Below are 57671 nucleotides of genomic sequence, written 5' to 3' on the forward strand. Positions count from 1 at the left end.
GTCTCCAGTTCAGGCGCGTGCGATGGATGCCCATGATTTTTCTAAAGGCCCTTTGAAGATGATCTCACCAGGACGTGTATTCCGTCGTGATACAGACGATGCAACCCACAGTCACCAATTCCACCAAATCGAAGGTTTGGTTGTTGGGAAAAACATCTCTATGGCGGATCTACAAGGAACCCTCCAGTTGATTGTACAAAAAATGTTTGGTGAAGAGCGTCAAATTCGTTTGCGTCCATCTTACTTCCCGTTCACAGAGCCTTCTGTTGAGGTGGATGTTTCATGCTTCAAGTGTGGAGGAGCCGGCTGTAACGTATGTAAGAAAACAGGTTGGATCGAGATTATGGGTGCCGGGATGGTTCACCCACGTGTCCTTGAGATGAGTGGTATCGATGCGACTGTATACTCTGGCTTTGCCTTTGGTCTTGGTCAAGAGCGTGTAGCTATGCTTCGCTACGGAATCAACGATATCCGTGGATTCTACCAAGGGGATGTCCGCTTCTCAGAACAGTTTAAATAATGATTAGAAAAGTAGAAATAGCAGATGTTGAGGTGTTAGCAAAAATTGCCAAACAAACCTTTCGTGAAACATTTGCTCATGATAATACGGAAGAGCAGTTACAGGAATACTTTGAAGAGGCTTATAATCTAAGAGTTTTGTCAACTGAGTTGGAAGATCCTGACTCCGAAACCTATTTCATTATGCATGAAGAGGAGATAGCTGGTTTTCTCAAAGTCAACTGGGGAAATGCTCAAACCGAGAGAGAATTAGAGAACGCTTTTGAAATTCAACGCCTCTATGTGCTACAAACATATCAAGGATTTGGATTTGGTAAACAACTATTTGAATTCGCTCTGGAACATGCCGAAAAAAATGGTTTTTCCTGGGCTTGGCTAGGTGTTTGGGAGCATAATACAAAAGCTCAAGCATTTTATAATCGATATGGTTTTGAAAAATTTAGCCAACATCGTTTTATGGTTGGGCAAAAGGTAGATACGGATTGGTTACTGAAAAAGAAATTAAGGTAAGAAGATGATTCTTCTAATGAAATGATAGGAAAGGAAAAAAACTAGAGTGGCAACTGTCATTCTGGAGAACTAAATTATGCTTGTATCTTATAAATGGTTAAAAGAATTGGTGGACATTGATGTGTCCTCACAAGAGTTGGCTGAAAAAATGTCAACCACAGGGATCGAGGTAGAAGGTGTCGAATCACCTGCTGCTGGTCTCTCAAAAATTGTCGTCGGTGAGGTCTTGTCTTGCGAAGATGTGCCAGAAACTCACCTTCATGTTTGTCAGGTTAACGTTGGCGAAGAAGAAGCCCGTCAAATCGTCTGTGGAGCACCGAATGTGCGTGCAGGTATTAAGGTTATGGTGGCTCTTCCAGGTGCTCGCATTGCGGACAACTACAAGATTAAAAAAGGGAAAATCCGCGGTCTTGAGTCACTTGGGATGATCTGCTCACTTGGTGAATTAGGGATTTCTGACTCCGTTGTACCGAAAGAATTTGCAGATGGCATCCAAATCTTGCCAGATGATGCCGTTCCAGGTGATGAAGTCTTCTCCTATCTAGACTTGGATGATGAAATCATCGAACTTTCTATCACTCCAAACCGTGCAGACGCTCTCTCTATGCGTGGGGTAGCTCACGAAGTAGCAGCTATCTACGACAAGGCAGTCAATTTTAAAGAATTTACTTTAACAGAAACTACCGAAGTTGCAGCGGATGCTCTTTCTGTCAGCATTGATACAGACAAGGCTCCTTACTATGCCGCTCGTATCTTGGACAATGTGACCATCGCGCCAAGTCCACAATGGTTGCAAAACCTCCTCATGAACGAAGGCATCCGTCCGATTAACAATGTCGTCGACGTGACCAACTATATCCTGCTTTACTTTGGTCAGCCTATGCATGCCTTTGACTTGTATACCTTTGAAGGAACTGATATCCGTGTACGTGAAGCACGTGCTGGTGAGAAATTAGTGACCTTGGATGGGGAAGAGCGTGAGTTGGAAACAACTGATTTAGTGATTACTGTTGCTGACAAACCAGTAGCCCTTGCAGGTGTCATGGGTGGAGAGGCTACAGAAATCTCTGAAAAGTCTACTTGTGTCGTTCTTGAAGCTGCTGTCTTCAATGGTAAATCAATCCGTAAGACTAGTGGTCGCCTTAACCTTCGTTCAGAATCTTCTTCTCGCTTTGAAAAAGGCATCAACGTGGCAACCGTTAATGAAGCCCTTGATGCGGCAGCAAGTATGATTGCTGAATTGGCTGGTGCGACAGTGCGTAAGGGAATCGTTTCAGCAGGCCACTTGGACACTTCTGATGTAGAAGTTTCTTCTACTCTTGCAGACGTTAACCGTGTCCTTGGTACTGAGCTTTCCTACGCGGATGTAGAGGATGTTTTCCGTCGTCTTGGATTTGGCCTTTCTGGAAATGCTGAACACTTTACTGTCAGTGTCCCTCGTCGCCGTTGGGATATCACGATTGAAGCGGACCTCTTTGAAGAAATCGCTCGGATTTATGGTTACGATCGCTTGCCAACCAGTCTTCCAAAAGATGATGGGACAGCCGGTGAATTAACAGCGACACAAAAATTGCGCCGTCAAGTTCGTACCATTGCCGAAGGAGCAGGATTAACTGAAATCATTACTTATGCTCTGACAACTCCTGAAAAAGCAGTTGAGTTTACGATTCAGCCAAGCAACTTAACGGAGCTCATGTGGCCAATGACTGTGGACCGTTCGGTCCTCCGTCAAAATATGGTTTCAGGTATTTTGGATACCGTAGCTTACAACGTAGCGCGTAAGAATAAAAACTTGGCTCTTTATGAGATTGGAAAAGTCTTTGAACAAACAGGTAACCCAAAAGAAGACTTGCCAAATGAAATCAACAGTTTCTCCTTTGCTTTGACTGGTTTAGTCGCTGAAAAAGACTTCCAAACAGCAGCTGTTCCTGTTGACTTCTTCTATGCTAAGGGAATCCTAGAAGCCCTCTTTGCTCGCTTGGGTCTTGAAGCGACCTATACAGCAACGCAAGAGATCAAGAGTCTTCACCCAGGACGTACAGCCTTGATTTCGCTTGGGGATCAAGTAGTCGGTTTCCTCGGTCAAGTGCACCCTGTGACGGCTAAGGCTTACGATATTCCAGAAACTTATGTGGCAGAGCTTAACCTTTCAGCTATTGAGGCAGCCCTTCAACCAGCAGAAGCCTTTGTGGAAATTACTAAATTCCCAGCAGTCAGCCGTGATATCGCCCTTCTCCTCAAAGCAGAAGTGACTCACCAAGAGGTGGTTGATGCTATTCAAGCCGCTGGCGTGAAACGTTTGACAGGCATCAAACTCTTTGACGTCTTCTCAGGTGAAAAACTAGGACTTGGCATGAAGTCTATGGCATATAGCTTGACCTTCCAAAATCCAGAAGATAGCTTGACCGACGAAGAAGTCGCACGCTATATGGAAAAAATCCAAGCATCACTCGAAGAAAAAGTGCATGCAGAAGTGCGTTAACAGTCTAAAATCCATCCCTAGGGATGGATTTTTTTGTCTTTGTAAATGACGAATATTGGAAAGAAAAATGAAGTTGAATCTTATTTGTTTTGATATAAAAAATGCCTAGTAAATTCTACTAATAAAAATGTACATAAATCCTTGTAATGACTAAAAAAAGGAGTATAATGAGGATAAGATTAGTAGGAGGTGGATTATGTTAGAAGTCCGCAATCTTGAAAAAAGTTTTGGTCCCAAACAAGTCTTGTTTGGCGTTGACTTTCAAGCTCAGCCTGGAAGAATTTTAGGTCTAGTTGGGAAAAATGGAGCAGGGAAAACAACCATTTTTCACAGTATTTTGAAATTTTTGGATTATCAAGGAGAAATTCAGTTTGATGGCCAGGAAATTCGTCAGGAAACCTATGCTCGGATTGGATATCTACCCGAAGAACGTAGTCTCATGCCTAAGTTGACAGTTTTAGAGCAGGTTCGTTACCTAGCCATGTTAAAAGGCATGGATGCCAAAGAAGTCAAAGAAAAACTCCCTCAATGGATGGAGAAGCTGGAAGTAAAGGGAAAATTGACAGACAAGATTAAGAGTCTCTCAAAAGGGAATCAACAGAAGATTCAGCTGATTATTACTTTAATGCATGAACCAGATCTGATCATTCTAGATGAACCTTTTAGTGGTCTGGATCCAGTCAATACCGAATTGCTCAAGCAGGTTATCCTCAAAGAAAAAGAACGTGGTGCAACCATTATCTTTTCAGACCACGTCATGACCAATGTCGAAGAGCTATGTGATGATATCCTTATGATTCGTGATGGGCGTGTCGTCTTGCATGGACCAGTCCAAGATGTTCGTAATCAATACGGCAAAACGCGACTCTTTGTTGCAAGTGAAAGGAGCCAGGAAGACTTGGAAAAACTCCCACATGTCATTCATGCTAGCTTGACCAAGCAGGGAATTTGGAAGCTCATCCTAGATGACGAAAATGCTGGACAGGAGCTCTTTGCTATCTTGACTCAAGGACACTATATCGCGACCTTTGACCAGCAAGCTCCGACAATTGATGAAATCTTTAAACTAGAATCAGGGGTGGAAGTATGAGAAATATGTTGGTTGTAATCAAAGAAACTTATCTAAGACACGTTAAATCATGGAGTTTCTTCTTTATGGTAATCTCGCCTTTTCTCTTTATCGGCTTGTCTGGCGGAATTGGCTATCTCCAAGGTTCCTCTCTGGCTCAGAATAATAAGGTGGCAGTAGTTAGTTCGGTACCTGCTATAACAGAGAGTCTTAAATCGACCAATGGCATTAATTTTGACTATAAGGATGAAGCAAGCGCCCAAGAAGCCATCAAGGATGAAAAAATAAAAGGTTATTTGACCATTGTCCAAGAAGATAGTGTCCTCAAGGCAGTCTATCACGGTGAAACCTCACTTGAAAGTGGTATAAAGTTAGCTGTGACAACTAAGTTGAATGAGCTCCAATACCAACTCAATCGTTCGGAGGCACATTTATCTCAGGAACAGGAACAGCACTTGGCACAAACGATTCAATTCTCAGAGCAGATTGATGAATCTAAGGAAAGTAAAAAGATGGTCCAAACCTTTGCGGCGGCAGGACTGGGTTTCTTCCTCTATATGATCTTGATCACTTATGCCAGTGTCACTGCTCAAGAGGTAGCCAGTGAAAAAGGGACAAAAATTATGGAAGTGGTCTTCTCAAGTATTCGTGCTAGTCACTACTTTTACGCGCGCATGATTGCCTTACTTCTTGTCATTTTGACTCATATTGGTATTTATGTTGTAGGCGGACTTGGAGCTATCTTATTCTTTAAGGATATGCCTTTCTTGGCTAATTCAGGTATTCTAAGTCATTTGGGAGAAGCTTTTTCGGTCAATACCTTGTTGTTTGTATTGGTCAGTCTCTTTATGTATGTGGTCTTGGCAGCCTTCTTAGGTTCTATGGTTTCTCGACCTGAAGATGCAGGAAAGGCCTTATCTCCGTTGATGATTTTGATAATAGCTGGTTTTGTTGGCGTTACTGCCCTAGGCGCTGCAGGAGATAATCTGATTTTGAAAATCGGTTCTTATATTCCTTTCATCTCGACCTTCTTTATGCCTTTCAGAGCTATTAATGGTTATGCAAATAGCATCGAAGCTTGGATTTCTCTTGCGATCACAGTTGTATTTGCCGTGACTGCAACAGCCTTTATCGGACGTATGTATGCCAGCCTAGTCCTCCAAACAGATGATTTAGGTATCTGGAAAACCTTTAAACGAGCTTTAAGCTATAAATAAAGTAAGGGACCTGTGAGTGTATCTCCCAGGTCTTTTTATTCGCTGAAATATTTCACATTAATTTCTTCTAAACCTTTGACTAATAAAGAAAATTATCGTACAATAAAGAGTACGTGATAAAATGAGACCAGAGTTTATATACTCTGGCATTAGTAGTAAAAAAAGAGGAGAAACGCTTTGGAATTAGAAGTATTTGCTGGGCAAGAAAAAAGTGAACTATCTATGATTGAGGTGGCTCGTGCCATCTTGGAACAACGTGGTCGCGACCACGAAATGCATTTTAGCGATTTGGTCAATGAAATCCAAAACTATCTTGGTACCTCTAATAGCGATATTCGCGAAGCACTACCTTTGTTCTATACAGAGTTGAACTTTGATGGGAGCTTCATCTCTCTTGGAGATAACAAATGGGGCCTTCGTTCATGGTATGGAGTTGATGAAATTGACGAAGAAATCATTGCTCTTGAAGAAAGTGACGATGAAGAAGTAGCACCTAAGGCTAAGAAAAAACGTGTTAATGCCTTTATGGATGGAGATACGGATGCCATTGATTATGGTGCGGATGATCCAGAGGATGAGGATGCCTACGAAGAAGATCCAGCTCTTTCTTATGATGATGAAAATCCAGACGATGAGAAGAACGAAGTAGAAGCCTACGACGCTGAAATCAACGAAATCGCACCAGACGATCTTGGGGAAGATGTTGAACTCGTTGAAGAAGACGACGAAGATTCTGAGGAAGAAGAAGAATAATACCAAACAACAAGGGAATTCCCTTGTTGTTTTTCTTTTCTGCAGTAGAACTATAACTCTAGTAAAGAATGACATTTGACAAATGTACCAAATTGAGGTAAGATATTTTTCGGGCACATCTTTTTGAGGTCGGAGCTTCCTAGTTACTAGGGAGCTATTTTTGTTTTTCCAGGAAAATGATCATCCTGGATTGTAGTTATCGGTGAAGATCTTGTTTTCTTAGTCCCCCTCTAGTGAACAAGATCTTGAGCATTTTAGAAAGAGGAATCTATGTCTACGAAATATATTTTTGTAACTGGTGGTGTGGTGTCGTCTATTGGGAAAGGAATCGTAGCGGCGAGCCTAGGACGGCTCTTGAAAAATCGTGGTTTGAAGGTAACCATCCAAAAATTTGACCCTTATATCAATATTGATCCAGGAACCATGAGCCCTTACCAGCACGGGGAAGTCTTTGTAACAGATGATGGGGCTGAGACAGATTTGGACTTGGGTCACTATGAACGTTTTATTGATATCAATCTCAATAAATACTCAAATGTGACAACTGGTAAAATCTACAGCGAAGTTCTGCGTAAAGAACGTCGTGGAGAGTACCTCGGTGCAACTGTCCAAGTCATTCCTCATATTACAGATGCCTTGAAAGAAAAAATCAAGCGTGCTGCCCTAACAACTGACTCTGATGTTATTATTACAGAGGTTGGGGGAACAGTCGGCGATATTGAGTCCCTTCCATTCCTAGAGGCGCTTCGTCAAATGAAGTCTGATGTCGGAGCAGATAATGTTATGTATATCCATACAACCTTGCTTCCTTACCTCAAGGCAGCTGGAGAAATGAAGACCAAGCCGACTCAACACTCTGTCAAAGAATTGCGTGGTTTGGGAATCCAGCCAAATATGTTAGTCATTCGTACAGAAAAACCAGCAGGACAGGGGATTAAAAACAAACTAGCTCAATTCTGTGATGTGGCGCCAGAAGCTGTTATCGAGTCCTTAGACGTAGATCATCTTTACCAAATCCCACTTAATCTGCAAGCTCAAGGCATGGATCAAATCGTCTGTGACCATTTGAAGATTGATGCACCGGCAGCAGATATGACAGAGTGGTCAGCTATGGTTGATAAGGTTATGAATCTCAAAAAACAAGTCAAAATTGCTCTTGTTGGTAAGTATGTCGAGTTGCAAGATGCCTACATTTCTGTCGTAGAGGCCTTGAAACACTCAGGTTATGCCAATGATGCTGAAGTCAAGATTGATTGGGTCAATGCTAACGATGTGACAGCTGACAATGTGGCAGAACTTCTATCTGACGCTGACGGAATCATCGTTCCAGGTGGTTTTGGTCAACGTGGCACTGAGGGTAAGATTCAAGCGATTCGCTATGCTAGAGAAAACGATGTACCAATGTTGGGAGTCTGCTTGGGAATGCAATTGACTTGTATCGAGTTTGCTCGTCATGTTTTGGGACTTGAAGGGGCTAATTCAGCAGAGCTTGATCCTGATACAAAATATCCAATCATCGATATCATGCGTGATCAGATTGATGTTGAGGACATGGGGGGAACCCTTCGTTTGGGACTTTATCCTTCTAAGCTAAAACGTGGCTCTAAAGCAGCGGTAGCTTATCATAACAAAGAGGTGGTGCAACGCCGTCACCGTCACCGTTATGAGTTTAACAATGCCTTCCGTGAACAGTTTGAAGGTGCAGGATTTGTCTTCTCAGGTGTTTCACCAGACAATCGCTTGGTCGAAATTGTTGAAATCCCAGAAAACAAATTCTTTGTGGCTTGTCAGTACCATCCAGAGCTTTCAAGTCGTCCAAATCGTCCAGAAGAACTTTACACTGCTTTTGTAACAGCAGCTGTTGAAAATAGTAAATAGTAGAATAAACCTTTGAGAGTCATCTCAGAGGTTTTTATTTGTTTTCAGTATTATGAAAATCTGGAAAATCGGCTCTGAATTTGGTAAGATAAGATTATGGATTTTGAAAAAATTGAACAAGCATATACCTATTTACTAGAAAATGTCCAAATCATTCAAAACGATTTGGCGACAAGCTTTTATGATGCCTTGATTGAACAAAATGGGATCTATCTGGATGGTCAGACAAATCTGGAAGATGTCAAGAAAAACAATCAAGCTTTAAAACGTTTGGCACTTCGAAAAGAGGAGTGGTTACGGACCTATCAATTTTTGTTAATGAAGGCAGCGCAAACAGAACCTCTTCAAGCCAATCACCAGTTCACACCAGATGCGGTTGGTCACTTGATGATTTTTATCATTGAACAACTTTTCCCTGCTGAAAATGTGAGCTTATTGGAATTGGGATCTGGGATGGGAATTCTGGGTGCTAGCTTCTTGACATCTATAAACAAAAAAGTAGACTACCTGGGGATTGAGATAGATGATCTCTTGATTGACTTGGCGGCAAGCATGGCGGAAGTAATGGATCTTCAAATGGGCTTTGTCCAAGGAGATGCAGTACGTCCACAAGTATTAAAAGAAAGTGACATCATTGTGAGCGACCTGCCTGTCGGTTACTATCCAGATGATCAGACAGCATCACGTTATCAAGTAGCGGCTAAGAATGAACATACTTATGCTCATCATTTGTTAATGGAACAATCACTCAAGTATCTTAAAAAAGGTGGTTATGCGATTTTTCTAGCTCCAACGGACCTCTTGACGAGCCCTCAGAGTGAACTTTTAAAATCATGGCTGACTGAACAAGCCCAACTAGTGGCTATTATAGCGTTACCAGAGGATCTCTTTGCACAGGGAGCACAGTCTAAAACAATCTTTGTTCTACAGAAGAAGGCGGGAGAAGAGATTGAACCATTTGTTTATCCACTTACGAGTCTTCGTGACCCTGAAATTTTGATGGAATTTAAGGAAAATTTTCAAAATTGGTGTCAAGGGCATGAAATCTAGTGCAAATTTTGGTATAATAGTTGAAAACGCTTAAAAAGGGGAATAAATTTATGACAAAAACCATTGCAATTAACGCTGGAAGCTCTAGCTTGAAATGGCAACTATATCAAATGCCAGAAGAAAAGGTGCTTGCAAAAGGTTTAATTGAGCGAATCGGATTAAAGGATTCTGTTTCAACAGTTAAGTTTGACGGTCGTTCTGAAGAACAAGTTCTTGATATTGAAAACCATATCTTGGCTGTTAAGATTTTACTTGATGACTTGATTCGTTTTAATATTATTAAAGCTTATGATGAAATTACTGGTGTCGGACACCGTGTTGTTGCAGGTGGAGAGTACTTCAAAGAGTCTACAGTTGTTGAAGGTGATGTCTTAGAAAAAATTGAAGAACTAGGACTTCTTGCTCCATTGCACAACCCTGCAAACGCAGCTGGGATTCGTGCCTTCAAAGAATTGTTGCCAGATATTACAAGTGTAGCAGTCTTTGATACATCATTCCATACAACAATGCCAGAAAAAGCATACCGTTATCCATTACCAACTAAGTACTATACTGAAAACAAGGTTCGTAAATATGGAGCACACGGTACAAGTCACCAGTACGTTGCTCAAGAAGCAGCAAAACTATTGGGTCGTCCATTAGAAGAGTTGAAGTTGATCACTTGCCATATTGGTAACGGTGCTTCTATCACAGCTGTTAAGGGAGGTCAATCAATCGATACCTCTATGGGATTCACTCCACTTGCTGGTGTTATGATGGGAACAAGAACTGGAGATATCGACCCTGCTATCATTCCTTACTTGATGGAACATACAGAAGACTTCAAGACTCCAGAAGACATTAGTCGTATTCTAAACCGTGAATCTGGTCTTCAGGCAGTTTCAGGCTTATCAAGTGACATGCGTGATGTTCAGAATGGTGTGAACGAAGGCAATCACGATGCTATTCTTGCCTTTGAAATGTATGTTGACCGTATCCAAAAATACATTGGACAATACTTAGCCGTCCTAAACGGGGCAGATGCTATTATCTTTACTGCTGGTGTTGGTGAAAATGCAACTCTTGTGCGTGAGAAAGTTATTTCAGGTATCTCTTGGTTTGGCTGTGATCTAGACCCAGAGAAAAATGTCTTTGGAGTAACTGGAGACATTTCTACAGATGCTGCGACACTTCGTGTACTTGTCATCCCAACTGATGAGGAACTTGTGATTGCGCGTGATGTTGAGCGTTTGAAAAAATAAATGATAAGAAAAACGACCTTTTCGAAAGAGAGGTCGATTTTTTATTTTTTAAAAATCTTCACCATTTAGTGAGCGAAACTTCGCCACTATTGAGCCAAATTTTTTCACCAGTAGCTAATTGGATCTGTAGTTGACCCTGGTCAGAGATATCACAAGCTTTTCCTGAGATGATTTCTTGATCTTTCTTAAAGGAAATTTCTTTGCCTAAAACAATTGATTGTTTTTTATAAAGGTAAAGCAGCTCATCGGCATCTGTTTCGTAGAAACATCTCCAAATTTCAGCAATCAATTCATTGCGAGTAATGGGACTGCTTTGAGAAAAGAGACTTCCAGCTTTTCCTTGTAGGTCTTTTGGAAAATCAGCGATAGAAAAGTTGATACCAACACCAATAATAACATCTGTGACAAGGCCTGTTTCGACAGAAGTGATGGCTTCGGTTAGAATACCGGCTATTTTTTTCTGATTTAGGTATAAATCATTTACCCATTTGATATCTAAATCAATTAGACAAAGGTTTTTAACAGCCTTATAAATTGCTGCTGCAGTCAGGAGTGTATAGGCCGGTAGATCTAGATAAGAGAGATTGGGCTTGAGGTGGAGAGACATGTAAATTCCACCTTGTTCTGGAGAATAGTAGGGGCGTTGAAATCGACCACGTCCCATAGTTTGGCTTGTTGATAGGTAGAGTGTGTCTCCTTTGGCACCAGCTTCCATGGCCTCCTTGGCATCACTCTGGGTTGATTTGGTGATAGGTTTAAATTGAACTGAGATTGGGCTGTTAGCTTCTATTTCTTGAGGTAAGATTAGGTCACCGTGAAGAAGTTTGTAGCCACGGTTTTTGATGCTGTCAATTTCTAAACCTTCCTGCTGGAGGCGCTGGATAGCCTTCCAAACAGAGGTGCGAGAGAGGTTTAATATTTCAGCGATTTTCTCTCCGCTTAAATAATCTGTTTCATGAGCTAAGATTTTGTAAACTTCTTGGTAGGATTTCATACTAGGTCCTTTCTGGAACAACTAGATTTATTGTACCATATTTTTAAAAAAGGATGCGCGCTTTGAGAGATATCTTAGCTCGCTATAAAGTTTTACCTAGTTTTAGTCAGGATGCCATGGACAAAGTGGTTTTCAAATCATTTGAAAAATGGTAAAATGTTTTAATAGTTTATTTATCTGAGCTTTATAGCGCAGAGAGAAAGGATCTGTTGTGAAATCAATAGGTATCATTGAAAAATTAAAAGGCTTATCCAAGCAAGAGCTAGTCTTACTAGCTGTTATTCTAAGTATTTTCTTGCCTTTTTATATTTTCGTTATTATTTTTATCGCCTACTTAATAGGTCTAATATTTACAGGAGAGATGAAGGGGATATTAAAACGATTATCCCACCATTCTATCTTACTTTTATTTATCGGCTATAGTGGTGTTATCTCTCTTTTGGCTCAAAATGTGATGGGGATGGTTTCCACTTTAGGAATGTTCCTCTTTGCAATTTTCTTTTACTATTACCAAGCCCATTTAACCCCTAAGTTTTTCAGATTAGTATTGCAATCGGTTATGTCGCTTAGTGTGCTAGCATCAGTTTTTGCAGCTTTAGAGCATTTTCAGATTGTAAAGAAATTTGATTATACTTTCTTATCACCAAAGATGCAGGTCTGGCATCAGAACCGTGCAGAGGTAGCCTTCTTTAATCCTAATTATTATGGGATTATCTGTTGCTTCTGTATTATGATTGGATTTTACCTAATTAGTACGACTCGATTGAGATGGTTGAGAATTTTCTCTCTCATTGCGATTTTTGCGAATTTGTTTGGCTTGAATTTCACCCAAAATAGAACAGCTTTTCCAGCCATTATCTTTGGTGCGATTATTTATCTTTTCACTACCATTAAGAACTGGCGTGCCTTCTGGCTCAGTATCGGAGTCTTTGGTGTTGGTTTAGCCTTTCTCTTCTCGAGTGATTTGGGAGTTCGAATGGGAACGCTCGATTCGTCTATGGAAGAACGAGTGTCGATCTGGAATGCAGGTATGACCTTATTCAAACAAAATCCCTTCTGGGGAGAAGGTCCACTAACTTATATGCATTCCTATCCCCGTATTTTTGCTCCTTATCACGAACATGCTCATAGTATATACATTGATACGATATTGAGTTACGGTGTGGTAGGAACGGTATTGTTAGGAATAGCTTCTTCTGGTCCAATTCGAATGTTGATTGATATGAGTCAGGAGCCGAGCAAGCGTCCAATTGTTGGTCTTTATCTTTCATTCTTAACAGTAGTTGCTGTGCATGGAATTTTTGATTTAGCCCTCTTTTGGATTCAATCCTCCTTCATTTTCCTTTTAGTAATGTGTAGTTTACCATTAAAACATAGTATGATTGGAGAATTTGTTGAATAAACAAAAAGATAGTAGAAATGAGATTTTCTACTATCTTTTTTATTATTGAATAGCTTGAAGTAAGTCTTCAGCTTGTTTTTCTAGAGAAGCAGCAACGCTATCTTCAAGGACTAATTGACCATCTGCCCAGGCAGAATCATTAACACGGGCTGCGGTAAAATCACCAACAACCTGTGTACGGATAAACGGCAAGAGGTCTTTGTAAATCGCAAAGAGTTGATCGTGTCCAGCGTTAGCTACAGATGATACCGTAACAATCTTATCTTGAAGAGCAGATGCTCCACGAGTGTTAGACAAGTCAATGGCGCGTGAAAGCCAATCTAGTAAGTTTTTTACAGTCCCTGGAATTGAGAAATTGTAGACTGGAGAGAAGATCCAGATGGCATCAGCAGCTTGAACAGCTTCGCGAGCCGCTGTAACAGCTGGAAGTGTAGGAACTTCAAGGTCTTGGCTAAAGAGAGGAATGGCTGAGTAGTCAAGGTAACTTACCTCGGCTTTGCCAGCAAGTGCCTTTTCAGCTTCTAGTGCCATTTGGTGGTTGAATGAACCTTCACGAAGTGAACCAACGATAAACAATACTTTTTTAGACATAGGGAGTCTCCTTTTAATTTTAATCTTTTAATCAGAACCACTCTGTTGTTATAATATATGTTACAACACGATAAAATCATTTGCAAGGGATATGCTCAGAAAATAAAATCAATAGAATCTAAGTTTTTAATTAAAAATGAAGACTGTAGAAAAGTCTATAAAAACACGGCTTGAAGTTATGTAATGATATCCTAAAAACGTATTGAAAATCCAGATTCCTCCCCTAACTTCACTTGTAATTCACTAGGATAGATGGTAAAATAGACGAGTGAAAAAGAGACAGAAAAAAGAAAAAAATTCCCTATTATTTCAGTACATTATTGGTATAATTTTGTTAACTCTAGTCATCACTTCTTCCTTTCTCTACTTGGTATGGCTCAGCATGAAGCCTTATCAAACTGCAAAGGTTGAAGGTGAGAGACTCGCTAAGCAGTATGCAAATCTAGAAACGGTTAGCCAGATTGATATCTTCAATGGTTTAGAAAGCTATTATAGTGTTCTTGGCCAAGATAAGAACCAGAAACCAGTTGCTGTCTTAATAGAGAAAAGTAGCAACAATATTTACGTATATCAACTAGAAAATGGTACTTCTCGAGAAAAAGCAGAAGCAGTTGTCAGAGAAAAAGGAGCAACTGAGATCGACAAGATTACCTTCGGACGGTACGCTGAAAAGCCTGTCTGGGAAATCAAGTCTGGAGGAGACTATTATCTAGTAGATTTTGAATCTGGCGCCTTAGTCGAAAAGGAGAAACAATGAAATTATCCAAACGTGTCTTAGAGATGGAAGAAAGCGTTACTCTGGCTAGTGATGCAAGAGCAAAGAAGTTAAAAGCTGAAGGAAAAGACGTTCTTTTCTTGACTTTAGGTCAGCCCGATTTTCATACTCCTGAAAATATTCAGGATGCTGCGGTTGCAGCCATTCGAGATGGTCGCGCGTCTTTCTATACGGTAGCTTCAGGTTTGCCTGAGTTAAAAGCAGCAGTCAATACCTATTTTGAACGTTACTATGGGTATTCTGTATCAGCTAACGAGGTGACTTTTGCGACTGGTGCCAAGTTTTCCCTTTATACTTTCTTTATGGCTGTTATCAACCCTGGAGATGAGGTAATCATTCCTACTCCTTACTGGGTCAGCTATGGGGATCAGGTTAAGATGGCAGAAGGTCTTCCAGTATTTGTCCAAGCCAAGGAAGACAATCACTTTAAAGTAACTGTGGAGCAATTAGAAGCTGTTCGCACAGGTAAGACCAAAGTCTTGGTTCTTAACTCACCATCTAATCCTACCGGTATGATCTATTCTCGTGAGGAACTCTTGGCCATCGGAAATTGGGCTGTTGAACATGATATTCTTATCCTAGCAGATGATATTTATGGACGTCTGGTCTATAACGGGAATGAGTTCGTTCCAATCTCTAGTCTGTCAGAAGCTATTCGCAAACAAACCATTGTCATCAATGGAGTGTCTAAGGCCTACGCTATGACAGGATGGCGTGTTGGTTATGCAGTAGGTGATCCAGAAATCATTGCTGCTATGAGCAAATTGACTGGTCAAACAACTTCTAACCTAACCGCTGTTTCACAATACGCAACAATCGAAGCGCTAACTGGTTCACAAGACTCTGTAGAAACCATGCGTCAGGCTTTCGAGGAACGTCTCAATACCATTTATCCTCTCTTGTGCCAAGTCCCTGGCTTTGAAGTAGTCAAACCGCAAGGAGCTTTCTACCTCTTCCCAAATGTTAAAAAAGCTATGGAGATGAAAGGCTATACAGACGTAACAGCATTTACAACGGCTATTCTTGAGGAAGTTGGTCTGGCCCTGATTACAGGAGCAGGATTTGGAGCACCAGAGAATGTACGTCTCAGCTATGCGACAGACCTAGATACACTCAAAGAAGCTATTCGTCGCTTGCACCAATTTATGGAAAAATAAAAATAAGATCTTCGTCGTCTTGACGGAGATTTTTTTGGATATAACCTGAGATTTTTCTCTAATAGAATCTAGCTATCAGGCATTATTTGTGGTACAATAGTGGGTAATAATGTCTTTAGACAAGTTAAACAAAAAAAGGAAGATAAAACATGACAAAACGTGTAACAATTATCGAAGTAAAAGACTACGTTGGTCAAGAAGTCACTATTGGTGCTTGGGTTGCTAACAAGTCAGGAAAAGGAAAAATTGCCTTCTTGCAATTGCGTGACGGAACTGCCTTCTTCCAAGGTGTGGCTTTCAAACCAAACTTTATCGAGAAATTTGGTGAAGAAGTAGGTCTTGAAAAATTTGACACCATCAAACGTCTAAGCCAAGAAACTTCAGTCTTTGTAACAGGGATTGTTAAAGAAGACGAGCGCTCAAAATTTGGTTATGAGTTGGATATTACAGACATCGAAGTCATCGGTGAATCTCAAGATTACCCAATTACTCCAAAAGAACACGGAACTGACTTCTTGATGGATAACCGCCACTTGTGGTTGCGTTCACGTAAGCAAGTCGCTGTGATGCAAATCCGTAATGCCATCATCTACGCGACTTATGAGTTCTTTGACAAGAACGGCTTCATGAAATTTGATAGCCCAATTCTTTCAGGAAATGCTGCAGAAGACTCTACAGAACTTTTTGAAACAGACTACTTTGGAACACCAGCTTACTTGAGCCAATCAGGACAGCTTTATCTTGAAGCAGGTGCTATGGCCCTTGGTCGCGTCTTTGACTTTGGTCCAGTATTCCGTGCAGAGAAATCTAAGACTCGCCGTCACTTGACAGAGTTCTGGATGATGGATGCTGAGTATTCATACTTGACACACGATGAGTCACTTGACTTGCAAGAAGCTTATGTCAAAGCGTTGCTTCAAGGTGTTCTTGACCGTGCTCCTCAAGCCTTGGAAACCTTGGAACGTGACACAGAGCTCTTGAAACGCTACATTGCAGAGCCATTTAAACGAATCACTTACGATCAAGCCATTGACCTCTTGCAAGAGCATGAAAACGACGAAGATGCTGACTACGAACATCTTGAGCATGGAGATGACTTTGGTTCACCACACGAAACTTGGATTTCAAACCACTTTGGTGTCCCAACCTTCGTGATTAACTACCCAGCAGACATCAAGGCCTTCTACATGAAACCAGTTCCTGGGAACCCAGATCGCGTACTTTGTGCAGACTTGCTTGCGCCAGAAGGTTACGGAGAAATCATCGGTGGTTCCATGCGTGAGGAAAACTACGATGCCCTTGTCGCTAAGATGGAATCACTTGGAATGGATCGTACAGAGTACGAATTCTACCTTGACCTTCGTAAATATGGTACAGTCCCACACGGTGGATTTGGTATTGGTATCGAGCGTATGGTAACCTTCGCAGCTGGAACTAAACACATCCGTGAAGCTATTCCATTCCCACGTATGTTGCACCGTATCAAACCTTAATAACTATAAAAACGCCAGCTGGCGTTTTTACTTTAAATGAAAGAGGTGGAGAAAATGTAGGCAAATCTCAGTAAGTCTTTTAGAAACAATCATAATACATATTGAAAGAGAGAAAACAATGTTTAAAAGAACTTACAAAGGCAATATTCCACTCTTAGCAGGTCTGGAATTTACATCTTATTTTGGAATTACTAGTTTTTGGATTTTATTTTTCATTCAGAATGGTCTTTCCTTGCTTCAAATAGGTCTATTAGAGAGTATCTTTCATGGGACAAGTCTCTTATGTGAAATCCCATCTGGTATGTTGGCCGATCGATTTAGCTACAAGACCAATCTCTATTTGGCTCGCTTGGCCAGTATTGTGTCCTCTATCTTGATCTTGTTTGGCCAGGGAAATTTTTGGATCTATGCTCTTGCCATGATGGTCAGTGCTTGGTCTTACAATTTTGATTCGGGGACCAGCAATGCTTTCTTATATGATTCAGCAGTTGAAGCTGGTCAAAAGGACCGTTATCTTCAGATTTCTAGCTTTTTGTCTGGTGTGGCAGAAGTCACCCGAACCTTAGGTACAGTTGTGGCAGGCTTCTTTATTCACGGAGCATTGGCTTGGACCTATCTAATTGCTATTGGATTATCTTTTCTTTCTATAATCTTGATTTATTTTATGAAAGAACCAATGGCTAAGAGAGAAAAAAATGAAGCATTAACCTTTAAAATGATTGTCCTGCAAGTTCGAAAAGAATGGCATGAAAAGCCAGTACTCTTTTATTGGATGATGACTTATCAGCTAGTCGGAACACTCATGTGCATGTTTTACTTTTACTATCAGCAGAAAGTAAGTGACTTAGCAGGATGGCAGGTATCGCTGGTCATGCTGATTGGTAGTGGCTTAAATCTTATAGCAGTTTATGTAGCTAGTCAAATTGGTGAAAAATGGAATAGCAATCGAGTTTTTCCGACTCTTGTTGCACTAACGGGCTTAGCCTTGCTATTGGTGTTTTCTGGAACTCCCTTTGCTTTTCTTCTTGTCTATCTTTTAACCGATACACTCTATGCAGTTTATCAGCCAATCTATTTCAATGACTTACAAGGTTATTTACCGTCCAGTGTTAGAGCAACAATGCTTAGTATCAATTCCATGCTCTTTAGTCTTTCCATGATTGTCATTTTCCCACTGACAGGTTGGTTGATTGATCGTTGGGGTCTTGTAGCTGTCTTTTTAGTTCTAGGCCTTATCTTACTTTTAAGTTGTCCTATATTAATAATCGGTCTAAAAAGGATGGGCAAGCTATTAGATATGGACTTAATAACTGAATAAAGCATGAAACCCTATTTGCCCAAAGAAAGATCCTGTGGTACAATAGCAAGAAGAAAAGGAGAAGAGCATGATTGATGTAGAAGAAATTCTAAGCAAGATGAATCCCAATCAAAAAATCAACTATGACCGTGTTATGCAAAAGATGGTCCAAGTTTGGGAAAAAAATGAAGAGAGACCAACGATTCTCATGCACGTCTGTTGTGCTCCATGTAGCACTTACACTCTAGAGTATTTGACCAAATATGCAGATGTGACTATTTATTTTGCTAATTCAAATATTCATCCCAAAGCCGAGTATCACAAGCGTGCTTATGTAACCAAAAAGTTTGTCAGCGATTTTAATGAACGAACTGGTAACCATGTCCAATACCTAGAAGCACCTTATGAACCAAATGAATACCGTAAACTGGTTCGAGGTTTGGAAGAAGAACCTGAAGGTGGGGACCGTTGCAAGGTATGTTTTGACTATCGCTTGGACAAGACAGCGCAAGTGGCTATGGACTTAGGATTTGATTACTTTGGATCTGCCCTAACCATCAGCCCTCACAAAAATTCACAAACAATTAACAGTATTGGGATTGATGTGCAGAAAATCTACACCACTCACTATCTTCCGAGTGATTTTAAGAAAAATCAAGGTTATAAACGCTCTGTAGAAATGTGTGAAGAGTACGACATTTATCGCCAATGTTACTGTGGCTGTGTCTATGCAGCTCAAGCACAGAATATTGACTTGGTGCAGGTCAAGAAGGATGCGACAGCCTTTATGGTAGATAAGGATATCGAGAAAGATTATTCCCATATCAAATTTACTGTTACGAAGTTAGATATTTAAAGGAAAACCTGCCTCAAGGCAGGTTTTTGCTTATAAAAAAAACGAGGTCAGGATTTTGTTCCTGACCTCTGACAACTTTACCGATTCTTTAGTTCTACGTAGCGTTTGTACCAAATGTTGACATAGGCTTCTGAGAAGGGGCCTCGTTCATTGTTGATCCAATCAACAAGAATCTTAACATGTTCTTTCAAAATATAGTCTAAATCATCAGGATAATTCATCTTACGCTTGTGACGTTCATACTCTTCGACGTCCAAGAGGCGTTTCTCACCATCTGTAAAAACTTTAACATCTAAATCATAATCGATGTATTTTAAAGCTTCTTCGTCTAGATAATAAGGGCTAGCCATGTTGCAGTAGTAGGAAATCCCATTATCACGAATCATGGCAATGATATTAAACCAATATTTTTTGTGAAAGTAAACAATAGCCGGTTCTCGAGTTACCCAACGACGACCGTCACTTTCGGTAACAAGTGTGTGGTCGTTGACGCCGATAATAGCGTTCTCTGTTGTTTTTAGTACCATGGTGTCTCGCCAAGTACGGTGAAGACTCCCATCATGCTTATAACTTTGAATTGTAATAAAGTCGCCTTCTTTTGGAAGTTTCATAACTAACCAACTTTCTACAATTTGTAAGTTTATCGTTTACTATTGTATCACATTTTTGTTTAAAGTTCTTAGTTTTTCATGAAAAAATTAAAGATATTCTCTGAGAGCGCTGGCTATATCCGAAAAATCATAACCTTTTCTAGCTAAAACTTGGGTCAAACGTTGCTTAAGTTCGTATCCTTCATACTTACGCGAATATTTCCGATATTGCTTATCCAACTCTTTAAAGATTAGTTCCTGAACAGTTTCTTCATCGACCTGGTTATCTAGTTGATCAAAGGCTGTTTTAGCTTCCGAGTAGGAAAAACCTTTGTTGGTAAGATTTTGGATTATCTTATCTTGTAGAGCGCGAGCAGGCAATTTACCCTGATATTTTTTCAGTAGTTTTTCGGCTGTACGCTCTGCGACTTCCGTCAGATCAAATTCTTGTAAGACGTCTTGGATAACGACCTTAGCAACTCCTTTTTGAGAAATCTTTTGTATCAGCATGTAGCTTCCCTTGTCACCAGATAGCTGATTGGAGTTGATGATAGCATAAGCATATTGACGGTCATTGATCCAGTTGTCATCCTTGAGGGCTTGGATGACTTGTGGTATGATTTTCTCATCAATCTCATGTTTAACTAAATAGTCTCTGACTTCTTTTTCAGTACGGGCCTTGAAGGATAAGTGGTAGAGGGCCAGATTTTTTCCGTAGGAAAATTGTGCAAAGGTCTGAATTTCTGCAAATTCTTGAGGACTAATTTCCTTATCCTTGGTCAACATAAAGCGAACAATGGTATCCTCTGTAATATAGCAGGTTTGGTCGCTATCAAGTTCTAGCAGATAGAGATGTTTTTTCTTTTCTAGTTTTGTGATTTTCATGGTTTTCCTTTTATCCAAACGCTTCAAAGGCAGCAACGAGTCGAAGTTTGTTGCTATCAACCAGCTCTCTCCCGTAACAGTCAAGAAATAGTTCAGCGTATTTAGGGTCATGTAGGTTATAGTTGAGGGACCAAACTGTCCAAAAGAGATCGATATGTCGGTCACTGAAATCAGCTAAGCCAAGGTCAATAAAGCAAGAGAAGTGGTCAGCATCTTTTAGAATAAAGTTCGGTAGACAGGCGTCCCCGTGAATAAAGGCATCTGTCTTTAAAAGGTGCCCATCTTCTCGAATGAGCTGGAAGGCCTCTTCGCGACTGCTAATCCGGAATTGGGGTAGGAGAGCCTTGGCATAGAACTCACCTTTTTCATAGTTTTTCAAGGCTCTGTCTTTATAGGCCTGTAAATGATTTTCTGATGGGAAATTTTGCGGATAAAAGCTGTGAAGTTTTTTAAGAGCCTCGGCCATGGTTCGGCAAATTTTATCTGGCTGATCTAAAAAAGCGAGAGCATCATGGCCAATAGCCTCTTTCGTCAGAAGGTAGTCTTTATTTGTAGATAGATAGTGGATGACTGGAGTTCCTATTCCTTCTTGTTCAAACAAACTTGCAATGCTAGCTTCTCGCTCTAATCTTCCCTTTTGATCTATTTTCAAATAGTAACCTGAATCAAGATAGAGAACCCTTGCGCCTGAATGAGAAGAGCTATCAGAAAGAGTTGCTCCCTCTATATAAGTTCGTAATTGCTCAGGAAAATCCAATGGGGAAAAATGAGATATCTTTGTATTCATGGTTTTATTGTAACATATTCTTAAACATTGAGAAACTACGTGGTATAATAGACTTATGAGTCTTAAAGTCAAACAAAAAATTCCATTAAAAATTAAGCGTATGGGGATTAACGGGGAAGGTATCGGATTTTTCCAGAAAACCCTTGTTTTTGTTCCTGGAGCTCTCAAGGGAGAAGATATCTATTGTCAGGTGACTTCCGTTAAGCGTAACTACGTTGAGGCTAAACTCCTTGAGGTCAATAAAAAATCTAAGTTTCGAGTGGTACCAGACTGCACCATTTATAATGAGTGTGGTGGCTGTCAAATCATGCATCTGCATTATGACAAGCAGCTGGAGTTCAAGACGGATCTTCTCCATCAAGCTCTGAAAAAATTTGCACCTGCAGGCTATGAAAACTTTGAAATCAGACCAACTATTGGTATGCAGGAACCCAAGTATTATCGAGCTAAACTACAATTCCAAACTCGAAAGTTTAAGGGCCAGGTCAAGGCAGGATTATATGCTCAAAATTCGCATTATTTGGTCGAGTTAAAGGACTGCCTAGTTCAAGATAAGGAGACACAAGCAATTGCTAATCGCATTGCTGAACTCTTGACCTATCATCAAATTCCGATTACAGATGAACGGAAAATTCTGGGTGTTCGGACCATCATGGTTCGTCGCGCACGGAAAACTGGGCAAGTTCAGATTATCATTGTGACCAATCGTCAATTAAATCTGACTCAATTTGTGAAAGATTTAGTCAAGGATTATCCTGAAGTAGTGACTGTCGCAGTCAATACAAATACCGCTAAAACTAGTGAGATTTATGGGGACAAGACAGAGATTATTTGGGGACAGGATAGTATTCGTGAGGGTGTATTAGACTATGAGTTTTCTCTCTCACCACGAGCTTTTTACCAACTCAATCCTGAACAGACTGAAATCCTCTATAGTGAAGCCGTTAAGGCCTTGGACGTAAATGAGAATGACCATCTGATTGATGCCTATTGTGGTGTTGGTACTATTGGCTTTGCCTTTGCCAAAAAAGTTAAAAGTCTGAGAGGGATGGATATTATTCCAGAAGCTATTGAGGATGCCAAAGAAAATGCCCAGCGCATGGGTTATACCAATACTCACTATGAGGCTGGAACTGCAGAAGAAATCATCCCTCGTTGGTACAAGGAAGGCTATCGTGCCGATGCCTTGATTGTAGACCCGCCTCGTACCGGTTTAGATGACAAACTCTTAGATACTATCGTCAAATACGCTCCTGAAAAGATGGTCTACATTTCCTGCAATGTATCTACCCTGGCGCGTGATTTAGTCAGATTGATGGAGGTCTATGACCTGCATTATATCCAGTCGGTTGATATGTTTCCGCACACGGCTAGGACAGAAGCAGTGGTCAAATTAACCAGGAAAAAGCTAGACTCTAAATAGAATTGACGACTGGAAAGTATTTGAAAAGAAGACTTCTAGTTACAGAGTAAGATTTGCAAGCTCCCTATATTTATGATAAAATAAGTAGAAAATAAAATGAAAAAAGAGGTATGTGAAATGTCACGTAAACCATTTATCGCTGGTAACTGGAAAATGAACAAAAACCCAGAAGAAGCAAAAGCATTCGTTGAAGCTGTAGCATCAAAACTTCCTTCATCAGACCTTGTTGAAGCTGGGATTGCTGTACCTGCTCTTGACTTGACAACTGTTCTTGCTGCTGCTAAAGGTTCAAACCTTAAAGTTGCTGCTCAAAACTGCTACTTTGAAAATGCTGGTGCTTTCACTGGTGAAACTAGCCCACAAGTTTTGAAAGAAATCGGTACTGACTATGTTGTAATCGGTCACTCAGAACGCCGTGACTACTTCCACGAAACAGATGAAGACATCAACAAAAAAGCAAAAGCAATCTTTGCGAACGGTATGCTTCCAATTATCTGTTGTGGTGAGTCTCTTGAAACATACGAAGCAGGAAAAGCTGCTGAATTCGTAGGTGCTCAAGTTTCAGCTGCTCTTGCAGGATTGACTGCAGAACAAGTAGCTTCATCAGTTATCGCTTATGAGCCAATCTGGGCTATCGGTACTGGTAAATCAGCTTCACAAGACGATGCACAAAAAATGTGTAAAGTTGTTCGTGACGTTGTAGCAGCTGACTTTGGTCAAGAAGTAGCTGATAAAGTACGTGTTCAATACGGTGGTTCAGTGAAACCTGAAAACGTTGCAGAATACATGGCTTGTCCAGACGTTGACGGAGCTCTTGTTGGTGGTGCATCACTTGATCCAGAAAGCTTCTTGGCATTGCTTGACTTTGTAAAATAAGCCTCAAATATCAGAGACAGACAGTTCCCTTTCAAGAGGTCAAGACTGCCTGTCTTCTTTTTAGTAAAAAGGCGTGCGAAAGCACGCTCTTTTCTGCATTTTATACTCAATGAAAATCAAAGAGCAAACTAGGAAGCTAGCCGCAGGCTGTACTTGAGTACGGCAAGGTGAGGCTGACGTGGTTTGAATTTGATTTTCGAAGAGTATTAGAAGAAAAAGAAAGGAGAATCATGCTGTATATTTGGTCTTATCTCAAACGTTATCCCAAGTGGTTAGTGTTAGACTTCTTTGGAGCTATTTTCTTTGTGATTGTCAATCTTGGGCTACCGACTGTTCTTGCTCGCATGATTGACCAGGGAATCAACCAAGGTGACCAGGATAAACTCTATTTTTGGGCTGTCGTAATGTTGATTATTATCGTCTTGGGGACATTTGGGCGGGTTGTTCTATCCTATGCTGCTAGTAAACTGACCACCAATATGGTTAAGGACATGCGAAATGATGTTTATGCTAAATTACAAGAGTATTCTCATCACGAATATGAACAAATTGGTGTTTCTTCACTAGTTACTCGTATTACCAGTGATGCCTTTGTCCTTATGCAGTTTGCAGAGCAGACGCTTAAGTTGGGTGTTATCACTCCCATGATGATGCTGTCGAGTATTCTCATGATTTTCTTAACTAGTCCCTCACTAGCCTGGATTGTCGCTTTTTCCGTTCCTTTCCTAGCTGTAGTAGTCCTTTATGTAGCGGTCAAAACGCGCCCCTTATCTGAAAAACAACAGAAAACACTGGACAAGATAAACCAATATGTCCGTGAAAATTTGATGGGCTTGCGAGTGATTCGTGCCTTTGCTCGTGAAGATTTCCAAGAAAAACGTTTTGAAGAGAAAAATGCAATCTATGCGGATAATTCAAATCGCTTGTTCAAATTGACTGGTTTGACAGAACCGCTTTTTGTGCAGATCATTATTGCCATGATTGTGGCTATCGTTTGGTTTGCCCTTGATCCACTGAAGCATGGAAATTTGCAGATTGGGGATTTGGTGGCCTTCATCGAGTATAGTTTCCACGCTCTCTTGTCCTTCCTTTTCTTGTCAAACCTCTTTACCATGTATCCACGTACGGCTGTGTCTAGTGAGCGTCTGAAGGAAATCATGGACATGCCCATTTCCATTGATCCAAATGAGGATGGAATTCAAGAAACAGAAACTCATGGATATCTAGAATTTGATAATGTGACCTTTGCCTATCCTGGGGAAACAGAAAGCCCTGTTTTGCATAATATTTCCTTCACTGCTAAACCAGGAGAAACCATTGCATTTATCGGTTCAACTGGGTCAGGTAAGTCTACTCTGGTTCAATTGATTCCTCGATTCTACGATGTTACTCTAGGAAAAATCAAGGTCGATGGTGTAGATGTCCGAGATTACCGTCTCAAATCACTCTGTCAAAAGATTGGATTTATTCCACAAAAGGCCTTGCTTTTTACTGGGACTATCGCAGACAATCTCCGTTACGGGAAAGAGGATGCCAGTCATGAGGACTTGCACCAAGCAGCTGATGTAGCCCAAGCCAAAGACTTTATCGAAAGTCGAGAAGAAGGTTTTGCAACGCATCTGGCCGAAGGCGGAAGCAACCTCTCAGGTGGTCAGAAACAACGTTTATCGATTGCACGCGCAGTCATCAAGGGTCCAGATATCTACATCTTTGACGATTCCTTCTCAGCCTTGGATTACCGTACAGATGCTATCTTACGCCGTCGTCTCAAGGAAGTGACTCAAGATGCTACGGTATTGATTGTTGCGCAACGTGTTGGAACCATCATGGATGCGGACCAGATTATCGTCCTTGATAAGGGCGAAATCGTTGGTCGTGGACGTCATGAAGAATTGATGGAAACTAATGACATCTATCGAGAAATTGCTGAGTCGCAGCTAAAAAATGCGTCTCTGACAGAAGAATAGGAGGTAAAGGATGAAACAACAATCTAGTCTAGCTCGTCTATGGAGCTATTTAAAAGCCTACCGTTTTTCTGTTTTCTTTGCAGTCTTCTTGAAAATAGTCAGCGTCGTTATGAGTGTTATCGAGCCTTTCGTATTGGGACTTGCTATCACTGAGTTAACCAGCAACCTCCTTGCCATGGCAAATGGTGTTGCAGGAGCGGGTATCAATACCAGCTATATCGCAGTAATTCTAGTGATTTATCTCTTGCGTGGTCTTCTCTATGAGTTGGGTTCTTATTACTCAAATTACTTTATGACCAATGCGGTGCAGTCTATGGTACAGGATTTGCGAAATGAAATGAGTGAAAAAATCAATCGTATTCCTGTGTCTTACTTTGATAAGCACCAGTTTGGAGATTTGCTAGGTCGTTTTACAAGTGACGTTGAAACTGTTTCGAACGCACTACAACAATCTTTCTTACAGATTGTTAATGCAGTCTTTACCATTCTTTTTGTTATGGGAATGGTCCTCTATCTCAATCTTCAGTTGGCTATCGTCGTCATTTTATCGATTCCAGTGACTTATTTTGGAGCTAAAACGATTCTAAATCGTTCGCAGCCATACTTTAAACAGCAGGCAGCTATATTGGGACGTATGAATGGATTTGTACAGGAAAACTTGACAGGTTTCAATGTTCTAAAACTTTTCGGACGTGAAGAAAACTCTCAAGAGAGATTTGAAAAGATTACGGATGAATTGCAACAAGTCGGATTTAAGGCGAGCTTTATTTCAGGATTGATGATGCCTGCTCTTCATATCGTGTCTGATTTAACCTATCTGATTGTTGCAGTATTAGGTGGATTGCAGGTTATTGCAGGGCGTTTGACGATTGGTAATATGCAAGCTTTCGTTCAGTATGTGTGGCAAGTCAGTCAGCCAATCCAAAATATCACTCAATTAGCTGGGCAAATGCAAAGTGCTAAGTCTTCGCTTGACCGTGTCTTTGAAGTTTTGGATGAACAAGAAGAAGTCCAAACTACAGAAGTAAGAGACTTGGCACCATTGACAGGTCAAGTTAGCTTCAAGAATGTTGATTTCCAATATGTGGAAAATAAACCATTGATTCGCAATTTTAACTTAGATGTTGAACCTGGAGAGATGGTGGCTATCGTTGGACCTACTGGAGCTGGTAAAACAACTTTGATTAACCTTCTCATGCGTTTTTACGATGTGACAGCTGGTGCTATTTTAGTGGATGGCCAAGACATACGTGATCTGTCGCGTCAGGACTATCGTCGACAGTTTGGGATGGTCCTACAGGATGCCTGGCTCTATGAAGGTAGTATCAAGGAAAATCTTCGCTTTGGAAATCTTGAAGCAACAGATGAGGAAATCGTTGAAGCAACTAAGGCTGCCAATGTAGACCACTTTATCCGTACTCTTCCTGGTGGTTACAACATGGAGATGAACCAAGAGTCAAGTAATATTTCTCTTGGTCAGAAGCAGTTGTTAACTATCGCGCGTGCTCTCTTAGCAGATCCAAAAATTCTAATCCTTGACGAAGCGACCTCATCGGTCGATACACGTCTAGAACTCTTGATTCAAAAGGCCATGAAGCGTTTGATGAAAGGGAGAACAAGCTTTGTTATCGCCCATAGACTTTCGACTATTCAGGAAGCTGATAAGATTTTGGTACTTAAAGATGGACAGATAATTGAACAGGGAAATCATGAAAGTCTTTTGGCTGCGAAAGGATTTTATTATGATCTTTATCAAAGTCAATTCTCTAATAAAAACAGCGAAAATAACTAAAAAACATCTGCTCATTTTCTTAAATTATCAGTCAATTACAACTTTTTTAATATGGGTTAATTTTCTTGCTTTTGTCTACTAGGAGTAGTATACTAAAATAGTAATCAATAAATATGGTTACAAAAATAATATTATGAGGTGAGAAAAATGGTAGAATTGAAAAAAGATGCATTAAAAGACGTAACAACATTATCTAAGACAGCTCCTGAAACGCTAGTAAAAACGAAAGAAGTCTTGAATCAAGCCGTAGCAGACTTGTATGTAGCGCATATCGCTCTTCATCAAGTACACTGGTATATGCGTGGACGTGGATTCATGGTATGGCATCCTAAGATGGATGAATACATGGATAGTCTAGATGCTTACCTTGATGAAATCAGCGAACGCTTGATTACACTTGGTGGCAAACCATACTCTACTTTGACAGAATTCCTTCAACACAGTGAAATCGAAGAAGGAGTTGGAGAATTCCGTAACGTAGAAGAAAGTTTGGAACGTGTCCTTGAAATTTATCGTTACCTTATCACTCTTTTCCAAAAAGCTTTGGATGTAACTGATGAAGAAGGTGATGATGTAACCAATGATATCTTCGTTGGTGCTAAGGCAGATCTTGAAAAAACAGTCTGGATGCTTGCAGCAGAATTAGGACAAGCACCTGGTTTGTAAGATACTGCATTTTTCTAAAAATCCGTAGAAGTTTTCTACGGATTTTTTCTATTCAAGAGGGCATTCCAAAACAGTCTTTTTTTAAGATTTTTGATAAAATAGAACTATCAATAAAAAGGATGAAAGCATGACAAAAAAAATCGTAGCCATCTGGGCTCAAGATGAAAAGGGTGTAATCGGAAAAGAGGAACGCTTACCTTGGCATTTGCCAGCAGAGTTAAAACATTTTAAAGAAACAACCTTGAATCATGCCATTTTAATGGGTCGTGTAACCTTTGATGGGATGGGTCGACGATTGCTTCCAGGACGTGAAACCTTGATTTTGACGCGCAATCCCGAAGAAGCAATCGATGGTGCTCTGGTCTTTCAAAATGTCGAGGATGTTTTAGACTGGTATCATCATCAGGCTAAGAATCTCTATATCATTGGTGGCAAGCAGATTTTTCAGCTTTTTGAACCTTATCTCGATGAGATTATTGTGACACAAATTCATGCTCAAGTTGAAGGGGATACCTATTTCCCAGAAGATTTTGACTTGACTGTTTTTGAGACTGTTGCAAGCAAATCTTATTCCAAAGATGAGAAAAATATTTATGATTTTACCATCGAATATAGAAAGAGAAAGGAAGTCTAATGGAGCGTAGTATTTTTGGATTTTTTACAGCTCTTTTGTGTGCTGTCTGTCTTGTAGCTGGAACACACGCTTTTCGTAAAAAGCGCTTTGGACTTGCTACTCTACTTTGGCTTAATGCTTTTACAAATTTGGTGAATAGCATTCATGCTTTTTATATGACCTTATTTTAGATAGAATGAATAGTTAGAACGGAAGGGAATCATGTCTACAAATAGGAAAAATGATATGATGGTTTATTGCTCATTTTGTGGCAAAAGCCAAGAAGAAGTTAAAAAAATAATTGCTGGGAACAATGCCTTTATCTGTAATGAATGTGTGGAGTTGGCTCAGGAAATTATTCGTGAGGAGTTGGCTGAGGAAGTTTTGGCGGACTTGTCTGAGGTACCAAAACCAATCGAACTCCTAAACATTTTGAACCACTATGTGATCGGTCAAGATCGTGCCAAACGTGCTTTGGCAGTGGCTGTATATAACCACTACAAACGCATCAATTTCCATGATACTCGTGAAGAGACTGAAGATGTTGATTTGCAAAAGTCAAACATTCTAATGATTGGCCCAACTGGATCAGGGAAGACTTTCCTTGCTCAAACTCTTGCTAGAAGTTTGAATGTACCATTTGCCATTGCAGATGCAACAGCTCTTACTGAAGCTGGTTATGTGGGTGAGGACGTTGAAAATATCCTCCTCAAACTCTTGCAGGCAGCTGACTTTAACATTGAACGAGCAGAGCGTGGAATTATCTACGTAGATGAGATTGACAAGATTGCCAAGAAGAGCGAGAATGTTTCTATTACACGTGATGTTTCTGGTGAAGGTGTGCAACAAGCCCTCCTCAAGATTATCGAAGGTACAGTAGCAAGTGTTCCTCCACAAGGTGGACGCAAACATCCACAACAAGAAATGATTCAAGTAGATACCAAGAATATCCTCTTCATCGTGGGTGGTGCCTTCGATGGAATCGAAGAAATTGTCAAACAGCGTCTTGGTGAAAAAGTTATCGGTTTCGGACAAAATAACAAGGCTATTGACGAAAACAGCTCTTACATGCAAGAAATCATTGCAGAAGATATTCAGAAATTCGGTATTATTCCTGAATTAATTGGACGCTTGCCTGTCTTTGCAGCCTTGGAGCAGTTGACAGTAGATGACTTGGTTCGCATTTTGAAAGAGCCAAGAAATGCCTTGGTTAAACAATACCAGACCTTGCTTTCATATGACGATGTAGAGCTTGAATTTGACGATGAGGCTCTCCAAGAGATTGCTAACAAAGCTATCGAACGTAAGACTGGTGCCCGTGGTCTTCGCTCTATCATCGAAGAAACTATGTTAGACATCATGTTTGAAGTACCAAGTCAAGAAGATGTGAAAACAGTACGTATCACAAAAGAAGCAGTCGATGGAACGGATAAGCCGATCCTCGAAACAGCCTAGAGGTGATTATGGAAATCAATACACACAATGCAGAGATTTTACTGAGTGCTGCCAACAAATCTCACTATCCGCAGGATGAACTTCCTGAAATTGCTCTTGCAGGACGCTCAAATGTTGGTAAATCGAGCTTTATCAATACCATGCTCAATCGAAAAAATCTAGCTCGTACCTCTGGAAAACCAGGAAAAACACAACTACTAAATTTCTTTAATATTGATGATAAGATGCGTTTTGTAGATGTGCCTGGTTACGGTTATGCCCGTGTGTCCAAAAAGGAACGCGAAAAATGGGGACGCATGATTGAGGAGTACTTAACCACTCGAGAAAATCTTCGAGCAGTGGTTAGTCTCGTTGACCTTCGTCATGATCCGTCAGCAGATGATGTACAGATGTACGAATTTCTTAAATATTATGAGATTCCTGTTATCATTGTGGCTACCAAAGCTGATAAGATTCCACGTGGCAAGTGGAATAAGCACGAATCAGCCATTAAAAAGAAATTGAACTTTGATCCAAGTGATGACTTTATCCTCTTTTCATCCGTAACAAAAGCAGGAATGGACCAGGCTTGGGATGCTATTTTAGAAAAATTGTGAGGAATACATATGGCAAAAACAATTCATACAGATAAAGCTCCAAAGGCAATCGGACCTTATGTTCAAGGAAAAATCGTTGGGAACCTTTTGTTTGCTAGCGGTCAAGTTCCTCTATCTCCTGAAACTGGAGAAATCGTAGGAGAAACGATTCAAGAACAGACTGAACAAGTCTTGAAAAACATTGGAGCTATTTTGGCAGAAGCAGGCACAGATTTTGACCATGTTGTTAAAACAACTTGTTTCTTGAGTGATATGAACGACTTTGTTCCTTTTAATGAGGTTTACCAAACAGCCTTTAATAGGGAGTTTCCAGCTCGTTCAGCTGTGGAAGTAGCTCGTCTTCCTCGCGATGTAAAAGTCGAAATTGAAGTCATCGCAGAGATTGGATAAGCGAGTTGAAGTTTGGTTCTTCCAAACTTCTTTTGATATAAGGAGACTATGATGACAATGAAACAACTTCACCTGGTGATTGTAACAGGGATGAGTGGTGCAGGGAAAACTGTAGCCATTCAATCCTTTGAAGATTTAGGATATTTTACCATTGATAATATGCCACCAGCTCTATTGCCAAAGTTTTTGCAGTTGGTAGAGACCAAGGATGACGACCACAAGTTAGCCCTAGTGGTGGATATGCGAAGCCGTTCTTTCTTCTCAGAGATTCAGGCTGTCTTGGATGAATTGGAAAATCAAGATGATTTGGACTTCAAAATCCTCTTTTTGGATGCAGCTGATAAGGAATTGGTGGCACGTTATAAGGAAACTAGAAGAAGTCACCCTCTTGCAGCAGATGGTCGTATCTTGGATGGTATCAAGCTGGAACGCGAACTCTTGGCTCCATTAAAAAATATGAGTCAAAACGTGGTTGACACAACAGAGTTAACTCCTCGTGAACTTCGCAAGACTATTGCAGAGCAATTTTCGGACCAAGAACAAACGCAGTCCTTCCGTATTGAGGTCATGTCCTTCGGTTTTAAATATGGCATTCCAATTGATGCAGATTTGGTATTTGATGTTCGTTTCTTGCCAAACCCTTACTATCTGCCAGAACTTCGTAATCAGACAGGTGAAGATCAGGCAGTTTATGACTATGTCATGAACCATGAGGAATCTGAAGATTTCTACCGTCATTTATTAGCCTTGGTTGAACCAATCCTACCAGGCTATAAAAAAGAAGGCAAATCAGTCTTAACTATTGCGATTGGTTGTACAGGTGGCCAACACCGAAGTGTTGCTTTTGCCAAGCGTTTAGCGAATGACCTATCTAAAAGTTGGCTTGTAAATGAAAGTCATCGTGATAAAGACCGAAGAAAGGAAACGGTAAACCGTTCATGAGAAAACCCAAAATTACGGTGATTGGTGGAGGAACCGGAATACCTGTTATTTTAAATAGTCTACGGGAAAAAGACGTCGAAATTGCAGCCATAGTAACCGTTGCGGATGATGGTGGTTCTTCAGGTGAATTGCGTAAGAATATTCAACAGTTGACACCTCCAGGGGATTTACGTAATGTCCTTGTGGCCATGTCAGATATGCCTAAGTTTTATGAGAAAGTATTTCAGTATCGCTTTTCTGATGAGGCAGGCGCTTTTGCTGGTCATCCACTGGGGAACATTATTATTGCAGGATTATCTGAGATGCAGGGTTCGACCTATAATGCCATGCAATTACTGAGTAAATTCTTCCATACTACAGGGAAGATTTTCCCATCAAGTGACCATCCATTGACACTCCATGCTGTCTTTAAAGATGGATCAGAAGTTGCTGGGGAAAGTCACATTGCAGATCATCCAGGTATGATTGACCATGTCTATGTGACAAACACTCTAGACGATGAGAAACCGCAGGCTAGCCGTCGTGTTGTCAATACCATTCTTGGTAGTGATATGATCGTCTTGGGTCCAGGCTCCCTCTTTACTTCGATTTTACCTAATATCGTCATCGAAGAAATCGGTCAGGCACTTCTGGAAACTAAGGCAGAGGTTGCCTATGTCTGCAATATTATGACTCAACGTGGAGAAACGGAGCATTTCTCAGATAGTGATCACGTAGCAGTCTTGCATCGTCATTTGGGCCGTCCATTTATCGATACTGTCCTTGTTAATATCGAAAAGGTTCCGAGGGACTATATGGATACCAACCGTTTTGATGAGTATTTGGTGCAGGTTGAGCATGATTTTGAAGGTTTGCGTAAGCAAGTCCCACGTGTCATTTCATCCAACTTTCTACGCTTGGAAAATGGGGGAGCTTTTCACGATGGTGATTTAATCGTAGATGAGCTCATGCGTATCATACAGGTGAGAAAATGAGTTTTACAGTAGCAGTAAAAGAAGAAATTTTAAGTCAGCATCACCTGAGTCGTCATGAATTGTCAGCTATTATCAAGATGTCTGGTAGTATTGGTTTATCGAGCTCTGGTTTGACCTTGTCCGTCATTACAGAAAATGCTAAATTGGCCCGTCATCTCTATGAATCTTTCTTGCACTTTTATGGCATCAAGTCTGAGATTCGTCACCACCAGAGAAGTAATCTACGGAAAAATCGCGTCTATACTGTTTTTACAGATGAGCGAGTCCAAGAACTTTTAGCAGATTTGCGTTTGGCCGATTCTTTCTTTGGCTTGGAAACAGGGATTGATCCAGAGATTTTAGGAGATGAGGAAGCTGGACGTGCCTATCTCTGTGGAGCCTTTTTGGCAAATGGGAGCATCAGAGACCCCGAGTCAGGCAAGTATCAGTTAGAAATAAGTTCTGTTTATCTGGACCACGCCCAAGGGATTGCTTCGCTCTTGCAGCAGTTCTTGCTAGATGCAAAGGTTATCGAACGAAAAAAAGGCGCGGTGACCTATCTTCAGCGAGCAGAAGATATTATGGATTTCCTGATTTTAGTGGGAGCCATGGAGGCGAGAGATACTTTTGAAGGCGTCAAGATTCTTCGAGAAACTCGGAATGATCTCAATCGTGCTAATAATGCAGAGACAGCAAATATCGCTCGTACGGTTTCTGCGAGTATGAAAACTATCAACAATATCAGTAAAATCAAAGATAGAATTGGCTTGGATAATCTTCCAGCAGATTTGCAGGAAGTAGCGCATTTGCGTATCCAACATCCGGACTACTCTATCCAGCAATTGGCAGACAGTTTGACAAATCCACTCACCAAAAGTGGTGTCAATCATCGACTGAGAAAGATTAATAAAATTGCAGATGAGCTATAGATAGGTACAATAGAAAATGACTAATCTTTATAATAAGTTGAATGAGCGTATATATGATAATTGCAAGATGTATTATGATAAGTACTTAGAGCAAGATGAGTTGACTAATGAACAATCTGGGATTATGGGTGGACTATATCAGTCATTAAACATCGTTGCAAACGAATATCTTATCAACAACGAAAATGAAAACTCAAAATATAGAGATTTGCTCAATAAAATTGAAAAGTTGTTAGGAATAGCGTAAAAATACCCTCTTTTTACCATATATAATGAAATCATAAGTATAAAATGCTTGTGATTTTTTTGTTTGAAAGGAGGGTGAAAATTATCTAGAGATGGGATTAAAAATTTAAAACCAGTTACAGAACGAAGCAAAGATTAAATAAGAGCTATTAGCTCAAAAGGAGGCAAAGCGTCTAGCGTAGCTAGAAGAGAAAAAGCTGATCTAAAAAAGCATTTGAAACCCTCTTATCTTTGGATGTGACGTATAGTAAAATCAAGAAACAACTTGAAGAAATGGGTATGGCTGGCAACAATGAGGCGTTATTAGCCTTTGCAACCTTTCAGTAAGCGGTAAAAAGCAATCAGAAAGCGACTGAGAACATAATCAAGCTGACCCATACTAAAGATAAATACGATATACAAGAGCAGACAGAGAGAATCAAAGCGCTCAAGAACTATAAAACCACGAATCCTAAGATTCGTGGTTCTTTTCTTATAAACTTGTTGAGTGTTTTGGTTGTACTTTTTGTTGAGGGTCGATGTAGTTAATGGCGTTGTTGACAGCAGTTGGTGCTTCACCAAGACCTGTTGCAATCAAGTCAATCTTACCATCGTAGTAGCAGCAGTCACCGATAGCGTAAATTCCAGCTTGGCTTGACTCCTGCTTGCTATTGACGATAATCTTATGGCGATTCAATTCTAATCCCCAGTTTTTAAGATTACCAACTGATGATTTGAAGCCATAGTTGACAAAGAGGTGGTCCAACTCAATGGTTTCAGTCTCATCGGATTTGACTTTTGTGATTTCAAGCTTGTCAAGAGTTTTTCCATCTCCAAGAAGTTGACTTGGCACAAATGGTGTTTTGATGCTAACAGATGATTCTTGAAGGGCTTGGACACTATGTTCGAGCGCACGGAAGTTGTCTCGACGGTGAACAAGTGTAGTTGGGGCAATCTTTTCAAAAGCTAAGGCCCAGTCCACAGCAGAGTCTCCTCCACCCAGGATGGTTACTTTCTTGCCAGCATATTGTTGAATGTTAGAAACGTGATAATGGATATTTTCATAACCATCAACACCATCTAATTCAAGTGGACGTGGTTTAAAAGCACCACCACCCATAGCGATAATGACAGCTTTGCTACTATGACTGCCTTTAGTAGTTGTTATCTTAAAAACATCATTCTCTTTTTCAATTTCAAGAACAGTTTCGTTGAGGTGTGCTGGTGTATCAAAACCTTCTAATTGTTCTAACAAGCGATTAGTTAATTCTTCACCAGTGAGATTTGGGAAACCTGGGACATCAAGAATTTGTTTTTCAGGATAAAGAATGGCAGGTTGGCCACCTAATTGAGGAAGAGAGTCAATGATTTGTACTTTAGTTTGACGTAAATTTGCATAAAAGGCTGCGAAAAGACCAACTGGGCCACCCCCTATGATGGTAATATCAAATAGTTCAGACATGGTTTCTCCTTATTTCATTTTTATCATTTTATTCTATCATATTTTCTACTAATTTAAAATGAGGTAGGGGGGAGAAAATTTCCATTAAAAATGGTATAATGAAGAGAAGCTTTTTTGGAGAGGGGACACAGGATGAATTTTCAGCAATTATCTAATCTTCAATACTGGTCTAGTTTGTTTTCCAGTCCTTGGAGTATTGCGATAAATGTGATTGATATTCTAATCGTCGCTTATATCTTATATCAATTTACAAAATCAATTGCAGGAACCAAGATTATGATTCTGGTTCGAGGCGTTTTAGTTTTTATCTTAGCTCAGATTGCGGCTAATTTTTTGGGCTTGACGACTATTTCCTGGTTGATTAACCAATTGATTACCTATGGAGTTATCGCAGCGGTTGTTATCTTTTCTCCAGAAATTCGGACAGGTTTGGAACGATTAGGTCGAGCTACGGACTTCTTTTCAAATACTCCTATGAGTTCAGAAGAGCAGATGGTACAGGCTTTTGTAAAATCGGTTGAGTATATGAGCCCGCGAAAGATTGGAGCTTTAGTAGCTGTTCAACGTGTGAGAACCTTGCAGGAGTACATCGTTACAGGAATTCCTTTGGATGCTAAGATTTCTGCTGAGTTATTAATTAACATCTTTATCCCTAATACGCCTCTCCATGACGGTGCAGTCATTATCAGTGGAGATCGGATTGCAGTAACTTCTGCCTATTTACCACTGACTAAAAACACAGGTATTTCCAAAGAGTTCGGAACTCGTCACCGTGCAGCCATAGGTTTATCAGAAGTTTCAGATGCCCTTACTTTTGTTGTATCAGAAGAAACTGGGGGTATATCCATCACCTACAATGGTGTCTTCAAACATGATCTAAGTTTGGAAGAATTCGAGGAAGAACTACGTCGTATTCTGATACCTAAGGATGAACAAGAACTAAGCTTAAAAGAACGTCTATTAGGAGGCTGGAATAATGAAAAGAAATAGTCTTTATATCATCTCCTCACTCCTCTTTGCATGTGTCCTGTTTATCTATGCAACATCAATCAATTATCAAAACAATACCAATGCAAGGCAAACTAAAACTGAAACCTATACCAATACAGTAGTCAATGTACCGATTGATATTCAGTATGATAGTGAGCAGTATTTTATCAGTGGTTTCAGTTCAGAAGTAACGGTATTTTTGACGGGTTCGAATCGAGTCACCTTGGCTAGTGAGATGCAGGAAAGCACTCGTAAATTTAAAGTGACTGCTGATTTGACCCAGGCTACAGAAGGAACGATTGAAGTTCCCTTGACCATTGAAAATCTTCCAAGTGGTTTGACAGCTGTAGCAACACCTCAAAAGATCACAGTCAAGGTTGGTAAGAAAGTTACTCGAGATAATGTACCTGTTATCCCTCAAATCGATTCTAGTCAAATTGATGAGAAGATTATAATCGAACGTGTGACTGTTTCTGATGAAAAAGTTTCAGTAACTAGTGATGCGGATACACTATCTAAGATTGATCGGATTGTTGCAGTTTTACCAACGAGTGAACAGATTACAGGAAACTACTCTGGAACAGTTCCCTTGCAAGCTGTTGATAAAAATGGATCTGTCTTACCAACAGTGATCACACCTTTTGAAACGACTATGAAAGTTTCAACTAAAACTGTCAGAACAACAAGTAGCACAACTACAACAAGTAATACTTCGTCTACTGAAAACTCTTCAACGACAGCAGCAGAGACGAAGTCAGAATCTTAAATTAAAAATATACTAGAAAAGGAATATTAAAATGGGTAAATATTTTGGAACGGACGGAGTCCGTGGAGAAGCAAATGTAGAATTAACGCCAGAATTGGCCTTTAAATTGGGTCGCTTTGGAGGTTATGTCCTCAGTCAACATGCGACAGAAGCACCTAAGGTTTTCGTAGGACGTGATACACGTATTTCAGGTCAAATGTTAGAATCAGCTCTCATTGCTGGTCTTCTTTCAGTTGGAATTCACGTTTATAAACTTGGTGTACTTGCTACGCCTGCTGTAGCATATTTGGTGAAAACTGAGGGAGCAAGTGCAGGTGTCATGATTTCAGCTAGCCACAACCCAGCCCTTGATAACGGAATTAAATTCTTTGGTGGTGACGGCTTTAAACTTGACGATGACAAGGAAGCAGAAATCGAAGCCTTGCTTGAAGCCAGTGAAGATACTCTTCCACGTCCAAGTGCTGAAGGTCTAGGTACTGTAGTTGATTATCCAGAAAGTTTGCGCAAGTATGAAGCTTATCTTGTTTCAACTGGAACAGCTCTTGAAGGAATGAAGGTAGCCTTGGATACTGCAAACGGTGCTGCTTCAACAAGTGCTCGACAAATTTTTGCAGACTTGGGTGCTCGATTAACGGTTATTGGAGAAACTCCAGATGGATTGAACATCAACTTGAACGTTGGTTCAACTCATCCAGAAGCCTTGCAAGAACTTGTAAAAGAAAGTCAATCTGCCATTGGTTTAGCCTTTGATGGGGACAGCGATCGTTTGATTGCAGTAGATGAAAACGGTGAGATTGTCGACGGTGATAAGATTATGTATATCATCGGTAAATACCTTTCTGAAAAAGGTCAATTGGCACAAAATACAATTGTAACAACAGTTATGTCCAACCTTGGTTTCCATAAAGCCTTGGATCGTGAAGGCATTAATAAAGCTGTCACTGCTGTTGGAGACCGCTATGTAGTTGAAGAAATGAGAAAATCAGGCTACAATCTCGGTGGAGAGCAGTCAGGTCACGTTATCTTGATGGACTACAATACAACTGGTGATGGTCAACTTTCAGCAGTTCAATTGACTAAGATCATGCAAGAAACAGGTAAGAGCTTATCTCAATTGGCTTCAGAAGTAACAATTTACCCACAAAAGTTGGTTAATATCCGTGTGGAAAACACTATGAAAGACAAAGCCATGGAAGTACCAGCTATCAAGGCTGTTATCGATAAGATGGAAGAAGAGATGGCAGGTAACGGACGTATTCTCGTTCGCCCAAGTGGAACGGAGCCGCTCTTGCGTGTCATGGCTGAAGCACCAACAACTGAAGAAGTAGATTACTATGTGGATACCATTGCTGAAGTTGTGAAAGCAGAAATCGGAATTTAGGAAAGTTAGCAGAAAATAAGAAAATATGTTACAATGTCAAAGTAAATTGTAACCATGGAGAATATGATGAATTTAAAACGTGAACAAGAATTTGTTAGTCAGTATCACTTTGATGCGCGTAACTTTGAATGGGAAAATGAGAACGGAATTCCTGAAACAAAGGTTGATGTGAACTTCCAACTACTTCAACATGACCAAGAAAATCAGGTGACTTCTCTCGTAGTTGTTTTGAGCTTTATGATTGTCTTTGATAAATTTGTTATCAGTGGTACTATTTCTCAAGTAAACCACGTTGAAGGTCGTATCGTAGATCAACCAAGTGACTTTAGCCAAGAAGAAGTTGAGACGCTTGCTCGTCCTTGTTTGGATATGCTAAACCGTTTGACTTATGAAGTGACGGAAATTGCACTAGACTTACCAGGAATTAATTTGGAGTTTTAAAAGAATGAAATTAGCGGTCATAACAGACTCATCTGCTTTTCTACAAGCGGAAACCTTGCGGAAAGAAGATTTATTTGTGCTTGACATTCCTGTGAATATCGACGGACAGGAGTATGTTGAAGGTGTAAATCTAACCGCTCAAGAATTTTATGAAAAAATGGCTCGTTCATCTGAACTACCTAAAACAAGTCAACCAAGTATTGCAAAGTTGGATGAAATTTTATCATCATTAAAAGAAAAAGGCTATACTCATGTTTTGGGTCTCTTCCTTTCTTCTGGAATCTCAGGGTTTCACCAGAATATCCAGTATATGACGGATGAGTTCGAAAGTCTAACCATCGCTTTTCCTGATACTCGAATTACAAGTGCACCACTAGGATTCATGGTGGAAAGTGTGTTTCAATGGTCTGAGCAGGGAGATGATTTCCAGTCTATACTAGATAAGTTAACCGAACAGATTGAAAATACTTCTGCCTTTATCATGGTAGATGACCTTGATCATCTGGTTAAAGGTGGTCGTTTATCAAATGGCGCAGCTATTTTAGGGAATCTTCTTAGCATTAAACCAATTCTATATTTCAATGACCAAGGTGTTATCGAAGTTTATGAGAAGGTTCGTACAGAGAAGAAAGCAACAAAACGTTTGGTTGAAATTGTCAAAGAAGTAACAAGTAATGGAAATTATCAGATTACTGTCATTCATGGGAATGCTCCTCAAAAAGCAGCAGACTTGCGTCAGCTTTTGTTAGACGGTGGAGTAGCTACAGACATTTCGATTGCAACCTTCGGTAGTGTCATCGGGACTCACCTTGGAGAAGGAAGTATTGCTTTGAGCTACATTCCCATAGTATAGTCTCATAACATGGGTAGATAGCGTCCTTTGTATCTTAGATAGGAGTGAAGATGAGTATTCGAGTGATTATTGCAGGTTTTAAGGGAAGAATGGGCCAAGCTGCTTGTCAGATGGTTTTGTCTGATCCTGAACTTGAACTAGTAGCAGTTTTGGATCCTTTTGAGTCTGCATCTGAGTGGCAAGGAATTCCTGTTTTCAATAATAAAAATGACTTGGCAGGTTTTGATGCCCATGTTTGGGTGGATTTTACAACGCCAGCCGTTGCCTACGAAAATACACGATTTGCTCTTGAAAATGGCTTTGCTCCAGTAGTAGGAACGACAGGTTTCACCAGTCAAGAAATCGAAGAATTAAAAGAATTGTCTCGTTCCAAAGGATTGGGGGGCTTAATTGCTCCTAACTTTGCCTTGGGTGCTGTCTTACTGATGCAATTTGCAGCACAGGCAGCTAAATACTTCCCAAATGTGGAGATTATTGAACTTCACCATGATAAGAAAAAAGATGCTCCGAGCGGGACAGCAATCAAAACAGCTGAGTTGATGGCACAAGTTCGTGAGTCTATTCAACAAGGTGCTAGCGATGAGGAAGAACTCATTGCTGGTGCACGGGGTGCTAATTTCGATGGTATGCGTATCCATTCGGTTCGTTTACCAGGTTTGGTAGCTCATCAAGAGGTCATTTTTGGCAATCAAGGAGAGGGATTGACTCTGCGTCATGACTCCTATGATCGTAGCTCCTTCATGACAGGGGTGAATTTGGGAATCAAAGAAGTTGTCAAGCGTCATGAGCTTGTCTATGGATTAGAACACTTACTATGAAATTAACAAAAATGCCTTCTGAATTTCAGAAGGCTTTACCAGTATTAGAAAAAATTAAAAAAGCAGGATTTGAGGCTTATTTTGTGGGTGGCTCTGTTAGGGATGCCCTTCTTAATCGTCCCATCCATGATGTGGATATCGCGACTTCATCTTATCCTGAAGAGACTAAGCAGATTTTTCCACGCACAGCTGATATCGGCATTGAGCATGGGACCGTTTTGGTTTTAGATGGAGATGAAGAGTACGAAGTCACCACTTTTCGGACGGAAGATGTCTATGTAGACTATCGGAGACCAAGTTCGGTTTCTTTTGTTCGTTCACTCGAAGAAGATCTCAAACGCCGAGATTTCACAGTCAATGCCTTTGCCTTGGATGAGACAGGGGAGATCGTCGATTTATTTGATGGTCTCAAAGATTTAGAAAATCAGGTCCTGCGAGCTGTCGGTGTAGCTAGTGAACGTTTCAACGAAGATGCTCTACGTATTATGCGTGGATTTCGTTTTCAGGCTAGTCTTGGCTTTAAACTTGAAACAGAATCCTTTAAAGCTATGAAGTCTTTGACTCCTCTCTTGGAGAAAATCTCTGTGGAGCGCACCTTTGTCGAGTTTGATAAGCTTTTACTGGCTCCCTATTGGCGAGTAGGTTTATCTTCTATGATTGAGAGTCAAGCTTATGATTATCTTCCAGATATGGCTGGTAGTCAGGAAAAACTCCAGTCTTTGTTTGATTTAGAAAAAGATTTTACTTTTGAATCTTCTGAGCAAGCTTGGGCAGCACTTTTATGGGTTTTAGAAGTGGAAGATGCTCAACAATTTTTGAAACATTGGAAGACTTCACGCCAATTTGCCAAGCAGGTACAGGATTTGCTGTCTATTTTGGCTCTCCGAGAAGAAGGGGAACTAGGTAAACGTGGTTGTTACCGTTTTGATTTGGACTTGCTTCTACAGGCTGAAAATCTTCGCAGAGCTCAAGGAAAAGAAGTCAACCCACAAGCGATCACAGAAACCTACGAGAGCTTGACTATTCATGATAAGAAAGAAATGCAAATTAATGGTGGCATTCTCATCAAGGAATATGGCTATCATCCAGGTCCAGAATTAGGAGATGTTTTAGAGGAAATTGAGTACGCTATTGTGGATGGTAATCTAGATAATGAAGTGGAAGCCATTCATGCATACTTAAGGGAGAGAAAATGAATGATTTTATCGTTGAAAAACTAAGTAAATCAGTTGGTGACAAGACCGTTTTTAAGGATATTTCTTTTATCATCCACGACTTAGATCGCATCGGTCTTATTGGGGTCAACGGAACTGGGAAAACGACCCTTCTAGATGTGCTTTCAGGCGTTTCAGGTTTTGATGGTGACGTAAGCCCATTTTCAGCAAAGAGTGATTACAAGATTGGTTATTTGACCCAGAATCCGGAATTTGATGACAGCAAGACTGTCTTGGATACTGTTTTATCCAGTGACCTCAAGGAAATCCAGTTAATTCGTGAGTATGAACTGCTTATGCTCAACTACAGTGATGACAAGCAGTCGCGTCTAGAACGGGTCATGGCGGAGATGGATTCTCTCCAAGCATGGGAAATCGAAAGTCAGGTCAAGACTGTTCTCAGTAAACTAGGCATTCAAGAATTATCAACTCCTGTTGGAGCTTTGTCGGGTGGTCTTCGTAGACGGGTTCAATTGGCGCAAGTGCTTTTAGGAAATCATGATCTCTTGCTTCTTGATGAGCCAACCAACCATCTGGACATTGCGACTATCGAGTGGCTAACACTTTTCTTGAAGAATTCCAAGAAGACCGTCCTCTTCATCACCCACGATCGCTATTTCCTGGATGCTCTTTCTACGCGAATTTTCGAATTAGATAGAGCTGGTTTGACAGAGTATCAGGGGAATTACCAAGATTATGTCCGTCTCAAGGCTGAACAGGATGAGCGTGACGCAGCTCTTCTTCACAAAAAGGAACAGCTTTACAAACAAGAATTAGCTTGGATGAGACGACAACCCCAAGCTCGTGCAACCAAGCAACAGGCTCGGATCAATCGATTCCATGACTTGAAAAAGGAAGTTTCAGATACTAGCCTTGAGACAGACTTGAGCATGAATTTTGAAACTAGCCGTATCGGTAAAAAAGTTATCGAGTTTAAGGATGTTTCCTTTGCCTATGACGATAAACCGATTCTGAAACATTTTAATCTTTTGGTACAAGCCAAAGACCGTATCGGAATCGTCGGGGACAATGGTGTTGGGAAATCAACTCTTCTTAATCTTATTGCAGGAAGACTTGAAGCGACTGAAGGACAAGTTATCATCGGTGAAACAGTTCGTATCGCTTATTTCTCTCAACAAATCGAAGGTTTAGATGAAAGTAAGCGGGTTATCAATTACCTGCAGGAAGTGGCAGAAGAGGTTAAGACTAGCGGTGGTACTACGACATCTATTGCAGAATTACTAGAACAATTTCTTTTCCCTCGTTCAACGCACGGTACCTTGATTGAAAAGCTGTCAGGTGGAGAGAAGAAGCGTCTGTACCTCCTCAAATTACTCCTTGAAAAACCCAATGTGCTTCTCTTAGATGAGCCGACTAATGACCTAGACATTGCGACCTTAACTGTTCTAGAAAATTTCTTACAAGGTTTTGCAGGTCCAGTTTTGACAGTTAGTCACGACCGCTATTTCCTTGATAAGGTAGCGACCAAGATTCTCGCTTTTGAAGATGGCAAGATTCGTCCTTTCTTTGGTCATTACACTGATTACCTTGATGAAAAGGCCTTTGAAGCAGAAACGGTAACTCAAATCCAAAAAACTGACAAGGAAAAAGTGGTCAAAGTTCGTGAAGAAAAGAAACGGATGACCTACCAAGAAAAGCAAGAATGGGCAAGTATTGAAGGTGACATCGAAGCCTTGGAAAATCGCATCGCTGCTATTGAAGAAGAAATGCAAGCAAATGGCTCTGACTTTGGGAAGCTAGCTACTCTTCAAAAGGAGCTGGATGAGAAGAATGAAGCCTTGCTTGAAAAATACGAACGCTATGAATATTTAAGTGAGTTGGCATAATGGAAGAAACAATTATTAAATGGAGTAGTAAGAAAATCATTTTGAGTCTTCTTCTTTACCTACTAGAATTGGCTCTCCTAATTTGGATTCTATCGTTTTTGCTGAGCTATCCCGAAGAAACACCTATGGGATTGGTGGCCTTAATTCTCTTTGTTGGATTCTTAATTATTGTTGTTAGCTTGATTTTGTATCAGCGCTTGCGACTTCTTTTTTCGGATAAAGAGTATTTGAAATGTACAGCTCAAGGATTTTCCTATAAACCATATCCAAAGAAGGACTGGCAGTTTTATTCCTGGGGACAGGTAAAAAAGTTTGCTCTCACGAGAATTAAGGGTAGTAGAAATGCAAGGGATTTTTATATGATTGAGGTTCAGTTTTATGACAAGGAAGTTTTAAAATCCAATTTTTTCTGGTATCGTCTTCGAAGTAGATTTACAAGTTCAAAACATTCTAACGTTTTGAAAATCCCAATATATTTGCTGGATGTTGGCTTACCAAAGAGAGTATTTGAAACCATGGCCTACTATGAGCGAGAGTGGCGCATCGAACAGAATCGCATGGGAAATCCAAGCTCTACAACCAAAAAGAAGATATGATTTCAATGAGCTAGTAAATAACCATCATTAAAGAACGGATGAGAAGTCTTGAACCAAGTTTTCAAGGCTTCTTTCTATTTTGCTTTTCTAGGAATTATGGTATAATAGGGAGTAAAAACTTTAAAAGAAAGAAACGCTATGAACTTAAAAGATTACATTGCAAGTATTGAAAATTATCCGCAAGAAGGAATTACTTTCCGTGATATTAGCCCATTGATGGCAGATGGAAATGCCTACAGCTACGCTATTCGTGAAATTGTTCAATATGCTACTGACAAAAAAATTGATATGATCGTAGGACCAGAAGCACGTGGATTTATCGTAGGATGTCCAGTCGCTTTTGAGTTGGGAATTGGTTTTGCACCTGTACGTAAACCAGGGAAATTGCCACGCGAAGTGATTTCAGCTGACTACGAAAAAGAATATGGGGTTGATACTTTGACCATGCACGCAGATGCTATCAAACCAGGTCAACGTGTTCTTATTGTAGATGACCTCTTGGCAACAGGTGGTACTGTTAAGGCGACTATCGAAATGATTGAAAAATTAGGTGGTGTCGTAGCTGGTTGTGCCTTCTTGATTGAGCTTGACGAGCTAAAAGGTCGTGAGGCAATCGGAGATTACGATTATAAAGTTTTGATGCATTATTAATGAAAAACAGTCCCTAGGGCTGTTTTCTCTTCATCGGATATAAAAAAAGGCTATATCTAGTTAGAGAAAAACTATAATTGAAAACTATATCTTCTTACAGTATAATAAAGGGAAGAAGTGTCATCAGCTGAATTATTCCATTTGATGACAGTCAGGTTACTTGAGTCCAGTATGATACAGTTAGGAGATTTCCATGCCGATTCGAATTGATAAAAAATTACCAGCAGTTGAGATTTTACAAACAGAAAATATTTTCGTCATGGATGATCAACGGGCGGCTCATCAGGATATCCGACCCTTGAAGATTCTTATTTTAAATCTAATGCCGCAAAAGATTGTAACAGAAACTCAGCTTTTGAGACATTTGGCCAATACTCCTCTGCAATTAGATATTGATTTCTTATATATGGAAAGTCACCAATCAAAAACAACTCGCTCAGAGCATATGGAGACTTTTTATAAGACCTTCTCGGAAGTCAAAGACGATTATTTCGATGGCTTGATTATCACAGGGGCTCCAGTTGAGCACCTTCCATTTGAGGAGGTTGACTATTGGCAAGAGTTTACCCAAGTTATCGATTGGTCCAAGACCCATGTTTTTTCAACCCTGCATATTTGTTGGGGGGCACAGGCAGGTCTATACTATCGCTATGGTGTAGATAAATACCAAATGGATCAGAAACTTTCTGGGATTTATCCTCAAGATGTTTTGAAAGAAGGTCATCTCCTATTGAGAGGTTTTGATGATTTATATGTATCCCCTCATTCTCGCCATACAGAAGTTCACAAAGAAGATATCCTGAACAAAACAAATCTAGAGATTTTAGCATCAGGAAAAGAGGTGGGAATCTCTATCCTTGCGAGTCGAGATTTGAGAGAAGTCTATAGCTTTGGGCATTTAGAGTATGATCGAGATACGCTTGCAAAGGAATATTTTAGAGATCTAGATGCTGGTTTAGATCCACATATACCAGAAAATTATTTCAAAAATGATGACATTCATGAACTCCCATGTATGCGTTGGAGTTCATCTGCAGCTCTCTTCTTTAGTAACTGGGTAAATTATGCAGTTTACCAAGAAACGCCGTTTGAGTGGAAAAGTGTGGAAGATGATGTGTCTCATTTTGGATATTTATAAGAGGAATTATGACATATTTAGATGCTTTCAAATCAGGAAACTTAGTGTTACCGAGTGACCTGCTCTTACATTACAATCAACTGTTCTCGTCAAGCGATGATTTCTTGGTTTGGCAATTCTTTTACCTACAGAATACAACGGCTTTAGGTGAATTGTCTCCAAGTCAGATTGCTGAAAAAATCGGCAAAAATGTCACTGAAGTCAATCAGGCTATTTCACGATTGACTGAGAAAGGGTTGCTTCAATACCGAACCATTGAACTTAATGGCGAAATAGAAGTAATCTTCGATGCAACTCTTGCCTTGGAGCGCCTAGACCAACTTTTTGAAAAACAAGCTCCAAACCAGGTCCAATCTGCTCCAAATGATTTAAAGAGCTTGGTAGATACTTTCCAACAGGAGCTAGGTCGTCTATTGAGTCCATTTGAAATTGAAGATTTGGAAAAGAGTTTGAAAGAAGACGGAACTAGTGCGGATTTGATAAAAGAAGCCTTACGTGAAGCTGTTTTGAATGGTAAACCAAATTGGAAATACATCCAAGCAATTCTCCGAAACTGGCGTCATGAAGGGATTAGGAGTGTAGCCCAGGTAGAAGCGAAACGTCAAGAGAGAGAGGCAACAAACCCTCAAAATGTTCAGGTTTCATCTGATTTTAAAAATGCCATGGATCTATGGAAAGACTAATATTTAGTAATAAAAAAAACTTGCCTATGGCAAGTTTTTTTGTGTTCTTAATAAGTAAGTCCCCAAACATTTACAGAACGTTCAGCAACTGGGAAATCACCATATCCTTCAGCATTAATAGTTACTTGGTCTGAATGGTTGCCAAGTAAATCAACAAAAGTATGTTCAGCCCATTCTGGACCTACAAACATGGTTTTGTAATTCTCTTGAGCGTTTGAGATAAGAATGGCAAGAGGCGATTGATTGTCAGCTCCAGAACGAACCCAACCGATACAATTAGGGTCATCAAAGTAGTCCGTCTGCTCTCCATAAGCTAAATCTTTTCGGATAGCTAACAGACAGTCAAGAACTTCTTTAAAATCTTGCTGAGCATATTGACCAGAGATACCGTAGTAGTCTCCGTAAAAGACACAAGGGAGACCCTGCTCTCGCAAAAGAATAAGAGCATAGGCTGCTGGTTTAAACCATTCTTCTACAGTAGATTCTAAAGCTTGCCCTCGTTGAGTATCATGATTTTCGACAAAGGTTACAGCCTTATCTGGTTTGATTTGAACCAGACTATCATTAAAGATGGTACGCAAATCGTAGTCTGCACCAGCCTGGCTTGCTTCAAAGAGATTCATATGGAGGCGGACATCGACAAGGTCAAAGCGCTCTTCAATCTTTTCGAGATAGTCAAGGTTGGCATCCTTGTCTGGATTCCAGAATTCTCCAAAGACATAGAAGTCTTGTCCATATTTCTCTTTGATGTCACGAATGAAATTACGCATAAAGAAGGAGTCGATATGCTTGACTGCATCTAAACGAAAACCAGCTACACCAGTCGTTTCCATGAACCAATCAGCCCAATCGTAGATATTTTGTATAACTTCTGGATGCTTAAAATCTAAGTCCGCATACATGAGGTAGTCATAGTTACCATTTTCGTTATCGACTAATTCCTCGTGGGCCCACCCCTTATTATCTCCCTGGATAAGGTAAATACCAGACTTCCGTCTTTTGGCATCATAGTCAGTTCCAGTGAAATGGTACCAGTGCCAGTGGAAATCATTGTAGGTGTTTTGTCTTCCATCAAAAGTAAAGTTTGTCCAACCATTGATGGTAAAAGGTTCTCCAAGTTCAATTGTGCGATCTTCTGGGTCGACTTCAATAACCTGGAAGGATTCTAAACGGTCTGCAGCCGCCTTGTGGTTCAAGACGACGTCAGCCATAGGTTGAATCCCATGTGATTTAAGTGTTTGAATGGCTTGAAGATAGTCTTCTTTGAAACCGTACTTGGTACGCACAGTTCCTTTTTGGTCAAATTCACCGAGGTCAAAAAGGTCATAGACACCATAACCGACATCTTTTTCGTTGGTAGCTTTAAAGGCAGGTGGCATCCAGACGTGGCTAATTCCTAGATTTGCAAGGTGCTCAGCATCATCGGTAAGTCGCGTCCAGTGTTGTCCATCGTGGGGAAGGTACCACTCAAAATATTGCATTAGGGTTTGATTTTTCATAGATAGTCCTCATACTTAACAATTTGAGAATCATTTTACCATAAAGCAAGCAAATGAGCAAACGTTTGCGCTATAAAAATAGACCTCAGGATATGAATGTCTATTTTTACGGTAATAGAATGAAATTTCTCAACACAAATGACCATTCTCATTTAGAAATCATCAAGCAGAAACGAAAAGTTGGGATAGTTCCTATGACATCAATGTAGAAATCACTTTCTACTTTGTGAATTTTCAACAAATTTGATATAATTGTATCTATGAATAAAGTATTCGTCAGTCGGCGTGTCGAAAAAAAGCTCCGCAAAGGTCAGGTTCTTTTGGAAGAAGTTGATTTTCCAGACTTATCTGAAACTGATCAGGAAGTTGAACTTTTCAGCCAAAGCAAAGAATTTTTAGGGAAGGCTTATTTATCCCGACAAAATAAGGGAATAGGTTGGTTTGTAACTAACCAGAACATTTCTTTTAATCAAACCTTCTTTGAAATTTTGTTTAAGCAAGCCAAACTAAAACGTTCTTCCTACTATCAAGATGAGTTGACAACTGCCTTTCGTTTGTTTAATCAAGAAGGTGATGGATTTGGTGGAATGACGCTTGATCTCTATGGAGATTATGTTGTTTTCTCTTGGTACAACTCCTATATCTATGGAATTCGCCAAGAGATTATAGCAGCCTTCTCTCAGGTATTCCCGGAAGTCTTAGGTGTCTATGAAAAGATTCGCTTTAAAGGTCTAGACTATGAGTCTGCCCATATCTATGGTCAAGAAGCAGCTGAATATTTCACTGTTCTCGAGAATGGAGTTCTCTACCAAGTCTTTATGAATGATGGTCTTATGACAGGAATTTTCTTGGATCAGCATGAAGTTCGTGGGAGCTTAGTTGATGGTTTAGCAATGGGGAAATCCTTGCTCAATATGTTTTCCTACACAGCGGCCTTCTCAGTCGCTGCAGCTATGGGGGGAGCTAGTGAAACAACCTCTGTAGACCTAGCCAAACGTTCAAGAGAACTATCAGAAGCTCATTTTCATGCCAACGGTTTGAGTCTAGACAATCATCGACTGCTTGTCATGGATGTTTTTGAATACTTTAAATATGCTAAAAGAAAAGGTTTAAGCTATGACGTGATTGTTCTGGATCCGCCTAGCTTTGCCCGAAATAAAAAACAAACCTTCTCTGTAGCTAAGGATTATCACAAGTTGATTTCCCAAAGTCTAGAGATTTTAAACCCAGGTGGAATCATTATTGCTAGTACCAATGCTGCTAATGTTTCCCGTCAAAAATTCACAGAACAAATCGACAAAGGATTTGCAGGTAGAAAGTATCAGGTCCTTCATAAATATGGACTTCCAGCAGACTTTGTCTACAATGAAAAAGATGAAAGTAGTAATTACCTCAAAGTGATTACCATGAAGGTTAGTAAATGAAATTAATTGTTTCTGTCATGCCAAGAAGTATAGAAGAGGCTCAGGCTATTGATGTTATGCGGTATCATGATGCAGATATCATTGAGTGGAGAGCAGACTTCTTACCCAAGGAAGCTATCTTACAGGTAGCGCCAGCTATTTTTGAAAAATTTGCAGGTCGTGAGCTTGTTTTCACTTTACGTACTCGTGCCGAGGGTGGTCAAATTGAGCTCTCTTCAGAAGAGTATGTTCAAATTATCAAGGAAGTGGCACAGCTTTATCAACCAGATTATATTGATTTTGAGTATTTTAGCTACAAGGATGTTTTTGATCAGATGTTGGACTTTCCAAATCTCGTCTTGAGCTACCATAACTTCCAAGAGACACCTGAAAATCTAATGGAAATATTGTCTGAGTTAACAAGTTTAAATCCTAAAATTGTGAAAATAGCTGTTATGGCTAATACAGAACAAGATGTGTTGGATCTGATGAACTTTACACGTGGCTTTAAAACACTGAATCCTGAACAAGAATATGTAACGATTTCTATGGGAAAAGTGGGCAAGGTCTCTCGTATTACTTCAGATGTGACTGGTTCTAGTTGGTCTTTTGCAAGTCTAGATGAAGCTAGTGCTCCAGGACAAATTTCACTATCTAGCATGAAAAAAATTAGGGAGCTTCTAAATGAAGATTGATGGCTACACACGTTTAGCAGCTGTAGTCGCAAATCCTATCAAACACTCCATTTCTCCCTTTATTCACAATAGCGCTTTTGAAGCAACCAATACCAATGGTGTTTATCTTGCTTTGGAAGTAGATGCGGCTGAACTAGCAGAAACAGTTGCTAATATTCGTCGCTACCAGATGTATGGAATCAATCTTTCCATGCCTTACAAGGAACAAGTGATTCCTTATCTGGACCAGTTGAGCGAAGAGGCTTGTTTAATTGGTGCAGTTAATACAGTTGTGAATCGAGAAGGAACATTAATTGGATATAACACAGATGGCAAGGGATTCTTTAAGAGCTTGCCTTCTTTTAAAATATCAAGGAAAAGACTGGTTTTGTTAGGAGCAGGCGGTGCAGCCAAGGCAATTTTGGCACAGGCAATCTTGGATGGAGTCAGTCAGATTTCTGTCTTTGTTCGTTCTTCATCCATGGAAAAAACAAGACCTTACTTAGAAAAAATACAGAATGCGACTGGATTTAGAGTAGATTTATTTGCATTAGAGGATGTTCAAGATCTTCAAGACAGCATCACTCAAGCCGACCTCTTGGTCAATGCGACTAGTGTGGGCATGGATGGAACCTCTCAGCCAATCCCGACCAGCATCGTTTTACCAGAGAAGCTCATGGTAGCAGATGTGATTTATCAACCCTTTGAAACACCGTTTTTAAAATGGGCAAGAAACCAGGGAAATCAATCTATCAATGGCCTTGGCATGTTGCTTTACCAAGCTGCTGAAGCTTTTGAGTTATGGACAGGCAAGGAAATGCCAACAGATCAAATCTGGGAATTATTAAAACAAAAGTACCAATAAAGAAAAAGGAGACCTGCTATGAAAATTAGAATAGACCTTCCACATCATCCTTACGATATTCAGATTGAAAAAGGATGCTTGTCTCAAGCAGGAAAATGGTTGCGCGAACTTTGGCAACCACAAAAAATTGTTATCATAACGGATAACCGTGTGGCTTCACTCTATGCAGAAAAGGTTAAATTGAGTTTGGAGGATGCTGGCTTTCAAGTGGCAGTTTTTGACTTTTTAGAGGGCGAAGAACGAAAAAATCTGACTACAGTTCAAAAAGTCTATGAATTTTTAGTCAAACAGGATATGACTCGTAGTGATGGAATCGTAGCCCTCGGCGGTGGTGTAGTTGGCGATTTGGCTGGTTTTGTGGCTTCAACCTATATGCGCGGTATTCACTTTGTCCAAATTCCAACCAGCTTGACTGCCCAGGTAGACTCGTCTATCGGTGGTAAGACAGGAGTGAATACACCTTTTGCCAAGAATATGGTAGGAACTTTTGCTCAGCCTGATGGTGTTTTGATTGATCCGCTTGTCCTTGAAACGCTTGGAAAAAGGGAGTTAATTGAGGGAATGGGTGAGGTCATTAAATACGGCCTAATCGAAGATATAGAACTCTGGCAAATCTTAACTGATATGGATGGTTCTGTGGAAAGCATTTTGGAACATTCAGAGAGTTTGATTGAGCATTCTTGCCAGGTCAAGCGCAAGATGGTAGTTGAAGATGAATTGGACAATGGCATTCGTCTCTATCTCAACTTTGGTCATACAATTGGCCATGCTATCGAAGCAACTGCTGGTTATGGACGAGTTATGCACGGTGAGGCAGTAGCGATGGGAATGGTTCATGTCTCAAAGGTGGCTGAACAAAAAGGCCTCATGCCAGTGGGAATCACTCAGTCAATCCGAGAAATGTGTCAGAAATTTGGACTTCCTGTTGATTATGAAAACTGGGATGTTGATAAGCTTTATCAGGCCTTGACTCATGATAAAAAAGCGCGTGGGAACACCATGAAATTAGTTTTGGTACCAGAACTTGGTTCAGCGGCTATTCACCCAGTTTCTCTTGAAGAAATGAAAGATTACTTGGTAAGATAAGGAGAAGGTATGAGGTATTTAACAGCAGGAGAATCACATGGTCCTCGTCTGACAGCCATTATTGAAGGGATTCCAGCAGGTCTTCCTTTGACTGCCGAGGATATCAATGAGGATCTTAAACGTCGTCAAGGCGGTTATGGACGTGGTGGAAGAATGAAGATTGAGAGTGATCAAGTTGTCTTCACTTCTGGAGTTCGCCATGGAAAGACGATAGGTGCTCCCATTACCATGGATGTCATTAATAAAGACCATCAAAAATGGCTAGATATCATGTCTGCCGAGAATATTGAAGACAAACTTAAAAGCAAACGAAAAATCACTCATCCTCGCCCAGGTCACGCAGACTTGGTAGGAGGTATCAAATATCGTTTTGATGATTTGAGAAATTCCCTGGAACGTTCATCTGCCCGTGAAACGACTATGCGGGTTGCGGTTGGGGCCCTGGCTAAACGACTATTGGCTGAGCTTGATATTGAAATTGCTAACCATGTTGTTGTCTTTGGTGGTAAGGAAATCGATGTTCCAGAAAACTTGACAGTCGCAGAAATCAAAAAACTAGCTGCCCAGTCAGAAGTTTCTATCGTCAATCAAGAACGTGAGCAGGAAATCAAGGACTATATTGACCAAATCAAACGTGATGGAGATACTATCGGTGGGGTTGTAGAAACAGTTGTCGGTGGTGTTCCGGTTGGTCTTGGTTCCTATGTCCAATGGGATCGAAAGTTAGATGCTAGACTAGCTCAAGCAGTTGTTTCTATCAATGCCTTTAAGGGTGTGGAGTTTGGTCTTGGTTTTAAAGCAGGCCATCTTAAGGGTAGCCAAGTCATGGATGAAATCCTCTGGTCATCAGAAGATGGCTATACTCGTCGGACTAATAACCTTGGAGGTTTCGAAGGTGGTATGACTAACGGCCAACCGATTATCGTTCGTGGAGTTATGAAGCCAATTCCGACTCTCTATAAGCCGTTGATGAGTGTCGATATTGAAACTCATGAGCCTTATAAAGCAACAGTAGAGAGAAGTGATCCTACTGCTCTTCCAGCAGCAGGTGTCGTTATGGAGGCAGTCGTAGCAACGGTTTTGGCTCAAGAAATCCTTGAGAAATTCTCCTCTGATAATCTGGAAGAATTAAAAGAAGCTGTTGCGAAACATCGGGAGTATACAAAGAATTATTAAGGAGTTCTTATGGCAAAAACGATCTATATCGCAGGACTAGGTTTGATTGGTGCTTCCATGGCGCTCGGAATCAAGCGGGATCATCCTGATTATGAAATTTTAGGATACAATCGTAGTCAAGCGTCTAGAGATATTGCCTTAGAGAGAGGAATGATTGACCGAGCGACGGATGACTTTGCCAGTTTCGCTCCCCTTGCAGATATTATCATTTTGACACTTCCTATCCAGCAGACCCTTACCTTTATCAAGAAGTTAGCAAGCTTGAACTTGAAAGAAGGTGTCATTATTTCTGATGCTGGATCGACCAAGTCAGCTATCGTGGCTACAGCAGAGAAGTATTTTGCAGATAAGCCCGTTCGCTTTGTTGGAGCGCATCCTATGGCAGGGAGCCACAAGACAGGAGCGGCCTCTGCAGATGTCAACCTATTTGAAAATGCCTACTATATCTTCACGCCGTCTAGTCTAACAACTCCGGATACGCTCGAAGAAATGAGAGACTTGCTATCAGGTCTTCATGCTCGTTTCATTGAAATCAATGCTACAGAACATGACCGAGTGACTTCTCAGATTAGCCATTTTCCGCATATCTTAGCATCAGGCCTGATGGAACAAACTGCAAGTTATGCTGAAGAGCATGAAATGGCGCGACGCTTTGCGGCTGGTGGATTTCGAGATATGACTCGGATTGCCGAAAGTGAGCCTAGTATGTGGACTTCTATCCTCTTATCCAATCGGGATACCATTATTGAACGCATCCAGGACTTCAAGGGCCGTTTGAACGAGATTGGACAAGCTATCAGTAAGGGTGATGAAAACCAAATCTGGAACTTTTTCAATCAAGCGCGTGAGCAACGTCAGGCTATGGAAATCCATAAACGTGGTGGTGTAGATAGCTCATTTGACCTCTATGTAGACGTTCCCGATGAAGAAGATGTGATTTTACGCATCTTGGAATTACTTAGAGGAACTTCACTAGTTAATATCCACATCAATGAAGAAAATCGTGAAGATGTTCATGGGATTCTACAAATTTCATTTAAAAATGCTCAGGACTTGGCAAAAGCTGAGCATGTGATTACAGAAAATACTGACTACACAGTAGTCATCAAATAAGGAGAAAATCATGTCAAATAGGGGAATTAAATCTGTATTAGGTATTATCTTTATAACTGTCATGTTACTTAGTGGATGTGCTATTAAAAATGGCCATAAAAAAAGTTCAGATGTTAATGTTGATACGACAACTGTCAAGGTTGATGAGACAACAGAGAGTTCAAAAAATGAATCAAGTGTTGAGAAAAAGACTCCTAAATTTGCAGATGATAAAGTTGTAAATGATTTTATCAATAACTATAACGACATTTCTAATAGTCCATTAGAAAATATCAAAAAAGGAAATATAAAAATAAAATATTTCGCAACAAGCTACGGTTATTACTTGGAACTTTTACATGCAAATGATACTGATAAAATTAATGTAACAATTAATCAAACAAATGAAAATAGTTCATCGGGTGTAGCAGGGATGAAAGAAGTATTTCATGATATTGTTAAATCGATTGAAACGTCGTTATCTGATGATGAGGTAAATAACTATTTTGATAATCTTGTGTTAAATGAGACTATAACAGATTCTACTTTAGGTTCATTGAAGATAAGTTATGTACCAGACAAGGAATTAAGTTATGGAAATTCAAGAGGTCACATTAAAGTTATTGCACAATAATAACTATCACAGAGGATCTAGTAAATTCAATAGAATCAAATAAGGAGGACAATTATGTCAAATATTTATGATAGTGCAAATGCACTAAGTCGTGGACTACGCGAATTGCCTGAATACAAGGCAGTTAAAGAAGCTAGAGATGCCATCCAAGCGGATGCAGAAGCAAGCAAAATTTTTGCAGATTATATTGCTTTTCAACATGAAATCCAAATCATGGCACAGACTGGTCAAATTCCAGATGCTTCTTTCCAAGAAAAAATGGAAAGTTTTGGCAAGCAGATTCAAGGAAACTCTCTCTTGTCAGAATTCTTTGCTAAACAGCAACAACTTTCTATCTACCTTTCTGATATTGAAAAAATTGTCTTTGAACCAATTTCAGAACTTTTAAAATAAGAATTTACCTCATAAAGTCAGGAATTTTTAAGAAATTTCTGACTTTTTATGATAAAATAAGAAAAAGTATTGTCAGTATGAGGGCCTGTATGAAATTAAAAACAAACATTAAGCACTTAAATGGTAGTATTCGCGTACCTGGGGATAAGTCCATCAGTCATCGCTCTATTATTTTTGGAAGCTTGGCTGAGGGTGAAACGAAGGTTTATGATATCTTGCGTGGTGAAGATGTCTTGTCAACCATGCAGGTATTTCGTGACCTCGGCGTAGAGATTGAGGACAAAGACGGTGTCGTTACCATTCAAGGTGTTGGGATGGATGGATTGAAAGCACCTCAGAAAGCCCTAGATATGGGGAATTCTGGGACCTCTATTCGTTTGATTTCAGGTGTCCTTGCTGGCGCAGACTTTGAAGTAGAGATGTTTGGAGATGATAGTCTTTCTAAACGCCCCATGGATCGTGTGACCCTTCCTTTGAAAAAAATGGGAGTTAGCATTTCAGGTCAGACAGAGCGAGACTTGCCACCGTTGCACTTAAAAGGAACAAAAAACTTAAGACCTATTCATTACGAATTGCCAATTGCCTCTGCTCAAGTCAAGTCAGCCTTGATTTTTGCGGCTTTGCAAGCTCAGGGACAGTCAGTCATTATCGAGAAGGAGTGCACTCGTAATCACACAGAAGATATGCTCCAACAATTCGGAGGTGATTTGAGTGTCGATGGTAAGAAAATCACTGTTCAAGGGTCACAGAAACTAAGTGGACAAAAGGTTGTCGTGCCAGGAGATATTTCTAGTGCAGCATTTTGGTTGGTAGCAGGTTTGATTGTGCCAAATTCTCGAGTGATACTTAAGAATGTCGGCATTAATGAAACACGTACAGGGATTATTGATGTTATCCGAGCTATGGGCGGGAAATTAGAGATTACTGATATTGATCCAATTGCCAAATCTGCAACTTTGACTGTTGAGACGTCAGACCTAAAAGGAACTGAGATTGGCGGAGCCTTGATTCCACGTTTAATTGATGAATTGCCGATTATCGCGCTCCTTGCTACCCAAGCTCAAGGTCAAACAGTTATCAAAGATGCAGAAGAACTCAAGGTCAAAGAAACGGACCGCATTCAAGTTGTCGCAGATGCTTTAAATAGTATGGGAGCAAGTATTACTCCTACAACAGACGGCATGATTATCAAAGGGAAATCTGCCCTCCATGGAGCTAGAGTCAATACCTTTGGTGACCATCGAATCGGAATGATGACAGCCATTGCAGCTCTTTTAGTGGCAGATGGAGAGGTCGAATTAGATCGTGCTGAAGCTATTAATACTAGCTACCCAAGCTTCTTTGATGATTTGGAGACCTTGATTCATGGCTAAGGTTTTACTAGGTTTTATGGGTGCAGGAAAATCTACTATTGCTAGAGGATTAGATCCTGACTTTGTAGACATGGATGCCTTGCTGGAAGACCGACTGGGGATGCCGATTGCTCGTTTCTTTGAAGAAAAAGGAGAAGCAGCCTTCCGCCAGCTAGAAGAAGAAGTTTTGGCTGACCTACTAAAAACGGACCAAGTCGTGTCAACTGGGGGAGGAGTAGTCATTTCTCCTCGAAATCGTACCTTGCTTAAGCAAAATCCTGATA

58 protein-coding genes and 1 pseudogene (2 of these 59 only partly in view) are annotated in these 57671 nt (G+C 40.3%); 52 read left to right on the plus strand and 7 right to left on the minus strand.

The features are described 5' to 3' along the window. The 9 genes from pheS to QM923_RS05840 all read left to right on the plus strand — a co-directional run. A protein-coding gene (gene pheS, locus QM923_RS05800; RefSeq protein ID WP_036757069.1) for a phenylalanine--tRNA ligase subunit alpha crosses the window boundary here: on the plus strand, positions 1-520 show its 3' portion. The gene continues 527 nt to the left of window position 1, outside the view; only the last 520 of its 1047 coding nucleotides appear in the window; the start codon falls outside the window, past its left edge; the stop codon is at positions 518-520. Continuing rightward, a complete protein-coding gene (locus QM923_RS05805; protein ID WP_414291188.1) occupies positions 520-1029 on the plus strand; it encodes a GNAT family N-acetyltransferase in 510 nt (169 codons plus the stop codon). The genes pheS and QM923_RS05805 overlap by 1 nt, the downstream gene beginning before the upstream one ends. Before the next feature lie 76 nt (positions 1030-1105). After that, entirely contained in the window at positions 1106-3511 is a 2406-nt protein-coding gene (gene pheT, locus QM923_RS05810; protein ID WP_414291189.1) for a phenylalanine--tRNA ligase subunit beta, read from the plus strand. Between the two features lie 196 nt (positions 3512-3707). Beyond that, positions 3708-4601 (plus strand): ABC transporter ATP-binding protein, encoded by an 894-nt coding sequence (locus tag QM923_RS05815; RefSeq protein ID WP_414291190.1) that lies wholly within the window; start codon positions 3708-3710, stop codon positions 4599-4601. Beyond that, positions 4598-5797 (plus strand): ABC transporter permease, encoded by a 1200-nt coding sequence (locus QM923_RS05820; protein WP_414291191.1) that lies wholly within the window; start codon positions 4598-4600, stop codon positions 5795-5797. Before QM923_RS05815 ends, QM923_RS05820 begins: the two co-directional genes overlap by 4 nt. A gap of 177 nt (positions 5798-5974) precedes the next feature. Then, on the plus strand, positions 5975-6550 hold the full coding sequence (rpoE, locus tag QM923_RS05825; protein WP_006152209.1) for a DNA-directed RNA polymerase subunit delta: 576 nt from the start codon (positions 5975-5977) through the stop codon (positions 6548-6550). 270 nt (positions 6551-6820) lie between these two features. Beyond that, the gene (locus QM923_RS05830) at positions 6821-8428 is read left to right on the plus strand and encodes a CTP synthase (RefSeq protein WP_414291192.1); all 1608 of its coding nucleotides are present in this window, start codon (positions 6821-6823) and stop codon (positions 8426-8428) included. A gap of 96 nt (positions 8429-8524) precedes the next feature. Continuing rightward, positions 8525-9478, plus strand: a complete 954-nt coding sequence (locus QM923_RS05835; protein ID WP_414291193.1) for a class I SAM-dependent methyltransferase — start codon at positions 8525-8527, stop codon at positions 9476-9478. Positions 9479-9528: 50 nt separating this feature from the next. Next, positions 9529-10719 (plus strand): acetate kinase, encoded by a 1191-nt coding sequence (locus QM923_RS05840; protein ID WP_414291194.1) that lies wholly within the window; start codon positions 9529-9531, stop codon positions 10717-10719. A 58-nt stretch (positions 10720-10777) separates the two neighbouring features. On the opposite strand, the gene birA is transcribed toward QM923_RS05840, so the two are convergent. Then, positions 10778-11713, minus strand: coding sequence for a bifunctional biotin--[acetyl-CoA-carboxylase] ligase/biotin operon repressor BirA (gene birA, locus QM923_RS05845; RefSeq protein ID WP_414291195.1), 936 nt, complete (start codon positions 11711-11713; stop codon positions 10778-10780). 211 nt (positions 11714-11924) lie between these two features. Here birA and QM923_RS05850 point away from each other — a divergent pair, with 211 nt between their 5' ends. Further along, positions 11925-13115 (plus strand): O-antigen ligase family protein, encoded by a 1191-nt coding sequence (locus tag QM923_RS05850; protein WP_004252136.1) that lies wholly within the window; start codon positions 11925-11927, stop codon positions 13113-13115. A 42-nt stretch (positions 13116-13157) separates the two neighbouring features. On the opposite strand, the gene QM923_RS05855 is transcribed toward QM923_RS05850, so the two are convergent. Beyond that, positions 13158-13706, minus strand: coding sequence for an NADPH-dependent FMN reductase (locus QM923_RS05855; RefSeq protein WP_414291196.1), 549 nt, complete (start codon positions 13704-13706; stop codon positions 13158-13160). 268 nt (positions 13707-13974) lie between these two features. Here QM923_RS05855 and QM923_RS05860 point away from each other — a divergent pair, with 268 nt between their 5' ends. The 5 genes from QM923_RS05860 to QM923_RS05880 all read left to right on the plus strand — a co-directional run bounded on the left by QM923_RS05860 (position 13975) and on the right by QM923_RS05880 (position 19284). Continuing rightward, a complete protein-coding gene (locus tag QM923_RS05860; RefSeq protein WP_414291197.1) occupies positions 13975-14463 on the plus strand; it encodes a cell wall elongation regulator TseB-like domain-containing protein in 489 nt (162 codons plus the stop codon). Continuing rightward, the gene (locus QM923_RS05865; RefSeq protein ID WP_414291198.1) at positions 14460-15638 is read left to right on the plus strand and encodes a pyridoxal phosphate-dependent aminotransferase; all 1179 of its coding nucleotides are present in this window, start codon (positions 14460-14462) and stop codon (positions 15636-15638) included. The genes QM923_RS05860 and QM923_RS05865 overlap by 4 nt, the downstream gene beginning before the upstream one ends. Positions 15639-15787: 149 nt before the next feature. Next, the gene (asnS, locus tag QM923_RS05870; protein WP_414291199.1) at positions 15788-17131 is read left to right on the plus strand and encodes an asparagine--tRNA ligase; all 1344 of its coding nucleotides are present in this window, start codon (positions 15788-15790) and stop codon (positions 17129-17131) included. A gap of 118 nt (positions 17132-17249) precedes the next feature. Beyond that, entirely contained in the window at positions 17250-18449 is a 1200-nt protein-coding gene (locus QM923_RS05875; RefSeq protein WP_414291200.1) for an MFS transporter, read from the plus strand. Positions 18450-18516: 67 nt separating this feature from the next. Then, the gene (locus QM923_RS05880; RefSeq protein WP_254724449.1) at positions 18517-19284 is read left to right on the plus strand and encodes an epoxyqueuosine reductase QueH; all 768 of its coding nucleotides are present in this window, start codon (positions 18517-18519) and stop codon (positions 19282-19284) included. A 77-nt stretch (positions 19285-19361) separates the two neighbouring features. On the opposite strand, the gene ntdP is transcribed toward QM923_RS05880, so the two are convergent. The 3 genes from ntdP to QM923_RS05895 form a co-directional block, all read right to left on the minus strand. Further along, positions 19362-19895 carry a nucleoside tri-diphosphate phosphatase gene (ntdP, locus tag QM923_RS05885; RefSeq protein WP_004252157.1) on the minus strand — a complete coding sequence of 178 codons (534 nt, stop codon included), beginning with the start codon at positions 19893-19895 and terminating at the stop codon, positions 19362-19364. 87 nt (positions 19896-19982) lie between these two features. Then, complete coding sequence (recX, locus tag QM923_RS05890) at positions 19983-20759, minus strand: recombination regulator RecX (protein ID WP_254724448.1); 777 nt, start codon at positions 20757-20759, stop codon at positions 19983-19985. Positions 20760-20769: 10 nt separating this feature from the next. Beyond that, a complete protein-coding gene (locus QM923_RS05895; RefSeq protein WP_254724447.1) occupies positions 20770-21546 on the minus strand; it encodes an aminoglycoside 3'-phosphotransferase in 777 nt (258 codons plus the stop codon). A gap of 55 nt (positions 21547-21601) precedes the next feature. Here QM923_RS05895 and rlmD point away from each other — a divergent pair, with 55 nt between their 5' ends. From rlmD to QM923_RS05970, 15 genes and pseudogenes are all read left to right on the plus strand, one after another. Continuing rightward, complete coding sequence (gene rlmD, locus QM923_RS05900; RefSeq protein ID WP_414291201.1) at positions 21602-22969, plus strand: 23S rRNA (uracil(1939)-C(5))-methyltransferase RlmD; 1368 nt, start codon at positions 21602-21604, stop codon at positions 22967-22969. Between the two features lie 117 nt (positions 22970-23086). Next, on the plus strand, positions 23087-23845 hold the full coding sequence (gene tpiA / locus QM923_RS05905; RefSeq protein ID WP_045614233.1) for a triose-phosphate isomerase: 759 nt from the start codon (positions 23087-23089) through the stop codon (positions 23843-23845). A gap of 230 nt (positions 23846-24075) precedes the next feature. Next, positions 24076-25812 carry an ABC transporter ATP-binding protein gene (locus tag QM923_RS05910; protein WP_414291202.1) on the plus strand — a complete coding sequence of 579 codons (1737 nt, stop codon included), beginning with the start codon at positions 24076-24078 and terminating at the stop codon, positions 25810-25812. Between the two features lie 10 nt (positions 25813-25822). Continuing rightward, a complete protein-coding gene (locus QM923_RS05915; protein ID WP_414291203.1) occupies positions 25823-27604 on the plus strand; it encodes an ABC transporter ATP-binding protein in 1782 nt (593 codons plus the stop codon). 147 nt (positions 27605-27751) lie between these two features. Next, entirely contained in the window at positions 27752-28270 is a 519-nt protein-coding gene (locus QM923_RS05920) for a Dps family protein (RefSeq protein ID WP_223333507.1), read from the plus strand. 127 nt (positions 28271-28397) lie between these two features. Beyond that, positions 28398-28904, plus strand: coding sequence for a dihydrofolate reductase (locus QM923_RS05925; protein ID WP_414291204.1), 507 nt, complete (start codon positions 28398-28400; stop codon positions 28902-28904). Beyond that, a complete protein-coding gene (locus QM923_RS05930; protein WP_000442255.1) occupies positions 28904-29074 on the plus strand; it encodes a hypothetical protein in 171 nt (56 codons plus the stop codon). Before QM923_RS05925 ends, QM923_RS05930 begins: the two co-directional genes overlap by 1 nt. Positions 29075-29105: 31 nt before the next feature. Beyond that, positions 29106-30338, plus strand: a complete 1233-nt coding sequence (clpX, locus tag QM923_RS05935) for an ATP-dependent Clp protease ATP-binding subunit ClpX (protein ID WP_414291205.1) — start codon at positions 29106-29108, stop codon at positions 30336-30338. An 8-nt stretch (positions 30339-30346) separates the two neighbouring features. Further along, positions 30347-30934 (plus strand): ribosome biogenesis GTP-binding protein YihA/YsxC, encoded by a 588-nt coding sequence (gene yihA, locus QM923_RS05940; RefSeq protein ID WP_049494688.1) that lies wholly within the window; start codon positions 30347-30349, stop codon positions 30932-30934. 9 nt (positions 30935-30943) lie between these two features. After that, positions 30944-31324 carry a RidA family protein gene (locus QM923_RS05945; protein ID WP_075229888.1) on the plus strand — a complete coding sequence of 127 codons (381 nt, stop codon included), beginning with the start codon at positions 30944-30946 and terminating at the stop codon, positions 31322-31324. Between the two features lie 51 nt (positions 31325-31375). Next, positions 31376-32266, plus strand: coding sequence for an RNase adapter RapZ (gene rapZ / locus QM923_RS05950; protein WP_414291206.1), 891 nt, complete (start codon positions 31376-31378; stop codon positions 32264-32266). Next, entirely contained in the window at positions 32263-33240 is a 978-nt protein-coding gene (locus tag QM923_RS05955; RefSeq protein WP_414291207.1) for a YvcK family protein, read from the plus strand. Before rapZ ends, QM923_RS05955 begins: the two co-directional genes overlap by 4 nt. Beyond that, positions 33237-34148, plus strand: a complete 912-nt coding sequence (gene whiA / locus QM923_RS05960) for a DNA-binding protein WhiA (protein WP_006148037.1) — start codon at positions 33237-33239, stop codon at positions 34146-34148. Before QM923_RS05955 ends, whiA begins: the two co-directional genes overlap by 4 nt. Positions 34149-34164: 16 nt before the next feature. Further along, positions 34165-34395 carry a hypothetical protein gene (locus tag QM923_RS05965; protein WP_414291208.1) on the plus strand — a complete coding sequence of 77 codons (231 nt, stop codon included), beginning with the start codon at positions 34165-34167 and terminating at the stop codon, positions 34393-34395. Between the two features lie 138 nt (positions 34396-34533). Then, a pseudogene (locus tag QM923_RS05970) lies at positions 34534-34826 on the plus strand (stress-induced protein); the annotation flags it as partial. Positions 34827-34866: 40 nt separating this feature from the next. On the opposite strand, the gene QM923_RS05975 reads toward QM923_RS05970, so the two are convergent. Then, positions 34867-35835, minus strand: a complete 969-nt coding sequence (locus QM923_RS05975; RefSeq protein ID WP_414291209.1) for an NAD(P)/FAD-dependent oxidoreductase — start codon at positions 35833-35835, stop codon at positions 34867-34869. Positions 35836-35967: 132 nt separating this feature from the next. On the opposite strand from QM923_RS05975, the gene cdaA reads away from it, so the two are divergent. The 12 genes from cdaA to QM923_RS06035 all read left to right on the plus strand — a co-directional run bounded on the left by cdaA (position 35968) and on the right by QM923_RS06035 (position 47213). Further along, the gene (gene cdaA, locus QM923_RS05980; RefSeq protein WP_036757140.1) at positions 35968-36825 is read left to right on the plus strand and encodes a diadenylate cyclase CdaA; all 858 of its coding nucleotides are present in this window, start codon (positions 35968-35970) and stop codon (positions 36823-36825) included. After that, positions 36812-37591, plus strand: a complete 780-nt coding sequence (locus QM923_RS05985) for a CdaR family protein (protein WP_414291210.1) — start codon at positions 36812-36814, stop codon at positions 37589-37591. The genes cdaA and QM923_RS05985 overlap by 14 nt, the downstream gene beginning before the upstream one ends. A 31-nt stretch (positions 37592-37622) precedes the next feature. After that, on the plus strand, positions 37623-38972 hold the full coding sequence (gene glmM / locus QM923_RS05990; protein ID WP_414291211.1) for a phosphoglucosamine mutase: 1350 nt from the start codon (positions 37623-37625) through the stop codon (positions 38970-38972). A 66-nt stretch (positions 38973-39038) separates the two neighbouring features. Further along, positions 39039-39413 carry a DUF1149 family protein gene (locus QM923_RS05995; RefSeq protein WP_235083894.1) on the plus strand — a complete coding sequence of 125 codons (375 nt, stop codon included), beginning with the start codon at positions 39039-39041 and terminating at the stop codon, positions 39411-39413. A gap of 4 nt (positions 39414-39417) precedes the next feature. After that, the gene (locus tag QM923_RS06000) at positions 39418-40266 is read left to right on the plus strand and encodes a DegV family protein (protein ID WP_414291212.1); all 849 of its coding nucleotides are present in this window, start codon (positions 39418-39420) and stop codon (positions 40264-40266) included. 50 nt (positions 40267-40316) lie between these two features. Then, entirely contained in the window at positions 40317-41084 is a 768-nt protein-coding gene (gene dapB, locus QM923_RS06005; protein ID WP_414291213.1) for a 4-hydroxy-tetrahydrodipicolinate reductase, read from the plus strand. Further along, entirely contained in the window at positions 41081-42280 is a 1200-nt protein-coding gene (locus QM923_RS06010; RefSeq protein WP_414291214.1) for a CCA tRNA nucleotidyltransferase, read from the plus strand. The genes dapB and QM923_RS06010 overlap by 4 nt, the downstream gene beginning before the upstream one ends. Next, entirely contained in the window at positions 42277-44145 is a 1869-nt protein-coding gene (locus tag QM923_RS06015; protein ID WP_414291215.1) for an ABC-F family ATP-binding cassette domain-containing protein, read from the plus strand. The genes QM923_RS06010 and QM923_RS06015 overlap by 4 nt, the downstream gene beginning before the upstream one ends. Then, complete coding sequence (locus QM923_RS06020; RefSeq protein ID WP_414291216.1) at positions 44145-44741, plus strand: hypothetical protein; 597 nt, start codon at positions 44145-44147, stop codon at positions 44739-44741. Before QM923_RS06015 ends, QM923_RS06020 begins: the two co-directional genes overlap by 1 nt. A 138-nt stretch (positions 44742-44879) precedes the next feature. After that, complete coding sequence (locus tag QM923_RS06025; protein ID WP_023022957.1) at positions 44880-45392, plus strand: adenine phosphoribosyltransferase; 513 nt, start codon at positions 44880-44882, stop codon at positions 45390-45392. A gap of 193 nt (positions 45393-45585) precedes the next feature. Continuing rightward, a complete protein-coding gene (gene metA, locus QM923_RS06030) occupies positions 45586-46530 on the plus strand; it encodes a homoserine O-acetyltransferase MetA (protein ID WP_414291217.1) in 945 nt (314 codons plus the stop codon). 8 nt (positions 46531-46538) lie between these two features. Then, entirely contained in the window at positions 46539-47213 is a 675-nt protein-coding gene (locus tag QM923_RS06035; protein ID WP_004252223.1) for a DnaD domain-containing protein, read from the plus strand. Between the two features lie 47 nt (positions 47214-47260). On the opposite strand, the gene QM923_RS06040 is transcribed toward QM923_RS06035, so the two are convergent. Further along, positions 47261-48712 (minus strand): alpha-amylase, encoded by a 1452-nt coding sequence (locus QM923_RS06040; RefSeq protein WP_414291218.1) that lies wholly within the window; start codon positions 48710-48712, stop codon positions 47261-47263. 260 nt (positions 48713-48972) lie between these two features. On the opposite strand from QM923_RS06040, the gene QM923_RS06045 reads away from it, so the two are divergent. The 10 genes from QM923_RS06045 to QM923_RS06090 form a co-directional block, all read left to right on the plus strand. Further along, positions 48973-50136, plus strand: coding sequence for a class I SAM-dependent rRNA methyltransferase (locus tag QM923_RS06045; RefSeq protein ID WP_414291219.1), 1164 nt, complete (start codon positions 48973-48975; stop codon positions 50134-50136). Beyond that, positions 50133-50810, plus strand: coding sequence for a type I 3-dehydroquinate dehydratase (gene aroD, locus QM923_RS06050; protein WP_414291220.1), 678 nt, complete (start codon positions 50133-50135; stop codon positions 50808-50810). The genes QM923_RS06045 and aroD overlap by 4 nt, the downstream gene beginning before the upstream one ends. Beyond that, the gene (locus tag QM923_RS06055) at positions 50800-51654 is read left to right on the plus strand and encodes a shikimate dehydrogenase (protein WP_414291221.1); all 855 of its coding nucleotides are present in this window, start codon (positions 50800-50802) and stop codon (positions 51652-51654) included. Before aroD ends, QM923_RS06055 begins: the two co-directional genes overlap by 11 nt. 18 nt (positions 51655-51672) lie before the next feature. Next, entirely contained in the window at positions 51673-52740 is a 1068-nt protein-coding gene (gene aroB, locus QM923_RS06060) for a 3-dehydroquinate synthase (protein ID WP_414291222.1), read from the plus strand. 9 nt (positions 52741-52749) lie between these two features. Continuing rightward, entirely contained in the window at positions 52750-53916 is a 1167-nt protein-coding gene (gene aroC, locus QM923_RS06065) for a chorismate synthase (protein WP_414291223.1), read from the plus strand. A gap of 9 nt (positions 53917-53925) precedes the next feature. Continuing rightward, a complete protein-coding gene (locus tag QM923_RS06070; RefSeq protein WP_414291224.1) occupies positions 53926-55029 on the plus strand; it encodes a prephenate dehydrogenase in 1104 nt (367 codons plus the stop codon). A 10-nt stretch (positions 55030-55039) separates the two neighbouring features. Next, complete coding sequence (locus QM923_RS06075) at positions 55040-55642, plus strand: hypothetical protein (protein ID WP_414291225.1); 603 nt, start codon at positions 55040-55042, stop codon at positions 55640-55642. Between the two features lie 54 nt (positions 55643-55696). Then, positions 55697-56035: a YlbF/YmcA family competence regulator gene (locus QM923_RS06080; protein WP_036757185.1), complete on the plus strand. Its 339-nt coding sequence runs from the start codon at positions 55697-55699 to the stop codon at positions 56033-56035. An 89-nt stretch (positions 56036-56124) separates the two neighbouring features. Beyond that, positions 56125-57408 (plus strand): 3-phosphoshikimate 1-carboxyvinyltransferase, encoded by a 1284-nt coding sequence (aroA, locus tag QM923_RS06085; protein WP_414291226.1) that lies wholly within the window; start codon positions 56125-56127, stop codon positions 57406-57408. Next, on the plus strand, positions 57401-57671 hold the 5' portion of the coding sequence (locus QM923_RS06090; protein ID WP_414291227.1) for a shikimate kinase. Its footprint extends 206 nt past the window's final position; only the first 271 of its 477 coding nucleotides appear in the window; the start codon lies at positions 57401-57403; the stop codon falls past the right edge of the window. The genes aroA and QM923_RS06090 overlap by 8 nt, the downstream gene beginning before the upstream one ends.

Source organism: Streptococcus infantis, assembly GCF_047463275.1.
Lineage (GTDB): Bacteria > Bacillota > Bacilli > Lactobacillales > Streptococcaceae > Streptococcus > Streptococcus infantis_AF.

Excerpts from the sequence above, each read along its gene's own strand:
- QM923_RS05805 (WP_414291188.1), top strand. The coding sequence starts at position 520 with ATGATTAGAAAAGTAGAAATAGCAGATGTTGAGGTGTTAGCAAAAATT.
- pheT (WP_414291189.1), top strand. The coding sequence starts at position 1,106 with ATGCTTGTATCTTATAAATGGTTAAAAGAATTGGTGGACATTGATGTG.
- QM923_RS05815 (WP_414291190.1), top strand. The coding sequence starts at position 3,708 with ATGTTAGAAGTCCGCAATCTTGAAAAAAGTTTTGGTCCCAAACAAGTC.
- QM923_RS05820 (WP_414291191.1), top strand. The coding sequence starts at position 4,598 with ATGAGAAATATGTTGGTTGTAATCAAAGAAACTTATCTAAGACACGTT.
- QM923_RS05830 (WP_414291192.1), top strand. The coding sequence starts at position 6,821 with ATGTCTACGAAATATATTTTTGTAACTGGTGGTGTGGTGTCGTCTATT.
- QM923_RS05835 (WP_414291193.1), top strand. The coding sequence starts at position 8,525 with ATGGATTTTGAAAAAATTGAACAAGCATATACCTATTTACTAGAAAAT.
- QM923_RS05840 (WP_414291194.1), top strand. The coding sequence starts at position 9,529 with ATGACAAAAACCATTGCAATTAACGCTGGAAGCTCTAGCTTGAAATGG.
- birA (WP_414291195.1), bottom strand. The coding sequence starts at position 11,713 with ATGAAATCCTACCAAGAAGTTTACAAAATCTTAGCTCATGAAACAGAT.
- QM923_RS05855 (WP_414291196.1), bottom strand. The coding sequence starts at position 13,706 with ATGTCTAAAAAAGTATTGTTTATCGTTGGTTCACTTCGTGAAGGTTCA.
- QM923_RS05865 (WP_414291198.1), top strand. The coding sequence starts at position 14,460 with ATGAAATTATCCAAACGTGTCTTAGAGATGGAAGAAAGCGTTACTCTG.
- asnS (WP_414291199.1), top strand. The coding sequence starts at position 15,788 with ATGACAAAACGTGTAACAATTATCGAAGTAAAAGACTACGTTGGTCAA.
- QM923_RS05875 (WP_414291200.1), top strand. The coding sequence starts at position 17,250 with ATGTTTAAAAGAACTTACAAAGGCAATATTCCACTCTTAGCAGGTCTG.
- QM923_RS05880 (WP_254724449.1), top strand. The coding sequence starts at position 18,517 with ATGATTGATGTAGAAGAAATTCTAAGCAAGATGAATCCCAATCAAAAA.
- ntdP (WP_004252157.1), bottom strand. The coding sequence starts at position 19,895 with ATGAAACTTCCAAAAGAAGGCGACTTTATTACAATTCAAAGTTATAAG.
- recX (WP_254724448.1), bottom strand. The coding sequence starts at position 20,759 with ATGAAAATCACAAAACTAGAAAAGAAAAAACATCTCTATCTGCTAGAA.
- QM923_RS05895 (WP_254724447.1), bottom strand. The coding sequence starts at position 21,546 with ATGAATACAAAGATATCTCATTTTTCCCCATTGGATTTTCCTGAGCAA.
- rlmD (WP_414291201.1), top strand. The coding sequence starts at position 21,602 with ATGAGTCTTAAAGTCAAACAAAAAATTCCATTAAAAATTAAGCGTATG.
- tpiA (WP_045614233.1), top strand. The coding sequence starts at position 23,087 with ATGTCACGTAAACCATTTATCGCTGGTAACTGGAAAATGAACAAAAAC.
- QM923_RS05910 (WP_414291202.1), top strand. The coding sequence starts at position 24,076 with ATGCTGTATATTTGGTCTTATCTCAAACGTTATCCCAAGTGGTTAGTG.
- QM923_RS05915 (WP_414291203.1), top strand. The coding sequence starts at position 25,823 with ATGAAACAACAATCTAGTCTAGCTCGTCTATGGAGCTATTTAAAAGCC.
- QM923_RS05920 (WP_223333507.1), top strand. The coding sequence starts at position 27,752 with ATGGTAGAATTGAAAAAAGATGCATTAAAAGACGTAACAACATTATCT.
- QM923_RS05925 (WP_414291204.1), top strand. The coding sequence starts at position 28,398 with ATGACAAAAAAAATCGTAGCCATCTGGGCTCAAGATGAAAAGGGTGTA.
- QM923_RS05930 (WP_000442255.1), top strand. The coding sequence starts at position 28,904 with ATGGAGCGTAGTATTTTTGGATTTTTTACAGCTCTTTTGTGTGCTGTC.
- clpX (WP_414291205.1), top strand. The coding sequence starts at position 29,106 with ATGTCTACAAATAGGAAAAATGATATGATGGTTTATTGCTCATTTTGT.
- yihA (WP_049494688.1), top strand. The coding sequence starts at position 30,347 with ATGGAAATCAATACACACAATGCAGAGATTTTACTGAGTGCTGCCAAC.
- QM923_RS05945 (WP_075229888.1), top strand. The coding sequence starts at position 30,944 with ATGGCAAAAACAATTCATACAGATAAAGCTCCAAAGGCAATCGGACCT.
- rapZ (WP_414291206.1), top strand. The coding sequence starts at position 31,376 with ATGACAATGAAACAACTTCACCTGGTGATTGTAACAGGGATGAGTGGT.
- QM923_RS05955 (WP_414291207.1), top strand. The coding sequence starts at position 32,263 with ATGAGAAAACCCAAAATTACGGTGATTGGTGGAGGAACCGGAATACCT.
- whiA (WP_006148037.1), top strand. The coding sequence starts at position 33,237 with ATGAGTTTTACAGTAGCAGTAAAAGAAGAAATTTTAAGTCAGCATCAC.
- QM923_RS05965 (WP_414291208.1), top strand. The coding sequence starts at position 34,165 with ATGACTAATCTTTATAATAAGTTGAATGAGCGTATATATGATAATTGC.
- QM923_RS05975 (WP_414291209.1), bottom strand. The coding sequence starts at position 35,835 with ATGTCTGAACTATTTGATATTACCATCATAGGGGGTGGCCCAGTTGGT.
- cdaA (WP_036757140.1), top strand. The coding sequence starts at position 35,968 with ATGAATTTTCAGCAATTATCTAATCTTCAATACTGGTCTAGTTTGTTT.
- QM923_RS05985 (WP_414291210.1), top strand. The coding sequence starts at position 36,812 with ATGAAAAGAAATAGTCTTTATATCATCTCCTCACTCCTCTTTGCATGT.
- glmM (WP_414291211.1), top strand. The coding sequence starts at position 37,623 with ATGGGTAAATATTTTGGAACGGACGGAGTCCGTGGAGAAGCAAATGTA.
- QM923_RS05995 (WP_235083894.1), top strand. The coding sequence starts at position 39,039 with ATGAATTTAAAACGTGAACAAGAATTTGTTAGTCAGTATCACTTTGAT.
- QM923_RS06000 (WP_414291212.1), top strand. The coding sequence starts at position 39,418 with ATGAAATTAGCGGTCATAACAGACTCATCTGCTTTTCTACAAGCGGAA.
- dapB (WP_414291213.1), top strand. The coding sequence starts at position 40,317 with ATGAGTATTCGAGTGATTATTGCAGGTTTTAAGGGAAGAATGGGCCAA.
- QM923_RS06010 (WP_414291214.1), top strand. The coding sequence starts at position 41,081 with ATGAAATTAACAAAAATGCCTTCTGAATTTCAGAAGGCTTTACCAGTA.
- QM923_RS06015 (WP_414291215.1), top strand. The coding sequence starts at position 42,277 with ATGAATGATTTTATCGTTGAAAAACTAAGTAAATCAGTTGGTGACAAG.
- QM923_RS06020 (WP_414291216.1), top strand. The coding sequence starts at position 44,145 with ATGGAAGAAACAATTATTAAATGGAGTAGTAAGAAAATCATTTTGAGT.
- QM923_RS06025 (WP_023022957.1), top strand. The coding sequence starts at position 44,880 with ATGAACTTAAAAGATTACATTGCAAGTATTGAAAATTATCCGCAAGAA.
- metA (WP_414291217.1), top strand. The coding sequence starts at position 45,586 with ATGCCGATTCGAATTGATAAAAAATTACCAGCAGTTGAGATTTTACAA.
- QM923_RS06035 (WP_004252223.1), top strand. The coding sequence starts at position 46,539 with ATGACATATTTAGATGCTTTCAAATCAGGAAACTTAGTGTTACCGAGT.
- QM923_RS06040 (WP_414291218.1), bottom strand. The coding sequence starts at position 48,712 with ATGAAAAATCAAACCCTAATGCAATATTTTGAGTGGTACCTTCCCCAC.
- QM923_RS06045 (WP_414291219.1), top strand. The coding sequence starts at position 48,973 with ATGAATAAAGTATTCGTCAGTCGGCGTGTCGAAAAAAAGCTCCGCAAA.
- aroD (WP_414291220.1), top strand. The coding sequence starts at position 50,133 with ATGAAATTAATTGTTTCTGTCATGCCAAGAAGTATAGAAGAGGCTCAG.
- QM923_RS06055 (WP_414291221.1), top strand. The coding sequence starts at position 50,800 with ATGAAGATTGATGGCTACACACGTTTAGCAGCTGTAGTCGCAAATCCT.
- aroB (WP_414291222.1), top strand. The coding sequence starts at position 51,673 with ATGAAAATTAGAATAGACCTTCCACATCATCCTTACGATATTCAGATT.
- aroC (WP_414291223.1), top strand. The coding sequence starts at position 52,750 with ATGAGGTATTTAACAGCAGGAGAATCACATGGTCCTCGTCTGACAGCC.
- QM923_RS06070 (WP_414291224.1), top strand. The coding sequence starts at position 53,926 with ATGGCAAAAACGATCTATATCGCAGGACTAGGTTTGATTGGTGCTTCC.
- QM923_RS06075 (WP_414291225.1), top strand. The coding sequence starts at position 55,040 with ATGTCAAATAGGGGAATTAAATCTGTATTAGGTATTATCTTTATAACT.
- QM923_RS06080 (WP_036757185.1), top strand. The coding sequence starts at position 55,697 with ATGTCAAATATTTATGATAGTGCAAATGCACTAAGTCGTGGACTACGC.
- aroA (WP_414291226.1), top strand. The coding sequence starts at position 56,125 with ATGAAATTAAAAACAAACATTAAGCACTTAAATGGTAGTATTCGCGTA.